A 57,671-nucleotide genomic window follows, 5' to 3' on the forward strand; every position below is an offset into this window, starting at 1 on the left:
GCTGGTGCGCCGGGTGACGGGGTGGACCGACAGCGCCCCGGCTCCGGCAGGTCTGTTCACGCTGGGCCGCTTCGGAATTCCGGTGAACGCGGTCGCGGTCGGCTGGGGCGTCGCCATGGTGGTGAACCTGGCCTGGCCGCGCGCGGAGGTCTACACCCCGGATGGCGGTGGCTGGTGGATGCTGTGGGCCGCACCGCTTTTCGTCGCCGCCGCGATCGCGGTGGGTGCGGTGGTGCACCAGGTCGTCGTCGCGGCCCCGGCCCGCCGGGCCGTCCCGGCCGTCCAGCCCGCCTGAACCGATCCGCACACGTTTTCTCCGAGGAAGGAGCCGAGCATGACCACTACCGCATCGACTACCGGGGCGCGAGAGCACGCCCGTGCCCAAGCGGCGGCGGCCGCGCTCGACGGTCCCGCACTGCCGCAAGAGGTTTCGGCCGACCGGATCACCTTCGCGCAGCGGATACCGGCCGATGGGTATGCGAATGTGGTGCTGGGGCGCGGAACTCGGGTCCGGCTGGGCGATCCGGGCGGCGCGGCGTGCGCGCATCTGCTGCTGTTGCGCGCGGAATCGCCGTGGGAGCGGCTCAATGTCGCCGATACGGTGAAGGTGCCGTGGCAGGCGTATCTCGGCGTCGGGCACCCGCTGCTGTCGGATCAGGGGCGGGTGCTGGCCACCGTCGTCGCGGACTCGTCGGGACACCACGACGCCCTGTGCGGCCCGAGCGGCACGGCGCGGCAGGCCCTGCGGCTGGCCGGCGCCAAACACGGTCTCGCGCCACGGGATATCGGGCCGACCGTCTCGTTGTTCCGGGGCGTCCGGGTCGACGCGGACGGCGGCCTGGCGCCCTCGGGCGGGGCGGGCGCGGGTGCGGCGGTGGATCTGCTGGTCCAGCTGCCGGTCACGCTGCTGGTCGCCAATGCCGCGCATCCCCTGGACCCCACCCCGCCGACCGATCTCGACATCGTCGCCTGGCCTGCTGTCGAAGAGCTCGCCCGCCAGCACAATTCGGATCCGGAATACCTGCGCGCCGTCGAGAACACCGAACGGGCCTGGCGCGCCGCACGCACCCTGGAGGCACTGTGACCACGCTCGCCCGCACCGTCGTGCTGGACCAGACCGTTCCCGCCCGCGCGCCCTGGTCGGCGGTGGTGCGGGCCGGGCACCAGCTGGAGATCATCGACCTGCACGGCAATCAGGCAGTGGACTGCCTGCTGTATTCGGCCGCCGACCACGCCGACCGCTACAGCGCCCAGGCAACCGTGGCCGCGCAGCGCAATATCTTCCTGACCACCGGCAGCGTGCTGCGCACCGACGCGGGCACGGCGTTGATGACGGTGGTCGCCGACGAGGTCGGCAACCACGACACCGTCGCGGGCGCGTGCTCACAGGAATCGAACACACTGCGCTACGGCCACCACACCCGCCATCAGCACGCCTGTGTGGAGAACTTCCTCACCGAGGCGCTGCGATGGGGCCTGGGCAAACGGGACCTGGTGTCGAATATCAACTGGTTCATGAACGTCCCGGTGGAGGCCGACGGCACCCTCGGCATCGTGGACGGGTTGTCGGCGCCGGGCAAGAAGGTCACGCTCCGGGCCGAGATCGACACGCTGGTGCTGGTGTCGAACTGCCCGCAGATCAACAACCCGTGCAACGGCTTCGACCCGACTCCGGTGCGCATGGTGGTGACGCGATGAGCAGCGTGGTCACCGGACGCCCTGCGGCGGAGAGTGATTCGGCACGCACGCGCGACGAGACACCCGGCCGCGACGGTCCCCGTCTGGAGGTGATCCGGCCCGGAATGCTGACGACGATCCAGGACTGGCCGGGCCGCATCGGATACTGGCACGTCGGAGTGCCGCCGTCGGGCCCGATGGACGATCTGTCGTTCCGGCTCGGCAACCGGGCGGTCGGCAATCCGGAAGGGGCGCCCGGACTGGAGTGCACGCTGGCCGGTCCGGCGCTGCGGTTCTGCGAGCCGGCGCGGCTGTGCGTGACCGGGGCGCCCGTGGCCGTCTCCGTCGATGGGGTGCGCGTCGCGCAGTGGCGGACCGTCGAGGTCCCCGCCGGTGGCGTGCTGGAGGTGGGGACCATCCCGGGCCCCGGCATGCGGTGCTACATCCTGGTCGCCGGTGGGCTCGCGGTGCCCGAATACCTCGGCAGCGCGGCGACTTTCACGCTCGGCCACTTCGGCGGCGACACCGGGAACGCCCTGCGGTCGGGTGACATTCTCACACTCGGCGCCGCGCACGGCCGGGCCGCCACCGCGATACCCGCCGACGAACAGCCGGTATTCACCCACCGCTGGGAACTCGCGGTCACCGAGGGCCCGCACGGCGCGCCGGAGTTCTTCACGCGCACCGACTTCGACACCATCCTCGCCACCGACTACGAGGTGCATTTCAACTCCGACCGCACCGGCGTGCGGCTGATCGGACCGAAACCGCAGTGGTCCCGCGCCGACGGCGGCGAGGCCGGACTGCATCCGTCGAACATCCACGACACCGCGTATTCCGTTGGCGCACTGGACTTCACCGGTGACACACCGATCCTGCTCGGCCCGGACGGGCCGAGCCTGGGCGGCTTCGTCTGCCCCGTCACCGTTACCGCCGCCGACCGCTGGAAGCTGGGGCAGCTGACGCCCGGCGACACGGTGCGCTTCGTCCCGGTGCGCGCCGATCGAGCCGCCGCACCGAGCGCGCTGGGCCCCGCCCGGCGCGCGGGCTGGCCGTTCGTCCTGTCCGGCGGCGGCGACGGCGACGACGGCGTGCTGGCCCGGGGCGAATCCGACGCCACCTCGGTCACCTATCGGCGTGCCGGTGACGACGGCGTACTCGTCGAATACGGCGACATGACACTGGATCTGGGGCTGCGAGCCCGCGTGCACGCCCTGCATCGGCACCTGTTGCGGCAACGCGAGCCGGGCATCATCGAACTCACCCCGGGCGTGCGGTCGCTGCAGGTGCGCATAGACCCGGATCGACTGTCCACCGCGACCGTGCTGCACCTGCTGGCCGACGCGGAAGCGGCGCTGCCCTCGGCCGAGGACCTGGTGGTGCCCAGCCGCACCGTGCACCTGCCGCTGTCGTGGGACGATCCGGCCACGCGGGAGGCCATCACCCGCTACATGCACGGCGTGCGCGCCGACGCGCCATGGTGTCCGTGGAATATCGAGTTCATCCGCCGCATGAACGGCCTCGCCGACGTGCAGGACGTCTACGACACCGTGTTCGCGGCCGAGTATCTGGTGCTGGGACTGGGTGATGTGTATCTCGGCGCGCCCGTCGCCACGCCCACCGATCCGCGTCACCGCCTGGTCACCACCAAATACAACCCCGCCCGCACCTGGACGCCGGAGAACGCGGTCGGCATCGGTGGCGCGTACCTGTGCGTCTACGGCATGGAGGGGCCGGGCGGCTACCAGTTCGTCGGGCGGACCACGCAGGTGTGGAACCACCGATCCTTCGCGGCGGCCCGGTCCGGCCGTCCGGCACTGCCCCATGACGAGAACCCGTGGTTGCTGCGGTACTTCGACCGGATCCGCTGGTATCCGGTGTCGGCGGACGAATTGCTGGAGCGGCGCGCGGAATTCGCCTCCGGGCGTTGCGAATTGGAGGTCGAGGAGGGGGAGTTCCGGCTGGCCGAGCACCGGCGGTTCCTCGACGACAACGCCGACGAAATCGCCGACTTCCGTAGCCGCCAGGCCGAGGCATTCGGGGCCGAGCGCGACTCGTGGCGGTCCGCGGGCGAACTGGCCGAGGCGGCGGGATGAGAACAGACGGCCGAGCGGCCGGGAAGGTCGACTCATGAGTGTGTGGATTCATCGGCGGCCCGAGCCGGAAGTCGCGGCCGAGATCGCCGCGGCGGCGGGACCGCTTCGCGGGTTACGACTGGCCGTGAAGGACAACGTGGACGTGGCCGGACTGCCGACCACCGCGGGCTGCCCCGACTTCGTCTACGTGCCGGACCGGGACGCGGCGGCGGTGGCGGCACTGCGGTCGGCCGGTGCCGTCGTGGTCGGGAAGACCAATCTCGATCAGTTCGCCACCGGGCTCGTCGGCACCCGCTCGCCCTACGGCGCGGTGCGCAACGCGCTGCGGCCGGACTACGTCTCCGGCGGTTCGAGTTCCGGGTCGGCGGTGGCCGTCGCGCTCGGCGAGGCGGATATCGCCATCGGCACCGACACCGCCGGATCCGGCCGGGTGCCCGCCGCCTTCCACGGCATCGTGGGGATCAAACCCACGGTCGGTGTGGTCGGCACCGCGGGCGTGGTGCCCGCCTGCCGTTCCTACGACTGCGTCACGATCTTCGCGGCCGACGTCGCGTCGGCGAATCGGGCCATGGCCGTCATGGCCGCCGGTGCGCCCGATCGGCCTTGGCCCTCCGACGTCCGGCTCGCCGCGCCGCCGAGACCGGTTGTCGCGGTGTTCGATTCGCTCGACGCGTTGGATCCGGTGTGGCAGGTGGCCTTCGACCGTACCGTCGCGGACCTGCGGGAGCGTGGCGTGCGGATCGTGACAGTCGATCCCGAGCCGTTCCTCGCCGCCGCGCGGCTGCTCTACGACGGCGCGTTGGTCGCCGAAAGGTATTCGGCTGTAGGGGAATTCGTCGACACTCAGCCCGACGCGGTCGATCCCACCGTAGGCGCGATCATCGGCAAGGCGCGCGATATTCCCGCCCACCGGCTGGTCTCCGATCTCGCCGAGCTGCAACGGCTTCGAGATCGCGCGATGGACAGCCTGCGCGACGCCGACGCGCTGCTCGCTCCCACCGCACCGATCCACCCGACGATCGCCGAGGTCGAGGCCGACCCGGTCGCAGTGAACTCGCGGCTCGGCACCTACACGAACTTCTGCAATCTGTTCGATCTGTGCGCGGTCGCGGTACCGGCCGGGACCGCGGGTGAGGCGCAGTTCGGCGTCACGGTCTTCGGCCGCGCGTTCGACGACACCGTGGCGCTGGACATCGCGGCTCTGATCGCCCAAGGGGACAAAGGGTCTCCGCTCGACGATCCGGCCTGGCCGCTGAGGGTCGCGCCGGTGCACGAGCTCGTGGTGTTCGGCGCGCACCTGCGTGGGCAACCGCTCGAGCATCAGCTGACCGACCTGGGCGCGCGCTGGGCCGGGCCCGTCCGCACCGCACCCGCTTACCGGCTGGGCGCCCTCGACACCACGCCGCCCAAACCGGCGGTGACCAGATGTGCCGACGGTGAGACGGGTGTCTCCGTCGCCGGTGAACGCTGGCTGCTCTCCCCCGCCGCGCTGGGCCGCTTCCTGAGCGGGCTACCGGCCCCCATGCAGCTCGGTGCCGTCGAACTCGACGACGGCGCCTGGACCACCGCGTTCGGCTGTGATGCCGCCGCGGCGGCCGCCGCCGAGGACATCAGCGAATACGGTGGCTGGCGGGCGGCGCTCGCCGCCGGAGCGGTCTGACCCGCGCCGGGTCGGATGGTCACGGCAGTCGCGGTCCCGCCGCCGCGGCCGCCCGCAACCCGTTCGCCCACAGGTCACCGGCGATGTCCAGGCCCAGCCGGACGCCGCCGATGTGCTGCGACAGGTCCATCCGGCCGTCCGCGTCGACGGCGAAGGCGTCGAAGCTCCAGTTCACGCCGAGGAATACGCGGCTGCGGCCGTTCTCCTCGATCATCTGCCACAGCCCGCCCGGGAAGGTGCGCGTGTGGCGCGGGCGCCGGATCCCGCACCGGTCGACGCCGGTGCCGTCGAGTTCGTCGGAGACGAAAGTCATTCCGTCGGTGAGCGTGTCGGGTCCGTCCGGGCCGATGCCGCAGTAGCGCCGGGTGATCTGCAGGGCGGCCGCCCCGAGCGCGGCGTGACCCGACGGGTACGCCGGGAACGGCGGTGTGGCGGCGGGGACGCCCGGTTCGTTGGTGCGGGCCGCGCCCAGCGGCAGCCAGAACGGGTCGCACAACGCGTCCCAGCCTCGCGCCGCAGTGCTTTTCGGGCCCATCGACGGGTCGTGTTCTCGAATTCCGAGCACCGGACGCCACAGGTCGTGCCGGTACTTGTCGTCCCAGGCCAGGATGGCCGCGTCGGCCATGGCGGCATTGACCAGGGCGAACAACCGCGCGTTCGCCGCGAGCCCGTGCCGCCGGGTGGTGGCGACCGCGCGCACGATCCGGTTGTACAGCCGGGGCGGAGTGCCGATCTTCTTCGCGCCGTCGTAGCCCCAGAAGGTGCCGATCAGGGTCTCCTCCGGCGTGCGGGGCGACAGGCCCGGCGGCAGCGCGCCGGACTGCTCGGTGGCGATACCCTTGCCGCGCACCTGTTTCAGCGCGCGCTCATAGGCGGGGTCGGTCTGCTTGGGCGGGGCGTCGAGGGTGTGCCGGGTGGTGGCCGCGAAGCAGCGCGAGCGGGCGCCGTAGTGCGGTGCGTAAGAGCCCTGGCCCGGATTCACCGGGTCCGCACGGTGTTTGAGCGGATCGAGGCTCGGGCGATAGCCGAGGCCGTCGAGTCCGGGGTCGGCGGCGCGGGCCGCCAGCATGGCGTGGCCGACGGCGAGACCGTGCGCGCTGCCCGTCCCGGTGCCGGGACCGTGCAGCCCGGCCTGCTGCAGAGCCGCGTCCAGCCGGGCGGTCTGCGCCGGATACAGCGCGGTGAGGGTGGTGTGGGCGGCGACCGCGACGGCCGCCTCGGCGCAGGCGCCCGGCGGGGCGACCGGCGGCGTGGTCAGATAGGTGCCGTGCGCCGCGGGTGTGATGCCGAAACAGGCGTCGTGCATGGCGAGGTGGGTGATGGCCAGCGCGCGGGAGCTGCCGACCGGTCCGCGCACACCGCGTTCGGCATGGTGAATGTCGGTGTGCGCCACTCGATCCGACTCCAGTGCCACGCTGTTCCAATACAGGATCTGATCCACTTGTCTTCCTACTCGGGGTCTGTCGCGGCACCGGCCCGCAAGGAGCGCTGCGACTCGACGGTGTGCCCTCCCATCCGAGCATGCCCGTGTGGAGCCGGGATTACGGCAGTAGTCGACTACCCGATTCGGCAATGGCGTGCGGTGGACGGCCGAGTATCACCTTTGCGGGTGCGCGCCTTTCGCGTCACGGCACCGCTGAGAGAACTGCGTGCGGTAGACCGCCGAGTAGCGCCTTTGCGCGCGAGCGCCTTTCGCGTCACCGCACCGCTGACGGAGCGGAAGAGACAGGCGCACACCGCCTTCGGCGGATCAGCTAGGTTTCACCACCGCAAGCAACTCCGGCCCATGGGAATCGAGCCGCCGCTCGGTGATGCTTGCGACCAGCAGCGTCGCGCCGCAGGCCAACGCCAGCCCGACCGGCAGTGCGCACCACTGGACCACCGCGCTGTGCAGGTGGGCGCCGAGTCCCAGGATCGCGAGCACCGGCAGATTCACCAGCAACTGCCCGAATCCCACGGCGAGCTGCACCAATGCTCGTGCGCAGCCCGGGTTCCCGCCGCCGCCCGCGAACGGGTTGCCGCGCTGCGGCGGCAGCGGATACGCCGCGTATACCGACAGGAACAGGGCGGTGCTCACCCCGACACCCACGAACACCGGCAGCATCGACACCGCCCAGGGGTAGAACTCGGCGTGCCCCAGCGCTCCGGGCAGGATCAGCGTGAGCAGCAGCGCGAACGGCCCGACCAGCACGATCCAGGCGATCATCCGCCCGCGCACGTCGGCCCGGCTCGCGCCCGGAACGACCAGGGTGTGCCACAGCGCGGTGCCGTCGAAGGCGTACATGTTCGCGCTGGCCATCGCGGCCATCCACACCACGAAGGTGCCCGTGAACGGCACCGGGACACCCGCACCCTGCAGCGACAGCAGCACCGGCAGCACGATGCCGAGCAGCAGCAACGGCAGCAGCGCGGCGCGGCGACGGCTGTCGCGCCACCAGGTGCGCAGCTCCTTCGTCACCACGGCCCCCACCGGCGTCGCGGGCGCGAGCCGTGCCAGGAGGCCACCGCCCGACCGCACCCGGACCGGACCCGCGGGCGCGGCGGTCGTGATGAGCCTACGGCGCAGCAGCACCGCCCAGACCTGCCACAACAAGGCCGACAGCAGCGCCAGACCCAGCAGGCACAGCGCCGCCAGCCACCACTGTCCCCGCGCGGCCGCCTCGACGGCGTAGGGCGCCCAGCCCGAGGGCGGTATCCGCAATGCCAGCGCGATCGGTGGCGCCGCGTGCTCCAATTCCGGTGCGACAGTGGTGATCAGCAGTTGCATCGGGTAGTAGGCCAGGCCCGCCAGCGCCGCGAGCAGCACACCCAGGTCCCGGCCGCGCCGCGACCGCATGGCCGCGCCGATCCACGCCAGCATTACCCGCGACAGCACTACCACGAAGACCAGTTGCAGCACCGTGCCGAGCACCGCGGCCACCGTCGCCGCGATCCCGACCTGGGCGGCCAGCAGGACCAGGCCACCGAACGCGATCAGGTTCACCACGGCCGCCGGGCCCGCGAACGCGGCGGCCAGCAAGCCCGTCGCCAGCTGCCGGTAGCTCAGTGGCAGCAGCCGGAAATGCTCGGGCTGCAAGGTCTCGTCACTACTTCCGGCGAGGACGGGGCCGCACAGCCAGCCCAGTGTCCACACCGCGTAGAGCGCGGCCGCGACGTTGATCGCCGATCGGAGGTCCCATTCGTGCCCGGCCAGCGCCGTGAACAAGGCGGTGAGCCCGGCGGCGAGCAGTCCGAACACCAGCCCGATCCAGAAGGTGACCGCCGCCTTGCCGCTGCTGAGCGAACGAACGGTCAGCCGCCAGCGCATCCGGATCAGGACGCCAACCACGACAGCCCCTCCTCGCCGCCGACGCGACCGCCCACCAGCCGCACGAACGCCTCCTCCAAGGTGCCCTCGCCGCGCACCTCGGCGACCGTGCCGGTGCTCACGACCTGTCCCCGGTTGATCACGGCGAGACGGTCGCACAGGTTCTCCACCAGCGCCATCACGTGACTCGACAGCACCACCGAGCCGCCCGCGGTGACGAAGCGCTGCAGGATGGTGCGGATGGTGCCGGCCGACACCGGGTCGACGGCCTCGAACGGCTCGTCCAGCACCAGCAGTTTCGGCGCGTGCAGCAGCGCCGTCGCCAGTCCGATCTTCTTGCGCATACCCGCGGAATAGTCGACCACCAAGGTGTTCTCGGCGCCGGTGAGTTCCAGGACGGTGAGCAGTTCCGCCGCCCGCTCGGCCACAATCGGGACGGCCATACCGCGCAAAAGCCCTGTGTAGGTGAGCAATTCACGACCGGTGAGCCGCTCGGGCAATGCCAAGCCATCCGGAAGCACTCCCACGATCGCCTTGGCGCGCACCGGATCCGCCCACACGTCGAACCCGAAAATGCGCGACTCCCCCGCATCCGGCCGCAACAACCCCACCGCCATCGACAGCGTGGTCGTCTTCCCCGCCCCATTGGGCCCGACCAACCCGAAGAACGACCCCGGCGGCACCGTCAACCCCACCCCGTCGACCACCCAGGGCCCCCCGAACCTCTTGTACAACCCGCTCAGCTGCAGCGCTGGACTATCCGCCTGCATATCTCCCCTTCCCCTGGACGCGCGTCACGTCCGTAAGTAGGGATCGTCCCACGCGCGACCCACGCAACACCGCCCGTCCTCGATCACCGCGCCGATGACGCCCGCAACTCCACGACCGAGCCGGTCAACCCCGCATCGCTCCCTCAGGCCAGACGACCTCGACAGGCAGCCCCCTCTCCCGAGCAAGCGCGACGACACTTCCGGTACCACTACGCTCGCCGGATTGCCCATCCCACACAGCGACCAGCAGGTCACAAGACCCAAGCACCGCATCATTCGCCGCCTCGTAGGCATCGGCGTCAGCATCGGCGAAGTCCATCACACGGACCGATTCCGCACAGCGCAGCAGATCATCGAACTGCCCGGCATGATCAGGCTTGACCTTGCGCTCCCGATAATTCCGCGAGGGAATGACAACCTCCAAACGCCCACCGACGTCGAGAACAGCCTGCGCGAACACCGAATCAGCACCGCGAGCAATACAACTGATTCCCACCAACTCGGCAGGATCGCCTGCTCGCTCGAGAACCCGGACGACCTCCGCATACACCAGCGGCACCGTCTCCGCCGTGATGTTCATGTGCCCAGTAACCCCGACCCGCACTCCCACTCCCTCTATGTCGACAAAGCAACCATCGGCTGAATACGGTCCCGCAACTCCGCAACCGCTCGGACCCGCACCAGCTGGCCGGGTGCGGCGCCTGCGCAGGCGGATTCAGACCATCGGATTCACACCCGCCCCGCGAATGTACAACCGATCTCGTTTCAGGTTTTCAACCACTTTTCGATTTCAGCGAACGTGCACATTCCGATGATCGGCTCACCGTCAGTGGCATCATGCAGCGTCCACAGGTTTGGCGACAAGGGTTCTCGCAGCAGGTGGTAACCACCGCGGCGGGCATGGAACATGAGCTGCTGATATCGCGGCCCGTTCGGTTCGGCTGTCATGGGATCCGGCTGTTCGTCGCTCATCGTGCCTGCCTTCCGGATGTGGCGGCGACACCCTCGGCAGGAGGGCGATAGGTACTCCAGAAATGGTTGTGCACCTCATCCCACAAGGCGGCCAGACCAGGGAAACGCTCCCGCACCTCCACCAAATCGGGGGCATGGGCAAGAGAGCACGCGAGCAAGGTCTCTACACCGGAACGCTTGCGCACCGAGAGCATTCGAATACAGCTGCCGTGCAGCCGCCATTCGGCAACCCATCCATCCGCCTCCGTGGTCCGGGATCCGTTCATGAACGGATCTCCGGCCCGACGACAGCGGCCAACGCCGCTGTGCCGCCGCCTTCCACACACCGACCGATACGGCAGGCGCGGTGTCGTTGCATCAGCTCATGCGCCAACTCGATCTCCGGAAACCGGCACAAACCCGGTAGAGCAACGTAATGCACATCCGACCTGATTCTGTTGTCCGGTCCCGGGTTCGAGTCCGGCACTTGTGCGTTCGTCATCGCCTGCCTCCCATCGTTAGTTGCTGCCGTCGTTGCGGGCTGATCCGAGTCTTGCGCGATAGTTACGACGATCGAAGGCATGCGACCGCCACGAAACCGCTACGCTGCAGGTACGGGGGAAATCGGCGCGGAGGGGCAGGTGCGCGGGCTGTGATCGTCGTGGGGAAGTGGACAGGTGTCGAGGTGCGCGCGCTTCGACTCCGAGCGCTGCGGTGGACCCAGCCGCAGCTCGCTGAGCGGACCGGATTCAGTGAAGGCGTGGTGCGCAAGTGGGAAGCGCGGGGCGAAACGATCACCCTCAGAGGTCAATACGCCGAGGGCATGGACACGCTGCTTCGAGGCTTGGATCCAGAGCAGCACGCCCGATTCGAAATGGCGCTCACCGAGATTGGTAGAGGTTCGATCGCGGACGGCTGTCCCGTCATTCCGCAGGGTGTGCTGGACAATCAGTCAGGCATCGCGGCTGGCATAGACGCGGAGCGACTGGCGTATATCGCGGCGCATCCGAGACGTATCGATCGGAAGGCCGTCGATGACCTGTCCGTCGTGCTGGCGGCGTGGCGGAAGCTTGACGACTCGGTGGGATCCGAGGCGGTGCTGCCAGCGGTGAATGGGACTGTGCAGATGGTTGAGCGGCTCGTTCGCGAAGCGCATGGCTCGATTCGCCCTGATGTATTGAATGTCGGCGCGCAGTGGTTGCAACTGGCGGGGTGGTTGAACACGACCACCAAGCGGCATACAGTGGCTCGGGCCATCCACGACCGGATGTTGGAGTGGGCGGTGGAGCTGGATGACCCCGACCTGATCTCGACGACGCTGGGCGCCAAAGGGCATCGTGCGTGGACCGAAGGTGAATTCGGCCCGATGATCGGTTTGTCGGAAGCAGCGAGTCGGTACAAGCAAGCCTCCCCCGCCGTGCTGGCAGTGGCGGCTCAGCAGGAGGCGCGCGGTCACGCCCTCGTCGGCGAGGCAGAGGAAACCGAGCGCCAGCTGGACAGAGCCGACGAATACGCGGTACGCGCTGCCGCTGAGCCAGACCGGATTCCACCATGGTTGTACTTCCACAGCACGGATCTCCTTGTGCTGCAACGCGGTTTGGCCTACAAGTTCCTCGCGGAATCCGGCCGCCCGAAGTATCGAAGCAAAGCGGTAGCGGTACTGACCGCCGGACTGGCGGGTCTCGACCGGGAAACCCGCGAATCCGATTGGATGCGCTGGTATGTCGACCAACTCGCCGAGTCGGTGCATGGTGGCGACTGGCGAAAGCACTGATTCGGAGCCGGGTCGTTCGGGCTAGCCTGGCGAACGATCGGGCCGCGTACTGCGCTTGGGAGGAGTGCGATCTCGGCGGCCCGAGGACGCATGTGCTACTTGCGCTGGGGAATGTAAGGACACCGCATGAAACCATCCACCCGTAATTCGCACCGCGAAACTCGAGCACGCAACCTCGCACGTGCCTCCGTTGTCTCCGCGCTGCTTTTCTGTCCGGTGACCGTGCCGGTCACCGTCGCACTCGGCGCTCCGGTGGCGTTCGAGTTCGCCGACGGACGCGACCCCGTCGATCATCGGCTGGAAATCGCCGACCGCGCCGCCCCGGCTCGGTCCCAGCGGGCGCCATCGAAACCCGCTCCGCCCAAATCGACTCCGCCCAAATCGACTCCGCCGAAGCCGGCGCCACCGAAGACCACCCCGCCGAGGACACCGCCCCGCGACAGGGAGCATCATCACCACCACTATTACTACAACGACCCTTACCTGCTCCCTTCCAATCCGCCACCGTGCAACGGGATCTGGTTCGGAAGCGGTTGCGCGAAGGTGAGTTGAGTGGCTCCGGCCTCGAAGAAACGACCTAGCGGAGCAGCGTGGCCGGATCGATGGTGAATTCGAACGGCGAGTGCAAGGTGGCGGGTTCGCCCGCGGAGATGCGGTGAGTGAGTTCGTATTCACCGTTTTCGCCGCGAATGTGAGCGAACAACACCGGAACGGATTCGCCAGGAAGACGACCCTTGAAGGAATTGGTCTCGATACGCCAGTAGTTCGGAATGCCCGCCTCGGCGTAAACCGCCGGCTTGACGAGCCGGTCCTGCAAGGTCGTGGACGCAGAAACAATTTCCACAGCCAGAACAACCTGCGCCACGGCGACGCCTCGCTCCTCCATCGGTCTCTCGCCAAGGCCGACGACCAGATCTGGAATGGGCTCATCATCACCGATCAGCACACCGATGCCGGGAGCGACCCAATAGCCCTCGGGTAGCACACTCAGAAGACCGACCTGCAGGCTTTGCAGGACGAACTGATGCTTCGGCTTCGGTGCGGCGTTCACGATGAGCTGGCCATTCAGGACCTCGTACCTGATTCCGTGATCGGGCAGGTTATCGAGGTCGGCCGCGGTCCAACGCTCCCCCGCAGGCAGTAGCGCGGACGACCGTTCGGGAACCGGCATCGCCACGGAAACCACCTCCTACTCGCTGACCTGTGGCAGCGCTGGTCGCCGCCTGCGTTTGGAGTCTACCCAGCAGGTACGACACCGGGCCGGTGAAAGGTACTGTTCGCACCCTGCACCGGCCCGCGCGGATTCACTCCGCCGACACGATCCGTACCTCCTCGTCGGCCGAGTCGGTGGATTCACCCGGGACGACGAACCAGTGGGTGACCTCGCCCTCGCCGAGGTCGGACTCGACGTCGCCGGTCGGGAGGACCGAGAGGGCGCCGGTGGTGGACCAGGCGAGGAATTCCGCCAGGGCGGCGGGGCCGCCGGGGGCGGTGGTGAACGTGGTCGACTCGTAGTCCAGGTCGTTTTCCTCGCGGAGGGTGTCGGCGCGGTCGAGGGCCTGGTCCTGGGTGAGGGTGGTCCAGGTGCCGTCGGTCCGGCGGTAGACGAAGGCCGGGTGGTCCTCGTGCAGCGGTCGGACGCGGTCGGCGTAGGAGACCGGGTGGGTCGGGGCCGCCGACAGTTCCGCCCGCACCTTCGGGTCCGAGGGCACCAGCCAGCGCACCGAACTGGCCGCGGGTTCCAGGGTGATGCCGAAACCGGCTCCGGCGGAGACGATCTCGCCGAAGGACAGGCCCTCGGCGAACAGCGCCGCCGCACCGGCCTTCTGCACCGCCCACACCGCGACCACGGCGTCGACCGACCGCGGCAGCGTGACCGCGACGATGTCGCCGGGGCCCACACCGCGGTTGATCAGCACCCGCGCCAGCTGCGAGGACCGCGTGTCGACCACGTGGTACGGGGTCTCCGCACCGTCGGACAGCAGCGCCGGAGCCTGCGGATCCTCCTCGACGACCTCGCCCAGGATCTTGGCCACCGTGCGCGCGCCGACCCGGGCCGGTTGCGCGGATTCGGTTGCGCCGACCCCGGATTCGGCGAGCAGGCGGGCCCGCTCGGCGGGATCGACGATGTCGATGTCGCCGACCGGCGCCTGCGGATCGCGCGCCAGCGCCGCCAGCACCCAGCGCAGCCGGTTGGCCAGCGTCTGCACCTCGTCGGCGGTGAACCGGTTGGTGAGGTACTCCAGGCTCAGGCCGATGGTGGCCTCCTCGGTCACCATGAGGGTCAGCGGGTAGTGTGTGCCGCCTTCGAATCCGACCCCGGTCACCGCCACACCGTCGATGGAGCTGGCGGCCGCGATGGCCTCCTTGTCCACCGGGTAGGACTCGAACACGATCAGCGAGTCGAATCCCGCCGCGGCGCCGGCCACCCGCTGAATGTCGGTGAGCCCGACGTAGTGGTGGTCGAGCAGCGCGGCCTGATCACGCTGGAGCCCGGTCAGCAACTCGGCGACCGACCGCCGGCCCTCGGCGCGCACCCGCACCGGCAGCGTGTTGATGAACAGGCCCACCATCGATTCGATACCCGGCAGCTCCGGCGGACGCCCGGACACGGTCGCGCCGAACACCACGTCGTCACGCCCGGTGAGCCGCCCGACCAACACGCCCCACGCGGCCTGGACCAGCGTGTTCACCGTGATGCCCAGGTCGGCGCAGAACTTGGTGAGCTGCTGGGTCTGCTCGGCGTCGATCGTGGCCGTCAGCTTGGCGATCTCGTAGTTCTCCACCGACCGTGGCTGCGGGGCGAGCTGGGTCGGCTCGTCCACGCCGGACAGCGCGTCCGCCCAGGCCCGCAGCGACGCCTCGCGATCCCGTGTGGACAGCCACGCCAGGAAGTCGCGGTAGGAGCCGGGCGGCGGCAGCACCGTGGCGTCGCCGTGCACCGCGTACAGCACCAGCAGATCCCGCATGAGCAGCGGCATCGACCAGCCGTCGAACAGGATGTGGTGCGCGGTGATGGCCAGTCGCCAGTGGTCCGCGGCCGTGCGGAACAGCGCCAACCGCAGCAGCGGCGCGCTCGCCATGTCGAAGGGGGCGGCCCGCTCGGACATCAGCTGCCGCTCCAGCTCGTCGTCGTCGCCGTCCACGAGATCGACAGTGCGCCAAGGCACGTCGACCCGGTCGAGCACGATCTGCACCGGCTGTCCGTCCCGGTCGGTCGTGAACGCCACCCGCAGGTTCGCGTACCGGTCCACCATGCCCTGCGCCGCGGTCCGCAGCCGCTCGACGTCCAGGTCACCGGTGAAGTCGATGGCGGCCTGCTGGCTGTACACGTCGACGGTGGACTGCGTCATCAGCGCGTGGAACAGCAGACCCGACTGCAGCGGCGACAGCGGCCACACCTCGGTCATGCCGGGGTAGGTCCGCTCCCAGGTCTCCGCGTCGGCCGGGTCGACCTGCACCAGCGGGCCGGTCGGCAGTTCCAGGTCGTCCGCGTCGCCCAGCCGCGCGATCGCCGCCAGTCCGGCGATGGTGCGCTGCTCGAACACTTCGCGGGCGCCGAACCGCACGCCGCGCGCCTTGGCCCGCGACACCAGCTGGATGGACAGGATGCTGTTGCCGCCGACGGCGAAGAAGTCGTCGTCCACACCGATCTCGGTGCGGCCCAGCACATCCGCGAACACCTCGGCCAGGATCTGCTCCGTCGGGGTGGACGGGGCGCGGTAGGCCGTGGTCTCGAACTCCGGCTCCGGCAGGGCCTTGCGGTCCAGCTTGCCGTTGGCGTTCAGCGGCAGCGCGTCCAGCACCACGAATGCCGAGGGCACCATGTAGGACGGCAGTGCCGCTGCCAGTTCGGATTTGACGCGGTCGAGGTCGATGACGCCTGAGGAAGTATCGGCGGCAGTCGGCACCAGGTAGGCCACCAGCCGATCACCCAGGCGCGCATCGGACTTCGCCAGCACCGCCGTCTGCGCGACCTCCGGCAACGCCAGCAGCGCGGCCTCGATCTCGCCCAGCTCGATCCGGAAACCCCGGATCTTCACCTGGAAGTCCGTGCGGCCCCGGTAGTCCAGCTCGCCGTCGGCGTTCCAGGCCACCAGGTCACCGGTGCGGTACATGCGCTCACCGGTGCCGAAGGGGCTGGCGACGAAGCGATCCGCCGTCAGGTCCGGTCGGCCGAAGTAGCCGTGGGCCAGCTGGGCACCGGCGAGGTACAGCTCGCCCGGCACGCCGACCGGGACCGGACGCAGCCTGGCGTCGAGCACGTAGACCCGGCTGTTCCATTCCGGCGCGCCGATCGACACCGACACCTGATCGGCGTCGCCGACCTCGTGGCTGGTGATCGACACCGCCGCCTCGGTAGGCCCGTACAGGTTGAACAGGCCCGCCGTGTTGCCGCGCCGGAACCGCTGCGCGGTCGCACCCGGCAGCGCCTCGCCGATGGCCAGCACCCGCCGCAGCGAATCCGTCAGCGCGCCATCGGATTCGGTCAGCAGCGCGTCCAGCATGGACGGCACCACGTGCAGCGTGGTGACGGCCTCGCGGCGCATCAGGTCGTTCAGGTATTCCGGATCCTGATGCCCGTCGGCGGTGGCGATGACCAGGCGGCCACCGCACACGGCCGCCGTCCAGAACTCCCAGACCGACAGGTCGAACGTCGCCGCCGTCTTGAGCAGCACCGCGTCGTCCGCGCCGAGGCCGAATTCGGCGGTCTCCCAGAGCAACTGGTTGACGATCGCGGCGTGCGGCACGGCCACACCCTTCGGGCGGCCCGTCGAACCCGACGTGAAGATCACATACGCCGTATTCGACGCACGCAGCGGCACAACACGATCCGCGTCAGCGATCGGCTCGCCGGAGACCTCCGACAGATCCAGCTCGTCGATCCGAACCACACTCGGCACAGTCCCCGCACCCGTACCCACCGGATGCGCAACCGCCACAGCACCAGCGTCGAAACCACTGTCCGCGTTGGTCAGCACACACACCGGGTCGGCGGTCCCGAGAATGTAACCGACACGTTCGGCGGGCTGATCCGGGTCCACCGGCACATACGCGCCACCGGCCACCGACACCGCATACATCGCCACAACCAGATCCACCGACCGGCGCAACGCCAACGCGACCCGCGACTCGGCACCCACACCCAGCGAAACCAGGTGCCGCGCAAGCCGATTCACCCGCTCACTCAGCTCCGCATAGGTGACAGCAGCCCCGTCCGGACCCACCAGCGCCACCGCGTCCGGCGTCCCCGCGACGGTGCGGTCCAGCAGCCCGGCCAGGGTGAGCGACCGGTCCACCTCGTGCTCGGTCGCGTTCCACTCGGTCACCAGCGTCGCGCGCTCGCTGCCACGCAGCAGCTCGAGATCGCCGACCGGGGTCGCCGGGACGGCCACGATCTGACGCAGCATCCGCACGAACCGCTCGGCGAAGTCCTCGACCGTCGCCGCGTCGAACAGGTCGGTGGCGTAGGTCAGCACGCCGCCGATGCCGGCCGGTGCGCCCGCCTCGTCGTAGCTGTCCGACACGATCAGGTGCAGGTCGAACTGCGACAGCTGGGTGTCGAAGTCGACGCCCGACAGGCTCAGGCCCGGCAGCTCGAGGCTGGTCCGGCCCAGGTTCTGGAACGACAGACCCACCTGGAACAGCGGGTGATGCGCCGTGGACCGGACGGGGTTGAGCACCTCGACCAGCCGCTCGAACGGCACATCGGCGTGCGCGAACGCCTGCAGGTCCGACTCCCGCTGGTGAGCGAGCAGTTCCGCGAACGGCGCGCCCGCGTCCACCCGGGTGCGGAACACCAGGGTGTTGACGAACATGCCGATCAGGTCATCGAGTTCACGTTCGCCTCGACCCGCCATCGGCGTACCGATCGCGATGTCGTCGGTGCCCGACAGCCGCGCCAGCAGCACGGCGAAGGCGGTGTGCACGACCATGAACAGCGTCGCGCTCTCGCTCCGCGCCAGCTCCGACAGCGCCCGGTGCAGCTCGGCGTCGATGTCGATGGCGACCTTGGCGCCGGTGAACGACTGCACCGCCGGACGCGGCCGGTCGGTCGGCAGGTCCAGCCGGTCCGGCAGGTCGGCCAGCGCCGCCTTCCAGTAGCCGAGCTGCTTGGCCGCCAGCGACTCCGGATCGTCCTCGCTGCCCAGCAGCGCACGCTGCCACAGCGCGTAGTCGGCGTACTGCACGGCCAGCGGGGCCCAGCTCGGGGCCTCACCGGCGGCCCGCGCCGCGTAGGCGGTCATGATGTCGCGGGTCAGCGGTGCCATGGAGGAACCGTCGCCCGAGATGTGGTGCACCGTCATCGCCAGCACGTATTCCCGTGCGGCGTCCTCGTTTCCGGTCTCCACCTCGAACACGGCCACGCGCAGCGGCACCTCGGTGGTGACGTCGAACGAACTCGACACCACCTCGAGCACCGCGGCCTCGATGTCGGCCGGGGCGACGGTCCGGAACTCGACCTCCGGAATCGCCTGCGCCACCGGCAGGATCACCTGGACGGGGCCACTGTCGTGCTCCGGATAGACCGTGCGCAGCACCTCGTGCCGCGCCACCACGTCGCCGACCGCCGCCCGCAGCGCGGGCAGATCAAGATCACCGGTGAGCCGCACCGCCATCGGCACGTTGTAGGCCGCCGACTGCTGATCGAATCGGTTCAGGAACCACATCCGCTGCTGCGCCAGCGACAGCGGAATCCGTTCCGGCCGTTCGATACTGCCGAGCGCCGGGGCGCCGGCTTCCCGTGTCTGCGATTCGATCGCCGCCGCGAATCCGGTCACCGTCGAGCGCTCGAACAGCGCCCGCACCGGCACCCGGCTGCCCACCGCCGCACCCACGCGGGCGATGACCTGGGTGGCGATCAGCGAGTTGCCGCCGAGGGCGAAGAAGTCGTCGTCGGCGCCGATCCGCTCGATCCCGAGCACCTCGGCGAACACGCCCGCCACGATCTCCTCGATCGGAGTCGACGGCGCGCGGAACTCCCGCTGCGTGAAGGTCGGCTTCGGCAGGGCCTTGCGGTCCAGCTTGCCGCTCGGGTTGAGCGGGAACTCGGCCAGCTCGATGATCTGCGACGGCACCATGTACGCCGGCAGCTGCCGCATGGCCGCCTCCAGCAGGCGGCCCTGATCGAGCCGCGCGCCCGGTGCGGGCACCGCGTAGACCACCAGCTGGTCACCCAGCTCGGACGAGACCACCAGCGCCGCGGCCTGGCTGACCGACGGCTGCGCCAGCAGCACCGACTCGATCTCCCCGAGCTCGATGCGCTGACCGCGGAACTTCACCTGGAAGTCGGCGCGGCCGAGGTACTCGAGCGCACCCCTGCCGTCGATCTCGCGCCACACCACGAGGTCACCGGTGCGGTACATGCGCGTGCCCGTGCCTGCCCCGAAGGGGTTGGCCACGAAGCGATCCGCGGTGAGATCGGGCCGCCGCAGATAACCGCGGGCCAACTGCTCACCCGCCAGGTACAGCTCACCCACGACACCGGCGGGCACCGGCCGCAGCCGCGAATCCAGCACGTACAGCTGCGAATTCGCCTCCGGATAGCCGATCGGCACGCTCGGGGACTCGGTGCCCGTCGCGGTCCAGTGCGCGACGGTGATCGCGGCCTCGGTCGGTCCGTACAGGTTGTGCACGGCCGCGTCGGAGATGGCGTGCACCGCGGTGACGGTCTCCGGCGGCAGCGCCTCACCGGCCGCGAACACCGTGCGCAGCGTCGGCAGGGCACCCGCCGCGGTGTGCGTGGCGAGCACGGTCAGCATGGACGGCACGAAGTCGGTGAACGTGACGCCCTGCGCGGCAATGGTTTCCGCCAGGTACAGCGGATCCCGATGCCCGTCGGGGGTCGCCACGACCAGCTTGGCCCCGGCCCGCAGGGTCATGAAGTAACCCCACAGCGAGACGTCGAACGTCGTCGGCGTCTTCTGCAGGTACACGTCCTGCGGACCCATCGGGTAGGCCGACAGCATGACGGTGATCTGGTTGTTGATCGCCGCGTGCGAGACCGCCACACCCTTCGGACGCCCGGTCGAACCGGACGTGAACAGCACGTAGGCCGGGTTCTCCGGCAGCACCGGGCGCATCAGCTCGTCGGGTTCGAGCGGCGTGCCGTCGAAGCCGTCGACGTCCACGGTGTCGAGGTTCAGCACCTCGACGCCCTCGGGCACCGGCACCTGATCCGCGGTCCGGGTCAGCACACACACCGGCTGCGCGGTCTCCAGCACGTGCGCGATGCGCTCGGCCGGATGATCCGGATCCAGCGGCACGTACGCGCCGCCCGCGGTGATGATCGCGTACATGCCGACCACCAGATCCAGCGACCGCCGAATCGCCAGGCCGACCAGCGTTTCCGCCTCGACGCCCTGGTAGATCAGCCGCCGGGCCAGGATGTTGACGCGCTCGTCGAACTCCCGGTAGGTCAGCTCCTCGCCCTCGTAGGACACCGCGACCCGATCCGGGTACTCCGCCACCGCGCGCCGGTAGCCGTCGAGCAGCAGTTCGGGTGCCACGTCCTCGCGAACGTCGTTCCACTCCAGCAGGATTCGATCCCGTTCGGCGGCGTCGAGGACCTCGATGTCGCGCACCCGGCGGTTCGCGCCGGCGAGCAGTTCGTCCACGATCCGCAGCAACCGCGTCGACAGCGTCTCCGCCTCGGCGGTGCTGAACCGGCTCAACAGGTGCTCGAGCACGATCTCGATCGTCTGCTCGGCCTTGACCAGCAGCGTCAGCGGATAGTGGGTGCCACCGCTGATGCCCGCACCGGCCACCGACACGCCGTCGATCGCGGCGGCCGCCGTGATGGCGTCCTTGTCGACGGGGTACGACTCGAACACCAGCAGCGAATCGAACTGCGCGCCGATTCCGGCGACCCGCATGATGTCGGTCAGGCCCACGTAGTGGTGCTCCAGCAGATCCGCCTGCTCGCCCTGCAACCGCACCAGCAGCTCACCGACGGTCGCCCGGTCGTCCACCCGTACCCGCACCGGCAGCGTGTTGATGAACAGGCCGACCATCGACTCGATACCCGGCAGCTCCGCCGGACGGCCCGACACCGTGGCGCCGAAGACCACGTCCTCGCGACCGGTGATGCGGCCGACCAGCACACCCCAGGCCGCCTGGATCAGCGTGTTCACGGTGATGCCGAGGTCGGCGCAGAACTGCGCGACGCGACGGGTGTACTCGGCGTCGAGGTGCACGACCTGCTTGCCCAGCGCATAGGTCTCATCCGGTTTCGGTTGCGGCGCAAGCTGAGTCGGCTCGTCCACCCCGGCCAGCGCGTGCTGCCAGGCCCGCAGTGAGGCGTCCCGGTCCCGCCCTGCCAGCCAGGCCAGGAAGTTCCGGTAGGACGGCACCCGCGGCAGCGACGCGGCGTCGCCGCGCACCGCGTACAGCACCAGCAGATCCCGCATGAGCAGCGGCATCGACCAGCCGTCGAACAGCACGTGGTGCGCGGTGATCGACAGGTGCCACGCCGTCTCGCCGGTGCGGTACACCGTGAAGCGCAGCAGCGGCGGGGTGGTCATGTCGAAGTGGGTCAGGCGGTCCGTCTCGAGCCGCTGCGCCAGCTGCTCGGCGCGGTGCTCCGTCGGCAACTCGGTGAGATCCACGATCTCCCAGGGAACTTCGACACGATCCAGCACGATCTGCACCGGCTCGCCGTGGGAGTCGGCGACGAAGATCGCCCGCAGGTTCGGGTACCGCTCCAGCATGGCCTGCGCCGCGACACGCAGCCGCTCGACATCGAGGGTGCCCTCGAACTCGACCACCGCCTGCTGGGTGTACACGTCCACCGTGGACGCGCTCATCATGGCGTGGAACAGCAGGCCCGACTGCAGCGCGGACAGCGGCCACACATCGGTGAGCGCCGGGTACTGCCGCTCCCACACCTCGATGTCGGTCTGCGTGGTACGCACCAGCGGCAGGTCCGACGGGGTGCGGCCGCCGGCCTCCGGGCGGGTGGCGTGCTCGGCGAGCGCGGTGAGCGCCGCGACCCACAGGTCGGCGAACTCCTGCACCTGCTCGCGAGTCAGCAGCCCGGCCGGGAAGGCGAACGACGCGCCCAACTGCGGGCCCTCGTCGCCGTCGGTGACGATCGCGTTGATGTCGAGCACGGCGTTGGCGGGCATGTCGGCGTCCATCACCGCGGACAGCTCGCCCAGGTCGTCCACCGGCACCCAGCCCAGTTCGGCGAACTGCGCGGGGACGTCGGCGACCGACACGCGGCCCAGGTAGTTGAAGCTGATCTGGCCGGTGTCGCCGAGCAACGCGGCCGTCTCCGGGTTCAGGTGCCGCAGCAGGCCGTAGCCGAGCCCCTTGCCGGGCACCGACAGCACCTGTTCCTTGACCGATTTCACGATGCGGCCCAGGGCGTCTCCGCCCGCGAAGGCGTCGGTCAGGTTGGCGTTGCCCAGGTCGAGGCGCACCGGGTAGACGCTGGTGAACCAGCCGACCGTGCGGGACAGGTCCGCGCCCGGCACGGCTTCTTCCTCACGCCCGTGGCCCTCCAACCGGACCAGAACAGCAGAGGTACGACTGTCTCGGGTCTCACGCCACCGGGTGACGGCCATCGCCAGCGCCGACAGCAGGCCGTCGTTCACGCCGCCGTGATACAGGCCCGGGATGGCGGTGAGCACCGCGTCGGTGACCGAGGCGGGCACGCTGACCCGCACCGACTCCACCGTCGCGTTGGTATCCACGGCCGGGTCGAAGGCGCGCGAACCGAGCAGCGGATCCGGCGTGGCCGAAACCTCCTGCCAGAACGGCAGTTCCGTGGTCCGCTCGGTCGCTTGCTCGACCAGCGCGTGTGCCCAGCGGCGCATCGAGGTGCCGTTGGCGGGCAGGGAGACCTGCTGGCCCGCGGCGAGCTGGGACCAGGCCACGGCGAAGTCCGGGATCAGGATGCGCCAGGACACACCGTCGACCACGAAGTGGTGCGCGGCGATCAGGAGCACGCCCGGCCGGTCAGCGGGCCCAGTGGAATCCTCGGCGGCGGTTGCCGATTCCGAGTTCGCCGCGCCGAAGGCGAACCACACGAACTGCACCATCGCCGCGTTCGCGGGATCGAGACGGCCCAGCGCCGCATCGTATTCCGCGTTCGCGACCCGCGACAGCTCCGCATCGGAGATATCGCCCGGCAGGTCGACCCGGTGCACGAGCGCATCGACGTCGATCGCGCCCGGCTCCAAAGCCTCGAAGGCCCAGCCGTTCTCGGCGTCGCCACGCAGCCGCGTGCGCAGCACGTCGTGGTGGTCGAAGACCGCGCCGATCGTCGCGACCAGGGTCGCGCGGTCGATGCCCACCGGTAGCCGCAGTGTCATCGACTGCGAGAACCGCTGGTAGGAGTCGGCATTCGACTTCGCCAGCACCGACGCCATGAAGGGCAGCACCGGGATGTCGCCGACGCCGCCGCCGGGCAGTTCGGCCAGCCGCCGCCGTTCGGCGTCCGCGCCGGTGGTGGCGACCTCGGCCAGACCCGCGACGGTGCGCCGCTCGAACACGTCGCGCGGCGAGAACACCACGCCCCGCGCCTTGGCCCGCGAGACCAGCTGGATCGACAGGATGCTGTCGCCGCCGAGCGCGAAGAACGAATCGTCCACGCCGACCCGCTCCAGGCTCAGCACCTCGGCCACCACCTCGGCGATGGTCGCCTCGATCTCGCTGGTGGGCGCACGGAATTCCCGCGATGCCAGCTGCGGGTCGGGCAGCGCCGCGCGGTCCAGCTTGCCGACCGCGGTCACCGGGATCTTGTCCAGCACCATGATCGCCGTCGGCACCATGTACTCCGGCAGGCGGCCGGACAGGTAGGTGGTCACCTCGGCCACATCGACGGCACGGTCCGCCGCCGCGTGCACGTAGGACACCAGGATGTCGGTGCCCGCCTCGGTCTTGCGACCGAGGGTGACGGCGTAATCGATGTCCGGATGCGAGGTGAGGGCGTTGTCGATCTCGCCCAGTTCGATGCGGTAGCCGCGGACCTTCACCTGGAAGTCGGTGCGGCCCACGTACTCCAGCGCGCCCCGGCCGTCGATCTCGCGCCACACCACCAGGTCACCGGTGCGGTACATGCGCTCACCGGTGCCGAACGGGTTGGCCACGAAGCGATCCGCGGTCAGGTCCGGACGCGCCGCGTAGCCGCGCGCCAGCTGGACACCGGCCAGATACAGCTCGCCGGCCACGCCCTCGGGCACCGGCCGCAGCAGCGAGTCCAGCACGTAGAGGCGAGTGTTCCACTGCGGCAGGCCGATCGGCACGGTACGCCGCTCGGCGCCGCTGACCGGCCAGTGCGTGACGGTGACCGCGGCCTCCGTCGGACCGTAGACGTTGTGCACCGCGGCATCCGAGGAGGCGCGCAGCGCGGCGACCGTCTCGGGCGGCAGCGCCTCACCGGCCGCGAACACCGTGCGCAGCGTCGGCACGCTGCCCGGGGTCAGCTCGGCGGCGAACACGGCGAGCAGCGACGGCACGAAGTCGGTGAACGTGACGCCCTGCGCGGCAATGGTTTCGGCCAGGTAGGCCGGGTCGCGATGCCCGTCCGGGGTCGCCACGACCAGCTTGGCGCCGACGCGCAGCGGCATGAAGTAGCCCCACAGCGACACGTCGAACACCGTGGCGGTCTTCTCCAGGTACACGTCGTCGATGCCGAGCCCGTACTCGTCCAGCATCCAGGAGATCTGGTTCTGGATCGCGGCGTGCGAGACCGTGACACCCTTCGGGCGGCCGGTGGAGCCGGAGGTGAAGATGACGTACGCCGGGTTGTCCGCCAGGACGGGCCGCAGCAGTTCGTCGGATCGCACCGGGGCGGAGTCGATCTCGCTCAGGTCCAGCGTGTCGACGTCGAGCACCGTGATGCCCTCGGGCACCGGCACTTCGTCCACCGTCCGCGAGAGCACGCACACCGGCTGCGCGGTCTCCAGCACGTAGGCGATGCGCTCGGCCGGATGGTCGGGGTCCAGCGGCACGTACGCGCCACCGGCGGTCAGCACGGCGTACATGCCGACCACCAGGTCCAGCGACCGCCGGATACCCAGGGCGACAAGCGATTCCGCGCCGACACCCTGCGCGATCAGGTGCCGCGCCAGGCGATTGACGCGTTCGTCGAACTCGCGGTAGGTCAGCTCGGTGCCCTCGTACACCACTGCCACCCGATCCGGGTGCGCGGCGGCTGTGCGCCGGTAGCCGTCCAGCAGCAATTCCGGTGCGACCTCGTGGCGAGTGTCGTTCCACTCCACCAGGATTCGGTCGCGCTCGGCATTGCCGAAGACATCGATGTCGGCGACGCGGCCCTTCGGGTCGGCGACGAACTCGTCCACGATCCGCTGCAGCCGATCGGCGATCGCGCCCACCTCATCGGGGGTGATCCGGCTCAGCAGGTGCTTGAGGGTCAGCACGATGGTCGACTCGGCGGTGACCATCACCGTGATCGGGTAGTGCGTGTCGTCGTTGATGCCCGCGTCGGTGACCGACATGCCGTCGATGGAGCTGGTCGCGGCGATCGCGTCCTTGTCCACCGGATAGGACTCGAACACCAGCAGCGAATCGAACTGGGCGCCGATGCCCGCGACCCGCTGGATGTCGGTCAGGCCCACGTAGTGGTGATCCAGCAGATCCGCCTGCTCACCCTGCAGGCGGGTCAGCAGTTCGGCGACGGTCGCGCGGCTGTCCACGAGCACCCGCACCGGCAGCGTGTTGATGAACAGACCCACCATCGACTCGATGCCGGGCAGCTCGGGCGGGCGGCCGGACACCGTGGCGCCGAACACCACGTCGTCGCGGCCGGTCATGCGGCCCACGAGCACGCCCCACGCGGCCTGCACCAGCGTGTTCACGGTGATGCCCAGTTCGGCGCACAGGCGCTTGACCCGCTCGGTGCGGTCGGCGTCGATCTCGACGACCCGCTTGCCGATCTCGTAGGTCTCCTCCAGCGTGGTCTGCGGCGCGAGCTGGGTGGGCTCGTCCACTCCGGCGAGCGCGCGCTGCCAGGTGTCCAGGGACTCCTGCTTGTCGCGCGCGGCCAGCCAGCCCAGGTAGGTGCGGTAGGAGGCCGGGCGCGGCAGCGCGGAGGTGTCGCCACGCACCGCGTACAACACCAGCAGATCCCGCATGAGCAGCGGCATCGACCAGCCGTCGAGCAGGATGTGGTGGGTCGTGATGACCAGCTGCCACGCCGTGCCCGCGGTGCGGTACACCGTGAAGCGCAGCAGCGGCGGCGCGGACAGGTCGAAGTGCTGCGCCCGGTCCTGTGCGACAAGGCGTCGCAGTTCCGCGTCGCGCTCGTCGGCGGGCAGCCCGGTGAGATCGACCTCGTGCCATGGCACGTCGACGTGATCGAGCACCACCTGCACGGAGTTGCCCTCGACGTCGGCCACGAACGCCGTCCGCAGGTTCGGGTACCGCTCCAGCACGGCCTGCGCGGCCACCCGCAGCCGGCCGGTGTCGAGTGTGCCGCCCAGGCTGACCACGGCCTGGATGGTGTACACGTCGAAGGTCGCCTGGGTCAGCATGGCGTGGAACAGCAGACCGGACTGCAGCGTCGACAGCGGCCAGACCTCGACCAGCCGCGGGTACTGCCGCTCCCAGCCCTCGACATCGGACTGCGTGGCGCGCACCAGCGGCAGGTCCGACGGGGTGTGACCACCGGCGTCGGGGCGCTGGGCGTGCGTGGCGAGCGCGGTGAGGGCGGCGATCCACAGGTCCGCGAACTCCCGCACCCGCGCTTCGTCCAGCAGTCCGGTCGGGTAGGCGAAGGTAGCGCCCAGCTGCGGGCCGTTGTCGCCGTCGGTGACGATCGCGTTGATGTCGATCGTCGCGTTGGCGGGCATGTCGGCGTCCATCAGCGCGTCCAGCTCGCCGAGGTCCGCGACCGGCACCCAGCCCAGTTCGGCCATGCCCTCGGGCACGTCTCCGGCCGAGACGCGGCCCAGGTAGTTGAAGCTGACCTGGCCGACGGTGTTCAGCTCCGCGCCGGTCTCCTGGTTCAGGTAGCGCAGCAGACCGTAGCCGAGACCCTTGTCCGGCACGGCGAGCAACTGCTCCTTGACCGATTTGACGATGCGGCCCACCGACTTTCCGCCCTCGAAGGCGTCGGTCAGATCCGCACCCGCCAGGTCGAGGCGGACCGGGTAGACGCTGGTGAACCAGCCCACCGTGCGCGACAGGTCGGCGCCCGGCACCACGGTCTCCTCGCGGCCGTGGCCCTCGAGGCGGATCAGCGCGGCCGAACCGGTCGGTTCGCCGCGCAGCTTGGCGATGGCCATCGCGAGCGCGGACAGCAGGCCGTCGTTGACGCCGCCGTGGTAGAGGCCCGGGATGGCGGTCAGCACGGCGTCGGTGACGTCGGCCGGGAGGGTGACCTGCACCCGTTCCACGGTCGCGTTGGTGTCGATCGCCGGATCGAAGGCGCGCGAGCCCAGCAGCGGATCCGGCGTGGCCGAAACCTCTTGCCAGAACGGCAGTTCCGCGACGCGGTCCGGCGCCCCGGCCTCCTCGACCAGAGCGTGGGCCCAGCGGCGCATGGAGGTGCCATTGGCGGGCAACGTGACCGGCTGGTTCGCCACCAGCTGCGACCACGCCATGGCGAAGTCCGGGATCAGGATGCGCCAGGAGACGCCGTCGACCACGAAGTGGTGACCGGCGATGAGCAGCACGTCACGGCGAGCCGGATCGGACTGCTCGCCGTCGGTGAAGGCGAACCACACGAACTGCACCATGGCCGCGTTCGCGGGGTCCAGACGGCCCAGTGCCGCATCGTATTCCGCGCTCGCGAGCCGGGTCAGTTCCTCGTCGGTGATACCGGCGGGCACGTCCACCCGGCGCACCAGGGCGTCGACGTCCACCGCGCCCGGCTCCAGCGCCTCGAATTCCCAGCCGTTGTCGAGGTCGCCGCGCAGTCGCGTGCGCAGCACGTCGTGGTGGTCGAAGACCGCGCCGATCGTCGCGACCAGCGTCGCCCGGTCGATACCGGCGGGCAGGCGCAGCGTCATCGACTGCGAGAACCGCTGGTAGGACGAGCCACTGGCGAGGAACTGCGACATGACCGGCAGCAGCGGGATGTCGCCCACCCCGCCGCCCGGCAGCTCCGCCAGGCGCTGCCGTTGCGCGCCCGCGCCCGAGACCGCGACCTCGGCCAGGCCCGCCACCGAGCGCTGCTCGAACACGTCGCGCGGGCTGAACACCACGCCGCGCTCCTTGGCCCGCGACACCAGCTGGATCGACAGGATGCTGTCGCCGCCGAGGGCGAAGAACGAGTCGTCCAGGCCGACCTGCTCGAGGCCGAGCACATCGGCGAACACCGCGGCGATGATCGCCTCGGTTTCGCTTGCGGGAGCGCGGTATTCGCGTGCGGTGAAGACCGGCTCGGGCAGGGCGCGGCGATCCAGCTTGCCGACCGGGGTCAGCGGGATCTCGTCGAGCACCATGATCGACGTCGGCACCATGTACTCCGGCAGCGAGCCGCCGACGTAGTCGCGCAGTTCGTTCACGTCGACCGAGCGGCCCGCGACCGGGCGCACGTAGGAGACCAGGATGGTCGAGCCCACCTCGGTCCGGTGACCCAGCGTGACGGCGAAGTCGACGGTCTCGTGCGAGGTGAGCGCGGTGTCGATCTCACCCAGTTCGATGCGGAACCCGCGCACCTTGACCTGGAAGTCGGAGCGGCCGACGTATTCGACCTCACCGTTCTCGGTCCAGCGCACCACGTCACCGGTGCGGTACATGCGCTCGCCCGCCAGGTACGGATGCGCGACGAACCGCTCCGAGGTCAGACCCGGGCGCGCGTGGTAGCCGCGGGTCAGCTGGATACCCGACAGGTACAGCTCGCCCGCCACACCGACCGGCACCGGCCGCAGCCGCGAGTCCAGGATCAACGACTGCATGCCGCGGATCGGACCGCCGATGGTGACCGAGTCGCCCGGCGCCAGCGCGTCGCTGATGTTGGTCATGATCGTGGTCTCGGTCGGGCCGTACCCGTTGTGCACCGAGCGCAGCGGACCACCGTCGCCGAGCGGAATCGCCCACTTGGTGATCAGGTCCGCCGGGACGGCCTCGCCACCGGCGACCAGCACCCGCAGGCTGTCCAGACCCGTCGGGTCGATGGTCGCCAGCGCCGACGGCGTGATGAAGGCGTGCGTGACGCCCTCGCCGCGGATCAGCTCCGACAGCTCCTCGCCGCCGTACACGCCGGTCGGCACGACCACCAGCGCGCCGCCCGCGCCGATCGCGAGCAGGAACTCGAGGATCGAGGCGTCGAAGCTCGGCGACGCGAAATGCAGTGCGCGCGAATCGGAGTCGAGCGCGTACCGCTCGGCCTGCTCGGCACTGAAGTTGGCCAGACCGGCGTGGGTGACCACGACGCCCTTGGGCAGACCGGTCGAGCCCGAGGTGTAGATGGCGTAGGCCGGATGCGCCGGGCGCAACGGCCGGACCCGGTCCTCCGCGGTCACGGCCGCGGCGTCGTAGGTATCGAGGTTCAGTTCGTCCAGAACCAGCCACTCCACCGATTCCGGCAGTTCGTCGCGCACGGCGGCGGTGGTCAGGCCGATCGGCGAACCGGAATCGGTGACCATGTGCGCGATGCGGTCGGCCGGGTATGCCGGGTCGATCGGCACGAACGCCGCACCGGTCTTCGACACCGCCCACTCGGCGAAATACGAATCCGCTGACCGCGGCACGGCGATCGCCACCAGATCCTCGGCGCCGATGCCGCGCTCGATCAGCAAGCGCGCCAGGCGGTTCGAGCGCTCGTCGAGTTCGCCGTAGGACAGTCGGGTCCCCTGGAACACGACCGCGAGCGCCTGCGGATCCCGCGCGACGGCCTCGGCCAGCAGGTCGGGCAGGGTGCGCGGCGGCACCGCCGGGGCGCCCGTGCGGGCCACCAGCTCGGCGCGCTCGGCCGCCTCGAGGATCTCCAGATCGCCGACCGGGGTCTGCGGCCGCGTCACGATCTCGGCGAGCAGCCGGAGGAACCGCTCGGTGAACCGCTTCACCGTAGCCTCGTCGAAAAGGTCACGGGCGAAGGAGAATTCGGCGAGCATCTCGGACCGGTCGGCCGCCTCGCGGACGGTCAGCGACAGGTCGAACTTCTCGATCCCGGCCTCGAAGTCGACCGCGCCGACACGCAGTTCGGGCAGTTCGAAGGCCGTCTCGGGCAGGTTCTCGAACGACAGCGCCACCTGGAACAGCGGGTGCCGCGCGGTGGACCGCTCCGGCTGCAGCAGTTCCACCAGCCGCTCGAACGGGATGTCGGCGTGGGCGAAGGCCTGCAGATCGGTGTCGCGGGCCTGCGCGAGCAGTTCCAGGAACGATCGCTGGCCGCGCACCTCGGTGCGCAGCACCACGGTGTTGACGAACATGCCGATCATGTCGTCCAGTTCGGCCTCGCCGCGGCCCGCGATCGGGCTGCCGACGGCGATGTCCTCGGTGCCGGACAGGCGCGCCAGGAAGATCGCGAGCGCGGTGTGCACGACCATGAACAGGGTCGTGTTCTGCTCGGCGGCGATCATCCGCAGCGCGGTACGCAGTTCCACGTCGATCGGGAAGACCACGCGCCCGCCGCGATACGACGGCACGCTCGGGCGCGGGCGGTCGGCGGGCAGGTTCAGCTCGTCGGGGAGGTCCGCCAGCGCGGTGCGCCAGTAGTCGGCCTGCGCGGAGATCAGGCTCTGCGGGTCGTCCTCCGCGCCCAGCACCCGGCGCTGCCAGACGCTGAAGTCCGCGTACTGCACCGGCAGCGGCGCCCAGTCCGGTGCCTCCCCGGTGGAGCGGGCGGTGTAGGCGATCATCACGTCGCGGGTCAGCGGCCCCATCGACCAGCCGTCGGCGGCGATGTGGTGAGCCACGAACACGAGCACGTGCTCCGTGGTCTCGACGGTCGGGGCCGTACCCGCCGTATCCGAACCGGTGGCCCCGACTGTCGCAGCCTCACCTGTCGCAGCCTCGCCTGTCGCAGCCCCGACTGTCGCATCCGAACCGGTGGTCATGTCGACCACGCGCAGCAGCTGTGCGCGCAGGGGTACCTCGGCGGTGACGTCGAAGCCCGTGGAGACCAGCTCGGTGATGGTGTCGCGCAACGCTTCCGGTGACACCACGACCGGGGTGAGGTCCGGGACCGCACGGTCGGCGGGCAGCACGATCTGGTGCGGCACGCCGTCGGCCTCGGGGTAGACGGTGCGCAGGATCTCGTGGCGCTCCACCAGATCCCGCACGGCGGCCTGTAGTGCGTCGACGTCCAACGCGCCGGACAGGCGCACCGCGACCGGCACGTGGTAGGCGGCCGACTGCTGGTCGAAGCGGTTGAGGAACCACATCCGCTGCTGCGCCAGCGACAGCGGCACCCGGTCCGGGCGCTCCCCCGCCACCAGCGCGGGCCGCCCGCCCGAGCCCGCGTGCTGCGCGACGCGCGCGGCCAGACCGGCCACGGTCGAGTACTCGAACAGGTCACGCACCGGCACCCGGGCGTCCAGCGCGGCACTCAACCGCGCGACCACCTGGGTCGCGATCAGCGAGTTGCCGCCGAGCGCGAAGAAGTCGTCGTCGGCGCCGACCCGCTCGACACCGAGCACGTCGGCGAATACACCGGCCACGATCTCCTCGACCGGCGTGGACGGCGCCCGGAACTCGCGCTGCGCGAAGGTGGGCTGCGGCAGGGCCTTCCGGTCCAGCTTGCCGCTGGTGTTCAGCGGCAACTCGGCCAGTTCGACGATCGCGCCGGGGAGCATGTAGGCGGGCAACGTCCGCGACGCCGCCGCCAGCAGCTCGGCCTGATCGATAGTGGCCTCCGGCGCGGGCACCACGTACGCCACCAGCTGATCGCCCAGGTCGGACGGCAACACCAGCGCCACAGCCTGGCTCACCGACGCCTGCGCCAGCAACGCCGACTCGATCTCGCCCAACTCGATCCGCTGCCCACGGAACTTCACCTGGAAGTCGGTACGCCCGATGTAATCCAGCACGCCCCGCACGGCTCCCCCGGCCTGAAGCTCGGTCCCCGCCCGCTGAGGCTCGGCCTGGGACCCCTGAGGCTCGGCCTGGGGCCCCTGAGACTCGGCCTGGGGCCCCTCCTCCATTGCCTGAGCGAAGCGAAGGCTCCACCGCACCAAGTCACCCGTGCGATACATCCGCTCGCCGTCCCCGAACGGGTTGGCCACGAACCGATCCGCGGTCAGGTCCGGCCGCGCCACATATCCGCGCGCCAGCTGATCGCCCGCGAGATACAGCTCACCCGCGACACCGGCGGGCACCGGACGCAGTCGCGAATCCAGCACGTAGACGCGAGAGTTCCACTGCGGCAAGCCGATCGGCACACTCGACCGCTCGTCGCCGGTGGCGGGCCAGTAGGTGATCGAGACCGCGGCCTCGGTCGGCCCGTACAGGTTGTGCACGGCCGCGCCGGACACCGACCGCAGCGCGGCGACGGTTTCCGGCGGCAGCGCCTCACCGATGACGAACACGTCGCGCAGTGTCGGCACCGCCCCGGCCGGGGTCTGGGTGGCGAACACGGTGAGCATCGACGGCACGAAGTCGGTGACGGTGACCCGCTGCGCGGCAATGGTTTCCGCGATGTACCGCGGGTCGCGGTGGCCGTCGTGGGTGGCGACGACCAGTTTCGCCCCGGCGCGCAGCGGCATGAAGTAGCCCCACAGCGACACGTCGAAGGTGGTGGCCGTCTTCTGGAAGTAGACGTCGTCGGCGCCCATCGGGTACTCGGCGAGCATCCAGCTGGTCTGGTTGTGAATGGCCGCGTGCGAGACCGCCACACCCTTCGGCCGTCCGGTCGAACCGGACGTGAAGATCACGTACGCCGGATGTTCCGGCAGCACCGGGGCCAGCAGCTCGTCCGGCTGCACCGGGGTGCCCTCGAAGCCGTCGAGATCCACGGTGTCCATGTGCAGCACCGGGATGTCGTCCGGCACCGGCACGGCGTCGGCGGTGGTACTGAGCACGCACACCGGCTGCGCGGTCTCCAGCACGTGCGCGATGCGCTCGGCCGGATGATCCGGATCCAGCGGCACGTACGCGCCGCCCGCGGTGATGATCGCGTACATGCCGACCACCAGATCCAGCGACCGCCGGACGGCGAGGCCGACCAGCGCTTCCGGTCCGACGTCCTGGTAGATCAGGCGGCGCGCGAGCACGTTGACCCGCTCGTCGAATTCGCGGTAGGTCAGCTCCGCGCCCTCGAAGGACACCGCGATCCGATCCGGATGCGCGGCGACCGCGCGCCGGTAGCCGTCCAGCAGCAGTTCCGGCGCGACCTCGTGGCGAGTGTCGTTCCACGCCACCAGGATTCGCTCGCGCTCGCCGCCGTCCAGCAGCTCGAGATCGCCCACCGGAGCCTGCGGCGCGGCGACGATCTCGCCGAGCAGGCGCACGAACCGGTCCACGAAGCCCCGCACGGTGGCCGCGTCGAACAGATCGCTCGCGTAGGTCAGGAAGCCGTTGATCCCGGTCGGTGCGCCGGACTCGTCGTAGCGGTCCGACACGATCAGATGCAGGTCGAACTGCGACTGCTGGGTGTCGAGTTCGAGCCCGGCGACGGTCAGGCCCGGCAGCTCGAGCGTCGACAGCGCCAGGTTCTGGAACGACAGGCCCACCTGGAACAGCGGGTGCCGCGCGGTCGAACGCGCCGGGTTCAGCACCTCGACCAGCCGCTCGAACGGCACGTCGGCGTTCGCGAACGCCTGCAGGTCGGTCTCGCGCTGACGGGCCAGCAGGTCCGTGAACGACTCGCCCGCGTCCACCCGGGTGCGGAAGACCAGGGTATTCATGAACATGCCGATCAGGTCGTCGAGCGCGGCCTCGCCCCGGCCCGCCATCGGCGTGCCGATCGCGATGTCGTCGGTACCCGACAGCCGCGCCAGCAGCAGCGCGAGCGCGCTGTGCACGACCATGAACAGCGTCGCACCCTCGGAGCGGGCCAGTTCGGCCAGCGCGCGGTGAGTCTCGGAATCGATGGCCACCTCGACTCGGCCACCGGCGAACGACTGCACCGCGGGGCGCGGCCGGTCCGACGGCAGGTCGAGCTGTTCGGGCAGGTCCGCCAGCTGCGACCGCCAGTACGACAGCTGTGCGGCCGCCAGCGACTGCGGGTCGTTCTCGCTGCCCAGCAGCTCGCGCTGCCAGATGCTGTAGTCCGCGTACTGCACGGCCAGCGGGGCCCAGCTCGGGGCCTCGCCCGCGGCGCGCGCCGCGTAGGCGGTCATCAGGTCGCGGGTCAGCGGGCCCATCGAGGAACCGTCGCCGGAGATGTGGTGGACCACCACGGCCAGCACGTAGTCGCCCGTGTCGGTGACCCGGTACGCCCGCACCCGCAGCGGCACCTCGGCCGTCACGTCGAACGGCGTGGCGAAGAACTCGATGACCGCCGATTCGATTGCCGCCGAGTCGATCTCGTACACGGTCAGATCCGGCGTCGCCTGCGCCGGGGACAGGATCACCTGCACCGGCTGGGGCGTGTCCGGGGCGTCCGGGGCGGTGGTCTCGGGGTAGACCGTCCGCAGTACCTCGTGCCGGGTGACCAGGTCACCGATCGCGGCGCGCAGCGCGTCGAGGTCCAGCTCGCCGGACAGGCGCACCGCGACGGGCACGTTGTAGGCGGCCGATTGCTGGTCGAAGCGGTTGAGGAACCACATCCGCTGCTGGGCCAGCGACAGCGGGATCCGCTCCGGCCGGTCCACGGCCACCAGGGCGGGTCGTCCGCCGGCACCGGCGTGCTGCTCCACCTTCGCGGCCAGGCCCGCGACGGTCGATGCCTCGAACACGGTGCGCACGGGCACCTGGGTCTCGAGCGCGGTGCCGATCCGGGCCGCGACCTGGGTGGCGATCAGCGAGTTTCCGCCGAGGGCGAAGAAGTCGTCGTCCAGGCCGACCCGGTCCGCACCGAGCACCTCGGCGAAGACACCCGCCACGATCTGCTCGATCGGCGTCGAGGGCGCGCGGAAGGCCGCGGCCTCGAATTCGGGATCCGGCAGGGCCTTGCGGTCCAGCTTGCCGTTGACATTGAGCGGCAGCGCGTCCAGCACCACGAACGCGGACGGCACCATGTAGGAGGGCAGCGCCGCGCCGAGGGCGGACTTCACCTCCACCACATCGATGTCGGTGTCGCCCGACGCCACCAGGTAGGCCACCAGCCGATCACCCAGGCGCGCATCGGACTTCGCCAGCACCGCCGTCTGCGCGACCTCCGGCAACGCCAGCAGCGCGGCCTCGATCTCGCCCAGCTCGATCCGGAAACCGCGGATCTTCACCTGGAAGTCCGTGCGGCCCCGGTAGTCCAGCTCGCCGTCGGCGTTCCAGGCCACCAGATCACCGGTGCGGTACATGCGGCCGCCGGCGCGGAACGGGTCGGCCACGAAGCGGTCCGCGGTCAGGTCGGGGCGGCCGAAGTAGCCGCGCGCCAGCTGCGCGCCCGCCAGATACAGCTCACCCGCGACACCGTCTGGAACCGGATGCAGGCGCGCGTCGAGGACGTAGACCTGACTGTTCCACTCCGGCGCACCGATCGACACCGACACCTGATCGGCGTCGGTCACGCGGTGGCTGGTGATCGACACCGCGGCCTCGGTCGGGCCGTAGAGGTTGAACAGCTCGGCTTCGTTCGAACGGCGGAACCGCTGTGCCACCGAGCCGGGCAGCGCCTCGCCGATGGCCAGCACCCGCCGCAGCGAATCCGTCAGCGCGCCACCGGATTCGGTCAGCAGCGCGTCCAGCATGGACGGCACCACGTGCAGGGTGGTCACCCGCTCGCGAGCCATCAGCTCGTTGAGGTAGGCGGGATCGCGGTGCCCGTCGGGCGTGGCGATCACCAGGCGGCCGCCGCACACCGCGGCCGACCAGAATTCCCACACCGACAGGTCGAAGGTGGAGGCGGTCTTCAGCAGTACCGCGTCGTCGCCGGTGAGGCCGAATTCGGCGGTCTTCCACTGCAACTGGTTCGCGATCGCCGCGTGCGGCACGGCCACACCCTTCGGGCGGCCCGTCGAACCCGACGTGAAGATCACATACGCCGTATTCGACGCACGCAGCGGCACAACACGATCCGCATCGGCAACCGGCTCACCGGAGACCTCCGACAGATCCAGCTCGTCGATCCGAACCACATTCGACACAGTCCCCGCAGCCGGATCGGCAGCCGCACCCTCCGGATACGCAGCCGCCACCGCACCAGCGTCGAAACCACTATCCGCGTTGGTCAGCACACACACCGGGTCGGCGGTCCCGAGAATGTAACCCACGCGCTCAGCAGGCTGATCCGGATCCACCGGCACATACGCGCCACCGGCCACCGACACCGCATACATCGCCACAACCAGATCCACCGACCGGCGCAACGCCAACGCGACCCGCGACTCGGCACCCACACCCAGCGAAACCAGGTGCCGCGCAAGCCGATTCACCCGCTCACTCAGCTCCGCATAGGTGACAGCAGCCCCGTCCGGACCCACCAGCGCCACGGCGTCGGCGCGTGCGGCGACCGTCGCGTCCAGCAGCGACGGCAGCGTCGCCGAACGGTCGGTCGCGAACCCGGTCGCGTTGCGGCCCAGCACGATTCCGGCGCGCTCGGCGTCACCGAGCAGGCTCAGCTCACCCACGGCGGTGCGCGGCGCGGCGACGATGCCGCTCAGCAGCCGCGCGAACCGGCCCACGAAGCCCTCGACCGTCTCGGGATCGAACAGGTCGCTCGCGTAGGTGAGGACGCCCTCGATGCCGGTCGGCGCACCGGACTCGTCGTAGCGGTCCGACACGATCAGGTGCAGGTCGAACTGCGACAGCTGGGTGTCGAAGTCCACGCCCGACACGGTCAGCCCGGGCAGGTCCAAGGTCGCCAGGGCCAGGTTCTGGAACGACAGGCCCACCTGGAACAGCGGATGCCGCGCGGTCGACCGCACCGGGTTCAGCACCTCGACCAGCCGCTCGAACGGCACATCCGCGTTCGCGAACGCCTGGATATCCGTTTCACGCTGGCGCGCGAGCAGTTCGGTGAACGCCTCGCCGCCGTCGACCCGGCTGCGGAAGACCAGGGTGTTGACGAACATGCCGATCATGTCGTCCAGCACGGCCTCGCCACGCCCGGCGACCGGGGTGCCGATCGCGATGTCCTCGGTGCCCGACAGCCGCGCCAGCAGCACCGCCAGCGCCGTGTGCACGACCATGAACAGCGTCGCGCCCTCCGACCGCGCCAGATCGACCAGCGCGCGGTGGGTCTCGGCGTCGATCCGCACCGGCACCTTGCCACCGGCGAACGACTGCACCGCGGGCCGCGGGCGGTCCGAGGGCAGGTCCAGCTGGTCCGGCAGCTCCGCCAGCGCGGTCTGCCAGTAGCCGATCTGCTTGGCCGCCAGCGACTCCGGGTCGTCCTCACTGCCCAGCAGCTCGCGCTGCCACAGGCTGTAGTCCGCGTACTGCACCGGCAGCGGCGGCCAGTTCGGGGCCTCGCCGGCGGCGCGGGTCGCGTAGGCGGTCATCAGGTCGCGGGTCAGCGGGGCCACCGACGAACCGTCACCGGAGATGTGGTGCACCACCATCGCCACCACGTATTCGCGTGCGGCGCTGTCGTTTCCGGTCTCCACCTCGAACAGCGCCACCCGCAGCGGCACCTCGCTGGTGACGTCGAAGATGGTCGAGGTCAGCTCCACCACGGCCGCTTCGATCTCGGCCGGGGTGACCGTGCGGATCTCCAGCTCCGGAATCGCCCGCGCGACCGGCAGGATCACCTGCACCGGCCCGGACAGGGCGTTGGGGGAATCGGATTCCGGCACCTCGGGGTAGACCGTGCGCAGCACCTCGTGCCGGGCCACCACGTCACCGATCGCGGCGCGCAGCGCGGCCACGTCCAGCTCACCGGTCAGCCGCACCGCCATCGGCACGTTGTAGGCCGCCGACTGCTGATCGAAGCGGTTCAGGAACCACATCCGCTGCTGCGCCAGCGACAACGGGATGCGCTCGGGCCGCGGCCCGGCCACCAGCTCGCGGCGGCCGGAGCCGACCTGGCTCTCCACCCGCGCGGCCAGCGCGCCCACGGTGGACGCCTCGAACAGCAGCCGCACCGGGATCCGGGTGTCGAGCGCGCTGCCGAGCCGTGCCACCACCTGGGTGGCGATCAGCGAGTTGCCGCCCAGTTCGAAGAAGTCGTCGTCCACGCCGATCGGGGTGTCGAGGGCGAGCACGGTCGCGAAGGTGTTCGCGACGATCTCCTCGATCGGGGTCGAGGCCGCGCGGAACTCCCGCACGCCGAACACCGGTTCGGGCAGCGCCCGCCGGTCGAGCTTGCCGTTCGCGCCCAGCGGCAGGGCGTCGAGCACCACGAACGCCGCCGGGATCATGTAGGACGGCAGCACCGTCGCCAGGTGTGCGCGCAGGTCGGAGTCGTCGGCCAGCGCCCCGGCGACGGGCACGACGTAGCCCACCAGCCGCTCACCGGTGTGGCCGTCGGCGCGCACCATGGCCACCGCCTGCGCCACCGCCGGATGCGACCGCAGCGCGTGCTCGATCTCGCCCAGCTCGATGCGCAGGCCGCGCAGCTTCACCTGGAAGTCGGTGCGGCCGCGGTAGATCAGCGCGCCCTCGGCGTCGCGGATCACCAGATCACCGGTGCGGTACATGCGAGAACCGTTGGGCCCGAAGGGGTTCGCGACGAACCGGTCGGCGGTCATGTCGGCCCGGCCGAAGTAGCCGCGGGCCAGCTGCTCGCCGGACAGGTACAGCTCGCCCGCGACGCCGGTCGGCACCGGGTGCAGCCGCGCGTCGAGCACGTAGGCATCGGTGTTCCAGACGGGCCGCCCGATCGGCACGGCCGTCGCCACGCCGTCGCCGACCACCGCGTGGGTGGCGTTGACGGTGAATTCCGTGGGGCCGTACAGGTTGATCAGCTCGACACCGGACAGGCCGAGCCGCCGGAACGCCTCCACCGCTTCGCCGGTGAACGCCTCGCCGCCGACCAGCAGCGCGCGCAGCGAGGTCAGCGAGTCGGGGTCGGCCGTGGTGGCGAACACCGTCAGCAGCGACGGCACGAACGACGCCAGCGTGATCCGCTCCGCGGGAATCACGTCGGACAGGTACGCGGTGTCACGATGCCCGTCGGGCACGGCGATCACGGTCCGCGCGCCGGTCAGCAACGGCGCCAGCGGTTCCCAGACCGAGGCGTCGAAGGTGGCCGGAGTCTTGTACAGCGCGATGTCGTCGGCGGTGATGCCGAATTCGGTGATGAGCCAGCGCATCTGGTGGTACAGCGCGGCGTGCGAGATGCCGACGCCCTTCGGGCGGCCGGTGGATCCCGAGGTGAACAGCACGTAGGCCAGGTGCTGCGGGCGCAGCGGGGCCGTGCGCTCGGCATCGGTGACCGGAGCGTCCGAGTACCCGGACAGGTCCAGTTCGTCGACGACCAGGGCGGGCAGCACACCGCTGTCGAAGGAGTCCCGGGCGGTGGTGAGCACGCACGCGGGTTCCGCGGTCCCGAGCACGTACGCGACACGCTCGGCGGGCTGATCGAGATCCAGCGGGACATAGGCGCCACCGGCCTGCAGCACCGCGTGGATCGCGACGACCAGGTCGAGCGACCGGCGCATGCCCAGCGCCACCCGGACGTCCGGGCCGACTCCGGCCTCGATCAGCTTGCGGGCCAGGCGATTCACGCGCGACCCGAACTCGGCGTAGGTCAGCGACACCGGCGCCACGGCCAGGCCGGATTCGGCGGTACCGGCCGACCGGTCCACCACCGCGACCGCGTCCGGGGTCGCCGCCACCTGCGCGAGGAACGATTCGACCACCGACGCGGCGGGGTCGAGCCGCCGCTGTTCGCCGTTCCAGCCGCGCAGCTGCCGCGCCGCCTCCGGCGCGTCGAGCAGCGGCAGGTCGCCCACGGGACGGTCCGGCATGGCGGTGACGGCCTTCAGCAGCCGCACGAACCAGCGGCCGAACCGCGCGACGGTGTCGGCGTCGAAAAGGTCGGTGGCGTAGACGAACTTGGCGGTGATGCCCGCGGGAATGGCGGTGCCGTTGCCGTCCGGCTCCGGTGCCCGCATCCGCTCGGTGAGTTCCACCGCGAGGTCGAATTTGGCCGTCTCGATGGGCAATTCGAGCCCGCCGACGGTCAGGCCCGGCAGCTCGAGGGTGATCTGGCGGGTGTTCTGCAGCGACAGCATCACCTGGAACAGCGGGTTGCGCGCCTGCGACCGCCGCGGATTCAGGATCTCGACCAGCCGCTCGAACGGCAGATCGGCGTTGCCGAAGGCCGCGATGTCCTCGGCGCGCACGGTCTGCAACAGGTCGGTGAACGTGGTGGCGCCGTCGATCTCGGTGCGCAGCACCAGCGTGTTGACGAACATGCCGATCATGTCGTCGAGGGCCCGCTCGCCACGCCCCGCGACCGGGGTGCCGATGGCGATGTCGGATTCGCCGCTCAACCGCGACAGCAGCACCGCCAGCGCGGCGTGCACGACCATGAACAGCGTGCCGCCCCGGCTGCGTGCGAATTCGGCCAGGTTGGCCTGGATCTCGGCGTCGATGTCGAAGGTGTGCACCGCGCCCCGGCCGGAGGCGACCGCCGGACGCGGCCGGTCCGAGGGCAGGTCCAGCTGCTCGGGCACCCCGCGCAGCGCCTCGGTCCAGAACGAGATCTGCTGGGAGATCACCGATTCCGGGTCGTCCTCGGAACCGAGCACATCGCGCTGCCACAGCGCGAAGTCGGCGTACTGCACCTCGAGCGGCTGCCAGGCGGGCTCGCCGCCGTCGACGCGGGCACTGTAGGCGGTCATCACGTCGCGGGCGAACGGGCCCATGGAGAAGCCGTCCGCGGAGATGTGGTGCACCACGATCGCCAGCACGTGCTCGGTCGGGCTCACCTCGAACAGCCCGGCCCGGAACGGCACCTCGACGGTGACGTCGAAGCCGGTCAGCAGCAGCTCCGAAAGCCGCAGCGGCAGTTCGTTCTCCGTGACGTCGATCGGCGTCAGATCCGGGATCACCCGGCCGGTCGCCACGACCTGCTGGAACGCCTCACCGTCGATCTCGGGGTACATGGTGCGCAGCGACTCGTGCCGCGCCAGCACGTCGGCGACCGCGATCTGCAGCGCCTGCCGGTCCAGCAGGCCGGACAGCCGCACCACCACGGGGATGTTGTCGACGGCCGAACCGGGATCGAAGCGGTTCAGGAACCACATGCGCTGCTGTGCCAGCGACAGCGGCAGCCGTTCCGGACGCGGCTGGGCGGTCAGCGGCTTGCGCAGTCCCCCACCCGTCGGCGACTCGGCGCGGGCCGCCAGCGCGGCGACCGTGGACGCCTCGAAGATCTCGCGCACCCCGAGCTGGGTGTTCAGCGCCGACGACAGCCGCGCCGCTACCTGGGTGGCGATCAGCGAGTTGCCGCCGAGCGCGAAGAAGTCGTCGTCCAACCCGACCCGCTCCAGGCCGAGCACCTCGGCGAAGGTGCCGGCCACGATCTCCTCCACCGGCGTGGTGGGCGCGCGGAAGGTGGCCGCCTCGAACACCGGCGCGGGCAGCGCGCGGCGGTCGAGCTTGCCGGAGGCGTTGAGCGGCAGCGCGTCGAGCACCAGCACCACCGACGGCACCATGTACGCGGGCAGCCGTTGCCCGAGGTCCTCGCGCAGGGTCTCGACGTCGATCGAATGGCCGGGAGCCGCAACGACATAGCCCACCAGCTGATCACCGGTGTGCTGATCGCTGCGCACCACCACGACGGCCTGCGCGACCTCGTCCAGCGCGGTCAGCGCGGCTTCGATCTCGCCCAGTTCCAGGCGCTGGCCGCGCAGCTTCACCTGGAAGTCGGTACGGCCCAGGTACTGCAGCTCGCCGTCGGCGTTCCACATCACCAGATCGCCGGTGCGATACATGCGAGAACCGGTGGGGCCGAACGGGTTCGCGACGAAACGGTCGGCCGTCAGGTCGGTGCGCGCGACGTAGCCGCGGGCCAGCTGATCGCCCGCGAGGTACAGCTCACCCGCGATACCCACCGGGACCGGCCGCAGCCGCGCGTCGAGCGCGTAGACGCGGGTGTTGAACACCGGGCGCCCGATCGGCACCGACTCGACATCGGCGTCGACGACCTGGTGATAGGTGACGTCGACGGCCGCCTCGGTCGGGCCGTACAGGTTGTGCACCTCGGCGCCGGTCAGCTCGCGCAGGCGATGCGCCGACCGCGGCGTCAGCGCCTCACCCGAGGCGAACACCAAGCGCAGGTTCAGGCCCTCGCGTGCTTCCGCCGGAAGGCGCGAGTCCGTGTCCAGCTCGGTGACGAACACCGTGAGCATGGACGGGACGAAGTGCGTCACCGTCACGCCCTCGGCGGCGATGAGTTCCGCCAGGTACGCCGGGTCGCGGTGGCCGTCGGGCCGCGCGACCGCCAGCCGGGCGCCGATCTGCAAGGGCCAGAAGAACTCCCACACCGACACGTCGAAGGTGGCGGGGGTCTTCTGCAGGACGACGTCCGCGGCGGTGAGCCCGTACTCGGACTGCATCCACACCAGCCGGTTGACGATCGCCGCGTGCGATACGGCCACGCCCTTGGGCCGTCCGGTGGAGCCGGAGGTGAAGATCACGTAGGCGGTGTTCTCCGGCCGCAGCGGCGCGCGGCGGTCGGCGTCGCCGATCGGCGCGGCCGAGTACCCGGACAGGTCCAGCAGGTCGATGCGGACCTGCGCGGTGTCGATGGCCAGGTCCTCACCCGAGGTGAGCACGCAGACCGGGTCGGCGGTGGCGAGGATGTACTGCGTGCGCTCGGCCGGGTGATCCGGATCCAGCGGCACGTAGGCGCCACCGGCCAGGGTCACCGCGTACATGCCGACCACCAGATCGGTGGAGCGCCGCATACCCAGGGCCACCAGGGTCTCCGGGCCGACGCCGCGCTCGATCAGCCAACGCGCCAGTTTGTGTGCGCGCGTGGCGAATTCGGCATAGGACAGAGTTGTCCCCTCGAACGTGACCGCGGGCGCGTCCGGGGTGCGTTCGGCCTGCTCGGCGAACATGGCGGGCAGGGTCGCGTGCGGCACCGAGGCGTCCGCGAGCGCGGCCGCGAGGTCGAAATCGGTGGCGTTCCAGCGCGTGACGATCCGCTCCCGCTCGGCGGTCTCGAGCAGTTCGATGCCGCCCACCGGTGCGTCGGGATCGGCGGTGATCGCGGTGAGCACCCGCACCAGCCGGTCGGCGATGCGGCGCACCGTGTCCTCGTCGAACAGATCGCGCAGGTAACCGGCGCGAATTCGAAGCTGCGAGTCGAGCTGCACGATCAGCGTCAGCGGGTAGTGCGTGGCGTCGGTGGCGTCCAGACCGGTGACGGCCATACCGTCGATGTCGGCGGCTTGGCGCTGAATGCCCTCGGCGTCGACCGGGTAGGACTCGAACACCACCAGGGTGTCGAACAGTCCGCCCACGCCCGCGGCGGCCTGGATCTCCGCCAGCCCCACGTAGTGGTGGTCGAGCAGGTCCGCCTGCTGGCCCTGGGTGCGCACCAGCAGTTCCCGCGCGGACTCCGACTCGTCGAAGCGCACGCGTACGGGAACCGTGTTGATGAACAGGCCGACCATGGACTCCACACCGGACAGCTGCGGCGGGCGGCCGGACACGGTGGTGCCGAACAGCACGTCGTAGCGACCGGTCCAGCGGCCCAGCAGGATGCCCCAGGCAGCCTGCAGGACGGTGTTCGCGGTGACGCCCAGCTCGGCGGCCAGCGCCGTGAGCCGGGCGGTGGTCGCCTCGTCGAGTTCGAAGAGGTATTCGCCCGACAGCGCGGTGATCTCGCGCCCGGCGTCCGGCCGGGTCAGCAGGGTCGGCTCGGACACGCCGGACAGGGCGTGCGCCCACGCCGCGACCGAGGCCGAATGATCCTGCTGCGCGATCCATTCCAGGAAGTGCCGGTAGGACCGCACCGCCGGCAGCGCGGCGGTGTCACCGCGGGTCGCGTACAGCACCAGCAGATCCCGCATCAGCAGCGGCATCGACCAGCCGTCGAGCAGGATGTGGTGGTTCGAGACGGCCAGCTGCCAGCGATCGGCCGCCACCTGGATCAGGGTGAATCGGATCAGCGGCGGTTCGGTGAGATCGAACCGGTTCATCCGATCGGCCTCGACCAGATCGCTCGCGTCGCCGGTGGCCCGGCGGTCGAATTCCGCCCACGCCACCTCGACGTCGTTCAACACCAGCTGCACCGGGTTGCCGTCGGAGTCGGTGACGAATGCCGTGCGCAGGTTCTCGTAGCGATCGACAAGAGCCTGTGCGGCCGAACGCAACCGGGCCGCGTCGAGCCGTCCGGTCAGGGTGAGCACCGCCTGCGCGGTATACACGTCGACCGATGCCGCGGCCAGCTGCGCGTGGAACTGCAGGCCCGCCTGCAGCGGCGACAGCGGCCACACCTCGCGCAGGCCCGGGAAGCGCTGCTCCCAGCCGTCGATATCGCGCTGCCCGACCCGCACCAGCGCGAAGTCCGACGGGGTGTGCCCACCGGCCTCGGCCGAATCGGCGTGCCGCGCGACGGCTTCCAGCGCCGTGACCCACAACCGGCCGAACTCGGCGACCTCGGCCTCGCTCAACAGCGTTGTCGGGTAACCGATATTGGCCGACAGCTGGTCGCCGACCACGATGGCGTTGATGTCCAGCGGCGCCATCACGGGCATGTCGGCGTCGTAGCCGCCGCCGAGCGCGCCGAGTTCGGGCGCCGGAATCCAGCCGAAGCCGCGCATCGCCTCGGGCACCGCGCCCTCGGCGACTCGGCCCAGGTAGTTGAAGCTCACCTGACCGGGCAGCTGGTCGGGCAGCCGGGTCGCGGTCTCGGGATTCAGGTAGCGCAGCAGGCCGTAGCCCAGTCCCTTGTCCGGGACGGCGAGCAGCTGCTCCTTGATCGCCTTGACCGCCGGGCCCATGGCCGGGCCGCCGGTCAGCGCCGCGTCGATGTCGATACCGGACAGGTCGAATCGCACCGGGAAGATCGCGGTGAACCAGCCGACCGTGCGGGACAGGTCCGCGCCGGGCACCACGTCCTCTTCGCGACCGTGGCCCTCCATCCGGACCAGCACCGAGTCGCCGGCGCCGGACGCGACGCGGCTCGCGCGCCACTTCGCCACCGCCAGCGCCAGCGCGGTCACCAGGCCGTCGTTGACACCGCCGTGGAACAGCTCCGGCACCGTGTTCAGCAGGGCGCGAGTGGTCTCGGCCGACACCTCGACCCGGTGCCGCTCGAGTACGCCGGACACGTCGACGACCGGATCGAGTGGCCGCTCGGTGAGCAGCGGGTCGGGGCCCTCGACCACCGCACGCCAGCGGTCCAGCTCGGCGCCGCGCTCGGCCGCCTGCCGCTCCAGGGCGTGTGCCCAGGTACGCATGCTGGTGGCGGGTGCGGCGAGTTCCGGGGTCTGCCCCGAGGACAGCTGTCCCCAGGCCGCCACGAAGTCCGGCACCAGGATGCGCCACGACACACCGTCGATGACGAGGTGGTGGGCGATCACGACGAGGCGACCGGCTCGGTCGGCACCGCTGGGATCCAGCCACACGAACCGGATCACCACGCCCGCTTCCGGATCCAGCCGGTCCAGCGCGGAATCGAGTGCGGCCGAGGCGATCTCGAACAGCTCGGTGTCATCGGCGGCGGCGTCGAACTCGACCCGCTCGATCAGCGCGTCGACGTCGACGGTGCCCGGCGCGGCGGTCTCCACGATCCATTCCGCGCCCGCGTGGCGGCGCAGCCGCGCCCGCAGCATGTCGTGGCGATCGATCACCGCGGCGACGGTCGAGGCGATACCGGCCCGGTCGATGCCGACCGGAAGTTCCAGCGCCAGCGTCTGATTGAAGCGGCCGAACGAACCCGGCCGCTCCACCATGAACCGCACCACCGGGGTCAGCGGCATGGTGCCCACGCCACCGCCGGGCAGCTCCGCCAGCACCGGCTTCGCATCGCCCTGCGCGCTACCGGTCTCCGCGACGCTCGCCAGTCCGGCGACGGTGCGCTGCTCGAAAACGTCACGCGGGGTGAAGATGACGCCGCGCGCCTTGGCCCGCGACACCAGCTGGATGGAGACGATGCTGTCGCCACCCAGGGCGAAGAACGAATCGTCCACACCGACCCGCTGGGCGCCGAGCACCTCGGCGAACACCTCGGCGATGGTCTGCTCCAGCGGCGTGCGCGGCGCGCGGAACTCCGCCTCGGTCTCGAAGACCGGTTCGGGCAGCGCCCGCCGGTCCAGTTTGCCGACCGGCGTCAGCGGGACACTGTCCAGCACCATGATCGCCGAGGGCACCATGTAGGTCGGGACCCGCTCCTCCAGGTGCGCCTTCAGGTCCGCGGTGTCGATCGAACGACCCGGCGCCGCAACCACATACGACACCAGCACGACCGCGCCCGCGACATTCTTGTGACCGATGGTGGTGGCGAAGTCGACGGCCTCGTGCGCGGTCAGCGCGGTGTCGATCTCACCCAGTTCGATGCGGAACCCGCGCACCTTCACCTGGAAGTCGGAGCGGCCGACGTATTCCAGGCGGTGTTCGGTACGACCGGCGGGACGCGGCCGCGAGGTCCAGCGGACCACGTCACCGGTGCGGTACATCCGCTCCCCCGGCACGAACGGATTCGCCACGAAACGGTCCGCGGTCAGCGCGGCGCGCGCGTGGTAACCGCGAGTGACCTGGATACCGGCGACGTACAGCTCACCGGCCACCCCGTCGGGCACCGGCTGCAACCGGTTGTCCAGCACCAGCGACCGGATGCCGCGGTTGGGCCCGCCCATGGTGAGCGCGTCACCGGGCAGCAGCGGCTCGCCGATGTTGACCACGATGGTGGTCTCGGTCGGGCCGTAGATGTTGTGGAACGCGCGGACCTGGCCGCTGTCGCCGAGCGGCACGGCCCACTTCGCCAGCAGCTCGGGCGAATACGCCTCGCCACCGACGGCCAGCACCCGCAGGCTGTCGAGGTTGTGCGGTTCCAGCGTCGCCAGCGCCGCGGGGGTGATGAACAGATGGGTGACCTGCTCGCGCCGGATCAGCTCGTACAGCTCCTCGCCGCCGAACACGCCGGTCGGAACGATCACCAGGGTACCGCCCGGACCCACCGCGAGCAGCAGCTCCATGATCGACGCGTCGAAGCTCGGCGACGCGAAATGCAGTGTGCGCGAATCGGAGTCGAGTTCATACCGCGCCACCTGCTCGGCGCTGAAGTTGGCCAGACCGGCGTGCGGCACCACGACACCCTTGGGCACACCCGTGGAACCCGAGGTGTAGATGACGTAGGCGAGGTTGTGCGGACGCAGCGGCCGGACCCGATCGTCGTCGGTCACGGCGTCGGCGGCGTGCGCGTCCAGATCCAGGTCCTCGAGCACCAGCCATTCGACCGAATCCGGCAGCTGATCGCGCACGGCCGCCACGGTCAGGCCGACCGGTGAACCCGAGTCGGTGAGCATGTGCTCGATGCGGTCGGCCGGATAGGTCGGGTCGATCGGCAGGAACGCCGCACCCGACTTGGTCACCGCCCACTCGGCGAAGTAGGAGTCCGCCGACCGCGGCACCGCGATGGCCACCAGATCCTCGGTGCCGATGCCGCGCTCGATCAGCAAGCGCGCCAAGCGGTTCGACCGCTGGTCCAGCTCGCCGTAGGACAGCCTGGTCCCCTCGAACACCACCGCCGTCGCCGACGGGTCGCGGTCGACCGCCGCCGCCAGCAGCTCGGGCAGCGTGCGCGCCGGGACCTCCGGGCCGCCGGTGCGCGCCACCACGTCCGCGCGCTCGGCCGCGTCCAGGAGGTCGATGGCGCCGACCGCGATCTCCGGATCGGCGGCGACCGCCTCCAGCACCCGCTGCCAGCGCGTCACGATGGCATCGGCCGTCGACTCGTCGAACAGCTCCGTGGCGTAGGTCAGCGCCAGCGCCATGCCGTCGGCCGCGGTCTGGTCCGAGAGCGTGAACTGCAGGTCGAACCGGGCGATGTTCTCCTCGAGATCCAGCGCCGACACGGTCAGGCCGGGCAGGTCCAGCGTCGGCCGCTCCATGTTCTGGAACGACAGCGCCACCTGGAACAGCGGGTTGCGGGCCTGCGAGCGCTCCGGCGCCAGCAGGTCCACCAGGCGCTCGAAGGGCACATCGGCGTTGCCGAAGGCCTCCAGGTCGGTGTGGCGCACCCGGTCCAGCAGTGCGGTGAACGGCTCGGCCGCCTCGATCCCGGTACGCAGCACCAGGGTGTTGACGAACATGCCGACCAGATCGTCGAGCGCGGCCTCGCCGCGACCCGCGATCGGGGTGCCGACGGCGATGTCGTCACCGCCGGACAGTCGCGCCAGCAGCACCGCCAGCGCGCTGTGCATCACCATGAACAGTGACGAACCGCGTTGCCGGGCAACGTCTTCCAGCGCCGACACCAGCTCCGGCGACAGACTGCGGTGCAGCGTCGCGCCGCGGTGGGAGGCGACGGCGGGCCGCGGCCGGTCGGCGGGCAGGGCCAGCTCGTCCGGGATGCCCTCCAGCGCGCGCCGCCAGTAGTCGACCTGCGCGGCCAGCAGCGACTGCGGATCGTCCTCGGATCCGAGCACCTCGCGCTGCCACATCGCGAAATCGGCGTACTGCACCGGCAGCGGCGCCCAGCCCGGGGCGGCGCCCTGGGTGCGCGCGGTGTAGGCGGTCAGGACGTCGCGGGCCAGCGGGCCCATCGAGAAGCCGTCGGCCGCGATGTGGTGCACCACGACCACGAGCACGTGCTCGTCGTGCCCGGTGGCGGCGTCGGTCTCGACCCGGAACAGCCGGGCCCGCAGCGGCACCTCCTCGGCGACGTCGAAGCCGTCCGAGGCGAATTCACCGGCAGCGCGGGCGAGTTCGCTCTCCGCGATCGGGTACGCCAGCAGATCCAGCGCGATCTGCTCGGCCGGGACGGTCACCTGGGTGGCGACGCCGTCCTGCTCCGGGTAGCGGGTGCGCAGCGACTCGTGCCGCCGCACCACGTCGAAGATCGCCAATTTCAATGCGGCGGTGTCCAGTTCGCCGGACAGCCGGATCGCCAGCGGCAGGTTGTACGCCGAGGACGAGGTGTCGTACTGGTTGAGGAACCACATGCGCTGCTGCGCGAACGACAGCGGCACCGGCTGCGTGGCCGAGCGCTCCCGCGCGACCAGGCGCGGGCGGGATTCGCCGCCGGTGTGCGACTCCAGCCGTGCCGCCAGCGCCTCCACCGTCGGCGCCTCGAACAGCGCGCGCACCGCGACGGAGATGCCCAGTTCGGTGCCGATCCGCGCGACCACGCGGGTGGCGCTGAGCGAGTTGCCGCCGAGCGCGAAGAAATCGTCGTCCAGGCCGACCCTGGCCAGTTCCAGCACCTGCGCGAAGACCGCGGCCACCGTCTCCTGCACCGGCGTCTCCGGCGCGCGGAAGGCGCGGGTCTGCACGGCGGGCGCGGGCAGCGCGCGGCGGTCCAGCTTTCCGTTGACGGTCAACGGGATCCGGTCCAGCACCACGAACGCCGCCGGCACCATGTAGGACGGCAGGTCCGCCGCGGCGCCGTCGCGGACGGCCTCGAGTTCGAGCGCGGTGTCGCGATCGGGCACCAGGTAGGCCACGATGCGCTGGTCACCCGGCTGGTCCTCGCGGACGATCACGGCGGCTTGCGCCACGCCCGGCTGCGCCAGGACCGCGGCTTCGATCTCACCGAGTTCGATGCGGAAACCGCGGACCTTCACCTGATCGTCGGCGCGGCCGAGGTATTCCAGCTCACCGCGCCGGTTCCAGCGCGCCACGTCACCGGTGCGGTACAACACCGAGGGGGAGTCGTTGTCCCCGAACGGGTTCGCCACGAAACGGGCCGCCGTGAGATCCGCGCGCCCCAGGTAACCGCGCGACAGCTGCGGTCCGGCGACGTACATCTCCCCGGCCACCCCGACCGGCACCGGCCGCAACCGGTTGTCCAGCACGTAGACCCGCAGCCCGGCGATGGCCCGGCCGACCACGCTGCCGGTGGCGGCGGCGATGGTGGCGGCGTCCAGCGCGCGGTAGGACACGTGCACCGTGGTCTCGGTGATGCCGTACATGTTGACCAGTCGCGGCACCGAATCACCGTGGCGGGCAACCCAATCGGCGAGGCGGCGCAGCTCCAGCGCCTCACCGCCGAAGACCACGTAGCGCAGCGACAGCGGCCGCAGCTCGGAGTCCGGGTGGTAGGACTGCTCCTCCGCGAGTTCGGCGGCAGCCAGCTGATAGAACGCCGACGGGGTCTGGTTGAGCACCGTGACCCGTTCGCGGCGCAGCAGTTCCAGGAACTGCTCCGGCGAACGCGAGGTGTAGTAGTCGACCACCACCAGGGTGCCGCCGAACAGCAGCGGACCCCACAGCTCCCACACCGAGAAGTCGAAGGCGTAGGAGTGGAACATCGTCCACACGTCGCCGGGACCGAAACCGAACTCGCGATCGGTATTGGCGAACAGCCGCACCACGTTCCGGTGCTCGACCGCGACGCCCTTGGGGCGGCCGGTCGATCCGGAGGTGTAGATGACGTAGGCGATGTTCTTCGCGGTCAGCGGCGCGATCCGGTCGGCGTCGGTGATCGGGCCCTCGCCCGCGTCGACCACGTCCGGGACGTCCATGCCGAAGTCGTCCATCAGGACGCGCGGCAGCCCCGGCGGCAGCTCGACATCGACACTGCTGTCGATGATCACGCTCGCGGGCGCGGAATCCGCGAGCACGTAGGCGATGCGGTCGGCCGGGTTGTTCGGATCGACCGGGACGTAACCCGCGCCGGTCTTGATCACCGCGAGCAGCGCGACGACGAGATCGGCCGAGCGCGGCAGCAGCACGGCGACCAGCGTCTCGGGGCCCGCGCCGTCCTCGATCAGCCTGCGCGCCAGCTGATTCGCGCGCTGGTCCAGCGAGGCGTAGGTGACCCGGTCGTCACCGAAGGTGACGGCGACCCGGTCGGAGTGCGCGGCCACGGCGGCGTCGAACAGGTCCGACAGCGTCGCGGTGCGATCGTCGAAACGCCCGCTCTGCCCGTCTGTTCCGGAGGAGACCCAGCGCTGCGAGACATCCAGCCGCTCGGCCTCACCGAGCAGGTCGATGTCGCCGACGACGGCGGCCGGATCCTCGGCGACGCTGCGCAGGATCCGCACGAAGCGGTCGGTGAACGCGGCGATCGTCTCGGGATCGAACAGGTCGGTGGCGTAGTTCCACGACAGCGCCAGATCGCTGCCGGTGGCGGCCGAGCCGACGGTCAGCTGCACATCGAATTTCGCTGTGCCCGCGTCGAATTCGACCACCTCGAGGTCGAGTCCGGGCAGAGCGACGCGGGCGGCGTCGCGCTGCCCGGCGGCCTCGAAGGTCAGCGCGACCTGGAACAGCGGATGGTGCGCCTGCGAGCGCACCGGGCTCAGCACGTCGACCAGCTGCTCGAACGGCACGTCGGCGTGCGCGAACGCGGCCAGATCGGTGCGACGGACCTCGTCGAGCAGTTCGGTGAAGGTCGCGCCGGGACGCACCTCGGTGCGCAGCACCAGCGTGTTGACGAACATACCGATCAGGTCGTCGAGGGCGCGCTCGCCACGGCCCGCGATCGGGGTGCCGATGGCGATGTCGGTGCTGCCGGCCTGCCGTGCGGCCCAGGCCGCCAGCGCCGCGTGCATCAGCATGAACAGGGTGACGCCGCGCGAGCGGGCCAGCTCCACCAGCGCCGCGTGCAGCTCGCCGTCGATCGAGAACTCGTGTGTCGCACCGGCGTTGGAGGCGACCTCGGGCCGCGGCCGGTCGGCGGGCAGCTCCAGCTGATCGGGCAGATCGCGCAACTGCTCGGTCCAGTAGGCGATCTGGCGGGCCGCCTGCGACTGCGGATCGCGTTCGTCGCCGAGGACCTCGCGCTGCCACAGCGCGTAGTCGGCGTACTGCACCTCGAGCGGCGCCCACTGCGGGACCTCGCCCTGCGCCCGCGCGGTGTAGGCGGCGACGATATCGCGCAGCAGCGGCCGCAGCGAGAAGCCGTCCGCGCTGATGTGGTGGGCCACCAGCACCATGACGTGCTCGCCGGGAGCCACCGTGAGCAGCGTGGCCCGGAACGGCAGATCACGGGTGACATCGAAGAACACGCCGGCCAGCGCGGCCACCCGGGCGGGCAGCTCGTCCGCCGCGACGGTCTCGGTGGCGAGGTCGAAGGCCGCCTCGCCGACGGACAGCACGCGCTGGTAGCCGACGCCCTCCACCTCGGGGTAGACGGTGCGCAGCGACTCGTGCCGGGCCAGCACGTCGCCCACGGCGGCGGCGAAGGCCGCCACGTCCAGCTCACCGGTCATCCGGATCGCGATCGGGATGTTGTTGACGGCGGTGCGGCTGTCGAACCGGTTCAGGAACCACATCCGCTGCTGTGCGGGCGAGAGCGGCACCAGCCGCGCCTGCTCGCCGCCGGGCAGCGGCACCGGCTCGGGGCGCTGCCGCGCGGTGAGCGGCGTCCGGCCGCCCTGTCCCGCATGCGATTCCACGCGCGCGGCGAGGGTGGCCACGGTCGAGGCATCGAACAGCAGGCGCACCGGCACCTCGGTGTCGAGGGCCGCGCCGAGGCGGGCGGCGACCTGGGTGGCGATCAGCGAGTTGCCGCCCAGTTCGAAGAAGTCGTCGTCGAGACCGACTCGCTCCAGCCCGAGCAGTTCGCCGATGGTGTCGGCCACGGCCTGTTCGGCCGGGGTGACCGGCGCGCGGAACACCTTGGCGGCGAAGGTCGGTGCGGGCAGCGCGCGGCGGTCCAGCTTGCCGGAGGCGTTGAGCGGGAACTCGTCGAGCACCACGAACGCCGTCGGCACCATGTACACCGGAAGGCGCTGCGACAGCTCGGTTTTCACCGTTTCCGCGGCGATCGACGCGCCCGCAGCCGGGATCAGGTAGGCGACCAGCTGGTCACCGGCGCGTTCGTCGGCACGCACCACCACGACGGCCTGGGCGACGGTGTCGAGGGCGGTGAGCGCCGACTCGATCTCGCCCAGTTCGATGCGCTGGCCGCGCAGCTTCACCTGGAAGTCGGTGCGGCCCAGGTATTCCAGCTCACCGGCCGGGGTCCACACCACCAGGTCGCCGGTGCGGTACAGGCGTTCCCCGTCGCCGAACGGGCTGGCGACGAACCGGTCCGCGGTCAGGTCCGGGCGCGCCACATAACCGCGCGCCAGCTGCGCGCCCGCCAGATACAGCTCACCCGCGACACCCACCGGCACCGGCTGCAGCCGCTCGTCCAGCACGTAGACCTTGGTGTTGAACACCGGCGCGCCGATCGGCACCGAGCCGGTGTCGGCGTCGGTGACCTCGTGATAGGTCACGTCGACGGCGGCCTCGGTCGGACCGTACAGATTGTGCAGCCGCGCCCCGGTCAACTCCCGCAACCGCTGCGCGGTCGCAGCGGGCAATGCCTCGCCGGAGGCGAAGACGTTACGGAGCTCGAGCTCTCGGGAACTCTCGGTGGCTACGAAGATCGCCAGCATGGAGGGGACGAAGTGGGTGACCGTGACGCCCTCGGCGGCGATGAGGTCGGCCAGGTAGGCCGGGTCGCGGTGGCCGTCGGGCTTGGCCACCACCAGCCGGGCGCCGACCTGCAACGGCCAGAAGAACTCCCACACCGACACGTCGAAGGTGGCCGGGGTCTTCTGCAGCACCACGTCGTCGGCGGCCAGGCCGTACTGGGCGTGCATCCAGACCAGGCGGTTGACGATGGCCGCGTGGCTCACCGCCACGCCCTTCGGCCGGCCGGTCGAACCGGAGGTGAAGATCACGTACGCGGTGTTCGCCGGATACAGCGGCGCCACGCGATCGGCGTCGGTGAGCGGCCCGTCGGCGAATTCGTCCAGCTCCAGCCGGTCGATCTCGACCGCGCGGTCGTCGACCGGCAGGTCGGCCGCGTCACGCGAGGTGGTCAGCACCCGCACCGGGCGGGCCGTGTCGAGGATGTAGCGGGTCCGGTCGGCCGGGTGGTCCGGGTCCAGCGGCACGTACGCGCCACCGGCCGCCGTCACCGCGTACATGCCGACGACCAGGTCGATGGAGCGCCGCATGCCCAGCGCGACAAGCGATTCCGGTCCGACACCGGCCTCGATCAGCCAGCGCGCCAGCCGGTGCACCCGGGCGGCGAACTCGGCATAGGACAGACTTGTCCCCTCGAACGTCACCGCGGTCGCCTCGGGACCGCGCGCCACCTGGGCCTCGAACAGCGACACCAGGGTCGCGGCGGCGTCGTCGGAGACCCGCGGCAGCGCCGCGTCCAGCGGGAACTCGGTGTCGTTCCAGTACCGCAGCACCAGGGTGTGCTCGGTGGCATCGAGCAGTTCCAGATCGCCGACACGCAGGGTCGGGTCGGCGGCCACGCTGCCCAGCACGCGCAGGAACCGCTGCACGAAGGTTTCGGCGAACTCGGCGTCGAAAAGATCTGCGGCGTAGACGAGTTCGGCGTCCATCGCCGCGGCGTCGGCCGCCTGCTCGGACAGCGTCAGCTGCATGTCGAACTTCGCCGTCGGCGCGTCGACACCGAGCTCGGACACCGTCAGGCCGGGCAGTTCCAGCGCGGTGTGGCCGAGGTTCTGGAAGGTCAGCATCACCTGGAACAGCGGGTGACGGCCCGGCGCGCGAGCGGGCTCGAGCACCTCCACCAGCCGTTCGAACGGCACCCCGGCGTGCGCGAAGGCGGCCAGGTCGCGCTCGCGCACCTGGGCCAGCAGCTCGGTGAACGGAGCGCCGGTGTCGACCTCGTTCCGCAGCACGAGGGTGTTGACCACCATGCCGACCAGATCGTCGAGCGCCTGCTCGCCACGACCGGCGACCGGCGTGCCGATCGCGATGTCGGAGGTGCCGCTCAATCGGGCCAGCAGAGCCGCGAAGGCGCTGTGCACCACCATGAACAGCGTGGCGCCGTGACGGCGGGCGACCGCGCCGAGGCCGTCGACCAGCGCGCCGGGCACCTGGAACCGGTGTGTTCCGGCCTGATACGCGGCGAGTGCCGGGCGGGGCCTGGTCGACAGGCGCAGTTCGTCCGGCAGACCGGCCAGCGCGCCGCGCCAGTAGTCGAGCTGCTCGGAGATCAGCGACCGCGGGTCGTCCTCGGAGCCGAGCGTATCCCGTTGCCACAGCGCGTAATCCACGTACTGGACGGGCAGCGGCGACCAGTCCGGCACCTGGCCCGCGGTGCGCGCCAGGTACGCGGTCATCAGGTCGCGCACCAGCGGGCGCATGGAGAAACCGTCGGCGGCGATGTGGTGGGCGACCACGACCAGGACGTGGTCGGCGGCGTCCAGTTCGTAGATGCGCAGGCGCACGGGCGGTTCCGCGGTGACGTCGAACCCGCGGGCGATGAATTCGCCCACCACCGACAGCAATTCGTCGGCGTGCACGGGGACCACGTCGATGTCCGGGGTCGCCTGGGCGGACGGCAGCACCTGCTGGTAGCCGATGCCGTCGGCGGACGGGTAGATGGTGCGCAGCGATTCGTGCCGCGCCACCACGTCCGCGACCGCGCCGCGCAGCGCGTCCAGATCGAGGTCGCCGGTGAAGCGGACCGCGACGGGGATGTTGTTGGCGGCGGAATCGGTGTCGAACCGGTTCAGGAACCACATGCGCTGCTGTGCCAGCGACAGCGGCGGGCGCTCGGGCCGGGTGCGGGCCGTGAGCGGCTTGCGCACGCCGGTTCCCGCGCGCGCGCCGACCCGGGCGGCCAGCCCGGCCACCGTGGGCGCCTCGAACAGCACCCGCACCCCGACCTCCGCGTCGAGCGCGGTGGCCAGCCGGGCGGTGACCTGGGTGGCGATCAGCGAGTTGCCGCCGAGAGCGAAGAAGTCGTCGTCGGCGCCGACGCGTTCGACACCGAGCAGATCGGCGAAGATGCCCGCCACGATCTCCTCGAGCGGCGTGGCCGGGGCCCGGTAGTCGCGCGGCGCCAGTTCCGGTTCCGGCAGCGCCTTGCGATCCAGCTTGCCCACCGGGGTCAGCGGTATCTCGTCGAGCACCATGATGGCCGTCGGCACCATGTAGGCCGGAAGCCGATCGGCCACGTGCGCCGACAGTGCGGTGACATCCACGGCCCGGCCGGAGACCGGGCGCACGTAGGACACCAGGAACGTCGAGCCCGCGTCGTTGTTGCGGCCGATCGTCACCGCGAAGTCCACGTCCGGGTGGGTGGTCAGCGCGGCGTCGATCTCGCCCAGCTCGATGCGGAAACCGCGGATCTTCACCTGGAAGTCGTTGCGGCCCACGTATTCCACGACCGGCTCGCCCGCGCCGTCGCGCCGCCAGCGCACCACGTCGCCGGTGCGGTACAACCGCTCGCCCGGCGCGCCGTACGGGTCGGCCACGAAGCGGTCGGCGGTCAGTGCCGGGCGCGCGAGGTAGCCGCGCGCCAGCTGGATGCCGCCCACGTACAGTTCGCCGACCACGCCCTCGGGCACCGGCCGCAGCCGCGCGTCCAGCACCAGCGCGCGCATACCGCGCACCGGGCCGCCGATGGTCACCAGGTCGCCGGGCAGCAGCCGGCCGCTGATGTTGGTGGCGATCGTCGCCTCGGTCGGGCCGTAGGCGTTGTGCAGCCGACGTTCACCCGAATTACTGGGCACCACAGACCATTTCGCGACCAGGTCGGCCGACAGTGCCTCGCCACCGGCGATGATCGCGCGCATGCCGGTGAGGGCCGCCGGATCCAGCGAGGCCAGCACCGACGGGGTGATCAGGCCGACCGTGACGCCCTCGCGCGAGATCAGCTCGCCGAGTTCGTCACCGCCGTAGGTGCCCGGCGGCACCACGACCAGCGCACCGGCCGAGCCGACGGCCAGCAGCAGTTCCAGCACCGAGGCGTCGAACGACGGTGACGCGAAGGCCAGGGCACGCGAATCGCCGTCCAGGCCATAGCGTTCCACCTGCTCGGCACTGAAGTTCGCCAGCCCGGCGTGGCTGACCACCACGCCCTTGGGCACACCGGTGGAACCGGAGGTGTAGATCACGTAGGCGGTGTGCTCGGGGCGCAGCACCGCGGTGCGATCGGCGTCGGTGATCGGGTCGCCGGACCGCGCCGCGACCTCGGCCGCGAACTCCGGCGCGTCGGCCACCAGCCACTCGCCGTCCGCGATCGGCGGCAGCCCGTCGACCTGCGCGGTGAGCGTGATGCCCAGGCGCGCACCCGAATCCGACATCATGTGGGAGATGCGGTCGGCCGGGTACGCCGGATCGACCGGCAGGAAGGCCGCACCGGCGCGGGCCACCGCCCACACCGCCCGGACCTGCTCGATCGACCGCGGAATCGCCACGGCCACCAGCACATCCGGCCCGGCCCCGCGGGCGATCAGCGCCCGGGCCAGCCGCGCGGACGACTCGTCCAGCTCGGCGTAGGTCAGCGTGCGGCCCTCGAACACCACGGCCGGGCGCCGCGGGTCGGCGGCCGCGGCGGCCGCCATCAGTTCCGGCATCGTGCGCGGCGCGACGGCCGGGCCACCGGTGCGGTGCAGCAGGTCGGCGCGCTCGGCGGGCGCGAGGA

The 57,671-nt window shown here is 70.6% G+C and carries 13 protein-coding genes (2 of these 13 cut by a window edge); 6 read left to right on the forward strand and 7 right to left on the reverse strand.

Translation table 11 applies throughout. From position 1 onward, the window contains the following. The 5 genes in view from NWFMUON74_RS31480 to atzF are tightly spaced (at most 39 nt apart) and all read left to right on the forward strand, a layout consistent with a single transcriptional unit that may run on beyond the window. A protein-coding gene (locus NWFMUON74_RS31480) for an amino acid permease (protein ID WP_187685341.1) crosses the window boundary here: on the forward strand, window positions 1-295 show its 3' portion. 1,226 nt of this gene lie to the left of the window's left edge; the window shows 295 of its 1,521 coding nt (coding positions 1,227-1,521); the start codon falls outside the window, past its left edge; its stop codon occupies window positions 293-295. A 39-nt stretch (window positions 296-334) separates the two neighbouring features. Continuing rightward, the gene (locus NWFMUON74_RS31485; protein ID WP_187685342.1) at window positions 335-1,084 is read left to right on the forward strand and encodes a DUF1989 domain-containing protein; all 750 of its coding nucleotides are present in this window, start codon (window positions 335-337) and stop codon (window positions 1,082-1,084) included. After that, window positions 1,081-1,698 (forward strand): urea amidolyase associated protein UAAP2, encoded by a 618-nt coding sequence (locus NWFMUON74_RS31490; protein ID WP_187685343.1) that lies wholly within the window; start codon window positions 1,081-1,083, stop codon window positions 1,696-1,698. The genes NWFMUON74_RS31485 and NWFMUON74_RS31490 overlap by 4 nt, the downstream gene beginning before the upstream one ends. Further along, a complete protein-coding gene (locus NWFMUON74_RS31495; RefSeq protein ID WP_187685344.1) occupies window positions 1,695-3,773 on the forward strand; it encodes a 5-oxoprolinase/urea amidolyase family protein in 2,079 nt (692 codons plus the stop codon). Before NWFMUON74_RS31490 ends, NWFMUON74_RS31495 begins: the two co-directional genes overlap by 4 nt. A 34-nt stretch (window positions 3,774-3,807) precedes the next feature. Beyond that, window positions 3,808-5,433: an allophanate hydrolase gene (atzF, locus tag NWFMUON74_RS31500; protein WP_187685345.1), complete on the forward strand. Its 1,626-nt coding sequence runs from the start codon at window positions 3,808-3,810 to the stop codon at window positions 5,431-5,433. Window positions 5,434-5,452: 19 nt separating this feature from the next. Here atzF and NWFMUON74_RS31505 read toward each other — a convergent pair whose 3' ends face one another. The 5 genes from NWFMUON74_RS31505 to NWFMUON74_RS31525 form a co-directional block, all read right to left on the reverse strand. Further along, a complete protein-coding gene (locus tag NWFMUON74_RS31505; RefSeq protein ID WP_187685346.1) occupies window positions 5,453-6,874 on the reverse strand; it encodes a vanadium-dependent haloperoxidase in 1,422 nt (473 codons plus the stop codon). Window positions 6,875-7,183: 309 nt separating this feature from the next. Further along, window positions 7,184-8,761 (reverse strand): hypothetical protein, encoded by a 1,578-nt coding sequence (locus NWFMUON74_RS31510; protein WP_187685347.1) that lies wholly within the window; start codon window positions 8,759-8,761, stop codon window positions 7,184-7,186. Beyond that, window positions 8,746-9,510 carry an ABC transporter ATP-binding protein gene (locus NWFMUON74_RS31515; RefSeq protein WP_187685348.1) on the reverse strand — a complete coding sequence of 255 codons (765 nt, stop codon included), beginning with the start codon at window positions 9,508-9,510 and terminating at the stop codon, window positions 8,746-8,748. Before NWFMUON74_RS31515 ends, NWFMUON74_RS31510 begins: the two co-directional genes overlap by 16 nt. A gap of 124 nt (window positions 9,511-9,634) precedes the next feature. After that, entirely contained in the window at window positions 9,635-10,090 is a 456-nt protein-coding gene (locus tag NWFMUON74_RS31520) for a hypothetical protein (protein WP_187685349.1), read from the reverse strand. 185 nt (window positions 10,091-10,275) lie between these two features. After that, window positions 10,276-10,482: a hypothetical protein gene (locus NWFMUON74_RS31525; RefSeq protein ID WP_187685350.1), complete on the reverse strand. Its 207-nt coding sequence runs from the start codon at window positions 10,480-10,482 to the stop codon at window positions 10,276-10,278. A gap of 631 nt (window positions 10,483-11,113) precedes the next feature. Here NWFMUON74_RS31525 and NWFMUON74_RS31530 point away from each other — a divergent pair. After that, window positions 11,114-12,235 (forward strand): helix-turn-helix domain-containing protein, encoded by a 1,122-nt coding sequence (locus NWFMUON74_RS31530; protein WP_187685351.1) that lies wholly within the window; start codon window positions 11,114-11,116, stop codon window positions 12,233-12,235. A 577-nt stretch (window positions 12,236-12,812) separates the two neighbouring features. On the opposite strand, the gene NWFMUON74_RS31535 is transcribed toward NWFMUON74_RS31530, so the two are convergent. Further along, window positions 12,813-13,406: a Uma2 family endonuclease gene (locus NWFMUON74_RS31535; protein WP_187689538.1), complete on the reverse strand. Its 594-nt coding sequence runs from the start codon at window positions 13,404-13,406 to the stop codon at window positions 12,813-12,815. Between the two features lie 133 nt (window positions 13,407-13,539). Continuing rightward, a protein-coding gene (locus tag NWFMUON74_RS31540) for a non-ribosomal peptide synthase/polyketide synthase (protein ID WP_187685352.1) crosses the window boundary here: on the reverse strand, window positions 13,540-57,671 show its 3' portion. Its footprint extends 7,834 nt past the window's final position; the window shows 44,132 of its 51,966 coding nt (coding positions 7,835-51,966); its start codon lies beyond the right edge, outside the window; it ends in the stop codon at window positions 13,540-13,542.

It is taken from the genome of Nocardia wallacei, assembly GCF_014466955.1.
In the GTDB taxonomy this organism is placed as follows: domain Bacteria; phylum Actinomycetota; class Actinomycetes; order Mycobacteriales; family Mycobacteriaceae; genus Nocardia; species Nocardia wallacei.

What these genes read in the sequence shown, in the direction of transcription:
- NWFMUON74_RS31485 (WP_187685342.1), top strand. Translation starts at nt 335, where the DNA reads ATGACCACTACCGCATCGACTACCGGGGCGCGAGAGCACGCCCGTGCC.
- NWFMUON74_RS31495 (WP_187685344.1), top strand. Translation starts at nt 1,695, where the DNA reads ATGAGCAGCGTGGTCACCGGACGCCCTGCGGCGGAGAGTGATTCGGCA.
- atzF (WP_187685345.1), top strand. Translation starts at nt 3,808, where the DNA reads ATGAGTGTGTGGATTCATCGGCGGCCCGAGCCGGAAGTCGCGGCCGAG.
- NWFMUON74_RS31515 (WP_187685348.1), bottom strand. Translation starts at nt 9,510, where the DNA reads ATGCAGGCGGATAGTCCAGCGCTGCAGCTGAGCGGGTTGTACAAGAGG.
- NWFMUON74_RS31520 (WP_187685349.1), bottom strand. Translation starts at nt 10,090, where the DNA reads ATGAACATCACGGCGGAGACGGTGCCGCTGGTGTATGCGGAGGTCGTC.
- NWFMUON74_RS31525 (WP_187685350.1), bottom strand. Translation starts at nt 10,482, where the DNA reads ATGAGCGACGAACAGCCGGATCCCATGACAGCCGAACCGAACGGGCCG.
- NWFMUON74_RS31535 (WP_187689538.1), bottom strand. Translation starts at nt 13,406, where the DNA reads ATGCCGGTTCCCGAACGGTCGTCCGCGCTACTGCCTGCGGGGGAGCGT.